At 70.5% G+C, this 54,939-nt stretch carries 56 protein-coding genes (1 of these 56 running past the window's edge); 27 read left to right on the forward strand and 29 right to left on the reverse strand.

Features of this window, described 5'->3' with window-relative positions:
• The 3 genes from ACLZN2_RS04640 to ACLZN2_RS04650 all read left to right on the forward strand — a co-directional run.
• A protein-coding gene (locus tag ACLZN2_RS04640) for a L,D-transpeptidase (protein WP_416977059.1) crosses the window boundary here: on the forward strand, positions 1-123 show its end. Its footprint begins 1,128 nt before the window's first position; the window shows 123 of its 1,251 coding nt (coding positions 1,129-1,251); its start codon lies beyond the left edge, outside the window; it ends in the stop codon at positions 121-123.
• A 155-nt stretch (positions 124-278) separates the two neighbouring features.
• Positions 279-1,751 carry an ABC transporter permease gene (locus ACLZN2_RS04645; protein WP_416977060.1) on the forward strand — a complete coding sequence of 491 codons (1,473 nt, stop codon included), beginning with the start codon at positions 279-281 and terminating at the stop codon, positions 1,749-1,751.
• A gap of 45 nt (positions 1,752-1,796) precedes the next feature.
• Positions 1,797-2,483: an ABC transporter ATP-binding protein gene (locus ACLZN2_RS04650; RefSeq protein WP_416977061.1), complete on the forward strand. Its 687-nt coding sequence runs from the start codon at positions 1,797-1,799 to the stop codon at positions 2,481-2,483.
• On the opposite strand, the gene ACLZN2_RS04655 is transcribed toward ACLZN2_RS04650, so the two are convergent.
• Both ACLZN2_RS04655 and ACLZN2_RS04660 read right to left on the reverse strand, forming a co-directional pair.
• Complete coding sequence (locus ACLZN2_RS04655; RefSeq protein ID WP_416977062.1) at positions 2,458-2,826, reverse strand: ATP-binding protein; 369 nt, start codon at positions 2,824-2,826, stop codon at positions 2,458-2,460. The genes ACLZN2_RS04650 and ACLZN2_RS04655 overlap by 26 nt on opposite strands.
• Complete coding sequence (locus ACLZN2_RS04660) at positions 2,823-3,026, reverse strand: hypothetical protein (RefSeq protein WP_416977063.1); 204 nt, start codon at positions 3,024-3,026, stop codon at positions 2,823-2,825. Before ACLZN2_RS04660 ends, ACLZN2_RS04655 begins: the two co-directional genes overlap by 4 nt.
• 109 nt (positions 3,027-3,135) lie before the next feature.
• On the opposite strand from ACLZN2_RS04660, the gene ACLZN2_RS04665 reads away from it, so the two are divergent.
• Together ACLZN2_RS04665 and ACLZN2_RS04670 are read left to right on the forward strand one after the other, a co-directional pair.
• Positions 3,136-3,987 carry a helix-turn-helix domain-containing protein gene (locus ACLZN2_RS04665; protein ID WP_416977064.1) on the forward strand — a complete coding sequence of 284 codons (852 nt, stop codon included), beginning with the start codon at positions 3,136-3,138 and terminating at the stop codon, positions 3,985-3,987.
• The gene (locus ACLZN2_RS04670) at positions 3,968-4,249 is read left to right on the forward strand and encodes a DUF397 domain-containing protein (protein WP_416977065.1); all 282 of its coding nucleotides are present in this window, start codon (positions 3,968-3,970) and stop codon (positions 4,247-4,249) included. The genes ACLZN2_RS04665 and ACLZN2_RS04670 overlap by 20 nt, the downstream gene beginning before the upstream one ends.
• Positions 4,250-4,254: 5 nt before the next feature.
• Here ACLZN2_RS04670 and ACLZN2_RS04675 read toward each other — a convergent pair whose 3' ends face one another.
• Complete coding sequence (locus ACLZN2_RS04675; protein ID WP_416977066.1) at positions 4,255-5,145, reverse strand: helix-turn-helix domain-containing protein; 891 nt, start codon at positions 5,143-5,145, stop codon at positions 4,255-4,257.
• Positions 5,146-5,318: 173 nt separating this feature from the next.
• Here ACLZN2_RS04675 and ACLZN2_RS04680 point away from each other — a divergent pair, with 173 nt between their 5' ends.
• Positions 5,319-6,359, forward strand: a complete 1,041-nt coding sequence (locus tag ACLZN2_RS04680; RefSeq protein ID WP_416977067.1) for an NAD(P)-dependent alcohol dehydrogenase — start codon at positions 5,319-5,321, stop codon at positions 6,357-6,359.
• 139 nt (positions 6,360-6,498) lie between these two features.
• On the opposite strand, the gene ACLZN2_RS04685 is transcribed toward ACLZN2_RS04680, so the two are convergent.
• A complete protein-coding gene (locus ACLZN2_RS04685) occupies positions 6,499-6,930 on the reverse strand; it encodes a hypothetical protein (protein WP_416977068.1) in 432 nt (143 codons plus the stop codon).
• Between the two features lie 89 nt (positions 6,931-7,019).
• Here ACLZN2_RS04685 and ACLZN2_RS04690 point away from each other — a divergent pair, with 89 nt between their 5' ends.
• A complete protein-coding gene (locus ACLZN2_RS04690) occupies positions 7,020-7,403 on the forward strand; it encodes a VOC family protein (RefSeq protein WP_416977069.1) in 384 nt (127 codons plus the stop codon).
• A 27-nt stretch (positions 7,404-7,430) separates the two neighbouring features.
• On the opposite strand, the gene ACLZN2_RS04695 is transcribed toward ACLZN2_RS04690, so the two are convergent.
• Entirely contained in the window at positions 7,431-8,540 is a 1,110-nt protein-coding gene (locus tag ACLZN2_RS04695; RefSeq protein WP_416977070.1) for a serine hydrolase domain-containing protein, read from the reverse strand.
• A 101-nt stretch (positions 8,541-8,641) separates the two neighbouring features.
• On the opposite strand from ACLZN2_RS04695, the gene ACLZN2_RS04700 reads away from it, so the two are divergent.
• A complete protein-coding gene (locus ACLZN2_RS04700; protein WP_416977071.1) occupies positions 8,642-9,601 on the forward strand; it encodes an NAD(P)H-dependent flavin oxidoreductase in 960 nt (319 codons plus the stop codon).
• 220 nt (positions 9,602-9,821) lie between these two features.
• Positions 9,822-10,334, forward strand: a complete 513-nt coding sequence (msrA, locus tag ACLZN2_RS04705; RefSeq protein WP_416977072.1) for a peptide-methionine (S)-S-oxide reductase MsrA — start codon at positions 9,822-9,824, stop codon at positions 10,332-10,334.
• 63 nt (positions 10,335-10,397) lie between these two features.
• On the opposite strand, the gene ACLZN2_RS04710 is transcribed toward msrA, so the two are convergent.
• The 6 genes from ACLZN2_RS04710 to ACLZN2_RS04735 form a co-directional block, all read right to left on the reverse strand.
• Positions 10,398-10,670, reverse strand: coding sequence for a hypothetical protein (locus ACLZN2_RS04710; protein ID WP_416977262.1), 273 nt, complete (start codon positions 10,668-10,670; stop codon positions 10,398-10,400).
• Complete coding sequence (locus ACLZN2_RS04715; RefSeq protein ID WP_416977073.1) at positions 10,621-11,205, reverse strand: hypothetical protein; 585 nt, start codon at positions 11,203-11,205, stop codon at positions 10,621-10,623. The genes ACLZN2_RS04710 and ACLZN2_RS04715 overlap by 50 nt, the downstream gene beginning before the upstream one ends.
• A gap of 150 nt (positions 11,206-11,355) precedes the next feature.
• Positions 11,356-11,949 carry a DUF4291 domain-containing protein gene (locus tag ACLZN2_RS04720; RefSeq protein WP_416977074.1) on the reverse strand — a complete coding sequence of 198 codons (594 nt, stop codon included), beginning with the start codon at positions 11,947-11,949 and terminating at the stop codon, positions 11,356-11,358.
• A gap of 76 nt (positions 11,950-12,025) precedes the next feature.
• Positions 12,026-12,529 carry a hypothetical protein gene (locus ACLZN2_RS04725; protein WP_416977075.1) on the reverse strand — a complete coding sequence of 168 codons (504 nt, stop codon included), beginning with the start codon at positions 12,527-12,529 and terminating at the stop codon, positions 12,026-12,028.
• Between the two features lie 152 nt (positions 12,530-12,681).
• The gene (locus ACLZN2_RS04730) at positions 12,682-12,903 is read right to left on the reverse strand and encodes a hypothetical protein (protein WP_416977076.1); all 222 of its coding nucleotides are present in this window, start codon (positions 12,901-12,903) and stop codon (positions 12,682-12,684) included.
• Positions 12,904-13,470: 567 nt separating this feature from the next.
• Positions 13,471-14,589 (reverse strand): hypothetical protein, encoded by a 1,119-nt coding sequence (locus ACLZN2_RS04735; RefSeq protein WP_416977077.1) that lies wholly within the window; start codon positions 14,587-14,589, stop codon positions 13,471-13,473.
• Positions 14,590-14,758: 169 nt separating this feature from the next.
• Between ACLZN2_RS04735 and ACLZN2_RS04740 the strand changes: the two genes are divergently transcribed.
• On the forward strand, positions 14,759-15,913 hold the full coding sequence (locus ACLZN2_RS04740; protein ID WP_416977078.1) for a cystathionine gamma-synthase: 1,155 nt from the start codon (positions 14,759-14,761) through the stop codon (positions 15,911-15,913).
• A 28-nt stretch (positions 15,914-15,941) separates the two neighbouring features.
• On the opposite strand, the gene ACLZN2_RS04745 is transcribed toward ACLZN2_RS04740, so the two are convergent.
• The 3 genes from ACLZN2_RS04745 to ACLZN2_RS04755 all read right to left on the reverse strand — a co-directional run bounded on the left by ACLZN2_RS04745 (position 15,942) and on the right by ACLZN2_RS04755 (position 17,427).
• Positions 15,942-16,190 (reverse strand): hypothetical protein, encoded by a 249-nt coding sequence (locus tag ACLZN2_RS04745; protein WP_416977079.1) that lies wholly within the window; start codon positions 16,188-16,190, stop codon positions 15,942-15,944.
• Positions 16,187-16,696 (reverse strand): RNA polymerase subunit sigma-70, encoded by a 510-nt coding sequence (locus tag ACLZN2_RS04750; protein ID WP_416977080.1) that lies wholly within the window; start codon positions 16,694-16,696, stop codon positions 16,187-16,189. The genes ACLZN2_RS04745 and ACLZN2_RS04750 overlap by 4 nt, the downstream gene beginning before the upstream one ends.
• 221 nt (positions 16,697-16,917) lie before the next feature.
• On the reverse strand, positions 16,918-17,427 hold the full coding sequence (locus ACLZN2_RS04755) for a MarR family winged helix-turn-helix transcriptional regulator (protein WP_416977248.1): 510 nt from the start codon (positions 17,425-17,427) through the stop codon (positions 16,918-16,920).
• Positions 17,428-17,594: 167 nt separating this feature from the next.
• On the opposite strand from ACLZN2_RS04755, the gene ilvA reads away from it, so the two are divergent.
• The 3 genes from ilvA to ACLZN2_RS04770 all read left to right on the forward strand — a co-directional run bounded on the left by ilvA (position 17,595) and on the right by ACLZN2_RS04770 (position 20,905).
• The gene (gene ilvA, locus ACLZN2_RS04760) at positions 17,595-18,824 is read left to right on the forward strand and encodes a threonine ammonia-lyase (RefSeq protein WP_416977081.1); all 1,230 of its coding nucleotides are present in this window, start codon (positions 17,595-17,597) and stop codon (positions 18,822-18,824) included.
• Positions 18,825-19,013: 189 nt separating this feature from the next.
• Positions 19,014-20,051: an ATP-binding cassette domain-containing protein gene (locus tag ACLZN2_RS04765; RefSeq protein WP_416977082.1), complete on the forward strand. Its 1,038-nt coding sequence runs from the start codon at positions 19,014-19,016 to the stop codon at positions 20,049-20,051.
• Entirely contained in the window at positions 20,048-20,905 is an 858-nt protein-coding gene (locus tag ACLZN2_RS04770; RefSeq protein ID WP_416977083.1) for an ABC transporter permease, read from the forward strand. The genes ACLZN2_RS04765 and ACLZN2_RS04770 overlap by 4 nt, the downstream gene beginning before the upstream one ends.
• Before the next feature lie 79 nt (positions 20,906-20,984).
• Here ACLZN2_RS04770 and greA read toward each other — a convergent pair whose 3' ends face one another.
• Positions 20,985-21,485, reverse strand: coding sequence for a transcription elongation factor GreA (gene greA, locus ACLZN2_RS04775; protein WP_340376515.1), 501 nt, complete (start codon positions 21,483-21,485; stop codon positions 20,985-20,987).
• A gap of 177 nt (positions 21,486-21,662) precedes the next feature.
• Positions 21,663-22,064 carry a DUF4307 domain-containing protein gene (locus ACLZN2_RS04780; RefSeq protein ID WP_416977084.1) on the reverse strand — a complete coding sequence of 134 codons (402 nt, stop codon included), beginning with the start codon at positions 22,062-22,064 and terminating at the stop codon, positions 21,663-21,665.
• Between the two features lie 135 nt (positions 22,065-22,199).
• On the opposite strand from ACLZN2_RS04780, the gene mca reads away from it, so the two are divergent.
• Positions 22,200-23,060, forward strand: a complete 861-nt coding sequence (gene mca, locus ACLZN2_RS04785; RefSeq protein WP_416977249.1) for a mycothiol conjugate amidase Mca — start codon at positions 22,200-22,202, stop codon at positions 23,058-23,060.
• Positions 23,053-23,307 (forward strand): hypothetical protein, encoded by a 255-nt coding sequence (locus tag ACLZN2_RS04790; protein WP_416977085.1) that lies wholly within the window; start codon positions 23,053-23,055, stop codon positions 23,305-23,307. Before mca ends, ACLZN2_RS04790 begins: the two co-directional genes overlap by 8 nt.
• A 72-nt stretch (positions 23,308-23,379) precedes the next feature.
• Here ACLZN2_RS04790 and ACLZN2_RS04795 read toward each other — a convergent pair whose 3' ends face one another.
• Positions 23,380-26,586, reverse strand: a complete 3,207-nt coding sequence (locus ACLZN2_RS04795) for a tetratricopeptide repeat protein (protein WP_416977086.1) — start codon at positions 26,584-26,586, stop codon at positions 23,380-23,382.
• A gap of 154 nt (positions 26,587-26,740) precedes the next feature.
• Here ACLZN2_RS04795 and ACLZN2_RS04800 point away from each other — a divergent pair, with 154 nt between their 5' ends.
• The 6 genes from ACLZN2_RS04800 (at position 26,741) to ACLZN2_RS04825 (ending at position 36,298) form a co-directional block, all read left to right on the forward strand.
• Positions 26,741-27,499, forward strand: coding sequence for a hypothetical protein (locus tag ACLZN2_RS04800; RefSeq protein WP_416977087.1), 759 nt, complete (start codon positions 26,741-26,743; stop codon positions 27,497-27,499).
• Positions 27,500-27,536: 37 nt separating this feature from the next.
• Positions 27,537-29,570: a thioredoxin domain-containing protein gene (locus ACLZN2_RS04805; protein WP_416977088.1), complete on the forward strand. Its 2,034-nt coding sequence runs from the start codon at positions 27,537-27,539 to the stop codon at positions 29,568-29,570.
• A 224-nt stretch (positions 29,571-29,794) separates the two neighbouring features.
• Positions 29,795-31,075: a glycosyltransferase gene (locus ACLZN2_RS04810; protein WP_416977089.1), complete on the forward strand. Its 1,281-nt coding sequence runs from the start codon at positions 29,795-29,797 to the stop codon at positions 31,073-31,075.
• The gene (locus ACLZN2_RS04815) at positions 31,072-32,721 is read left to right on the forward strand and encodes an ArnT family glycosyltransferase (protein WP_416977090.1); all 1,650 of its coding nucleotides are present in this window, start codon (positions 31,072-31,074) and stop codon (positions 32,719-32,721) included. The genes ACLZN2_RS04810 and ACLZN2_RS04815 overlap by 4 nt, the downstream gene beginning before the upstream one ends.
• The gene (locus tag ACLZN2_RS04820; protein ID WP_416977091.1) at positions 32,718-33,899 is read left to right on the forward strand and encodes a glycosyltransferase; all 1,182 of its coding nucleotides are present in this window, start codon (positions 32,718-32,720) and stop codon (positions 33,897-33,899) included. The genes ACLZN2_RS04815 and ACLZN2_RS04820 overlap by 4 nt, the downstream gene beginning before the upstream one ends.
• A complete protein-coding gene (locus ACLZN2_RS04825) occupies positions 33,896-36,298 on the forward strand; it encodes a galactose oxidase-like domain-containing protein (protein ID WP_416977092.1) in 2,403 nt (800 codons plus the stop codon). Before ACLZN2_RS04820 ends, ACLZN2_RS04825 begins: the two co-directional genes overlap by 4 nt.
• Positions 36,299-36,410: 112 nt before the next feature.
• Here ACLZN2_RS04825 and ACLZN2_RS04830 read toward each other — a convergent pair whose 3' ends face one another.
• From ACLZN2_RS04830 to trhA, 4 genes are all read right to left on the reverse strand, one after another.
• Positions 36,411-37,136 carry a Mut7-C RNAse domain-containing protein gene (locus tag ACLZN2_RS04830; RefSeq protein ID WP_416977093.1) on the reverse strand — a complete coding sequence of 242 codons (726 nt, stop codon included), beginning with the start codon at positions 37,134-37,136 and terminating at the stop codon, positions 36,411-36,413.
• Positions 37,137-37,169: 33 nt separating this feature from the next.
• Positions 37,170-37,802 (reverse strand): TetR/AcrR family transcriptional regulator, encoded by a 633-nt coding sequence (locus tag ACLZN2_RS04835; protein WP_416977094.1) that lies wholly within the window; start codon positions 37,800-37,802, stop codon positions 37,170-37,172.
• Between the two features lie 5 nt (positions 37,803-37,807).
• A complete protein-coding gene (locus ACLZN2_RS04840) occupies positions 37,808-39,418 on the reverse strand; it encodes an MFS transporter (RefSeq protein ID WP_416977095.1) in 1,611 nt (536 codons plus the stop codon).
• Positions 39,419-39,522: 104 nt separating this feature from the next.
• Positions 39,523-40,236, reverse strand: a complete 714-nt coding sequence (trhA, locus tag ACLZN2_RS04845) for a PAQR family membrane homeostasis protein TrhA (RefSeq protein WP_416977096.1) — start codon at positions 40,234-40,236, stop codon at positions 39,523-39,525.
• Positions 40,237-40,603: 367 nt separating this feature from the next.
• On the opposite strand from trhA, the gene ACLZN2_RS04850 reads away from it, so the two are divergent.
• Positions 40,604-42,427 (forward strand): phosphoenolpyruvate carboxykinase (GTP), encoded by a 1,824-nt coding sequence (locus ACLZN2_RS04850; RefSeq protein WP_416977097.1) that lies wholly within the window; start codon positions 40,604-40,606, stop codon positions 42,425-42,427.
• 247 nt (positions 42,428-42,674) lie between these two features.
• Here ACLZN2_RS04850 and ACLZN2_RS04855 read toward each other — a convergent pair whose 3' ends face one another.
• Complete coding sequence (locus tag ACLZN2_RS04855) at positions 42,675-43,103, reverse strand: GtrA family protein (RefSeq protein ID WP_416977098.1); 429 nt, start codon at positions 43,101-43,103, stop codon at positions 42,675-42,677.
• A 94-nt stretch (positions 43,104-43,197) separates the two neighbouring features.
• On the opposite strand from ACLZN2_RS04855, the gene ACLZN2_RS04860 reads away from it, so the two are divergent.
• On the forward strand, positions 43,198-44,289 hold the full coding sequence (locus ACLZN2_RS04860; protein WP_416977099.1) for a glycosyltransferase family 2 protein: 1,092 nt from the start codon (positions 43,198-43,200) through the stop codon (positions 44,287-44,289).
• Here ACLZN2_RS04860 and ACLZN2_RS04865 read toward each other — a convergent pair.
• The 4 genes from ACLZN2_RS04865 to ACLZN2_RS04880 all read right to left on the reverse strand — a co-directional run bounded on the left by ACLZN2_RS04865 (position 44,270) and on the right by ACLZN2_RS04880 (position 48,089).
• Complete coding sequence (locus ACLZN2_RS04865; RefSeq protein ID WP_416977100.1) at positions 44,270-45,508, reverse strand: glycosyltransferase 87 family protein; 1,239 nt, start codon at positions 45,506-45,508, stop codon at positions 44,270-44,272. The genes ACLZN2_RS04860 and ACLZN2_RS04865 overlap by 20 nt on opposite strands.
• A complete protein-coding gene (locus ACLZN2_RS04870; RefSeq protein ID WP_416977101.1) occupies positions 45,505-46,104 on the reverse strand; it encodes a tetratricopeptide repeat protein in 600 nt (199 codons plus the stop codon). Before ACLZN2_RS04870 ends, ACLZN2_RS04865 begins: the two co-directional genes overlap by 4 nt.
• A gap of 234 nt (positions 46,105-46,338) precedes the next feature.
• Positions 46,339-46,764, reverse strand: coding sequence for a hypothetical protein (locus tag ACLZN2_RS04875; RefSeq protein WP_416977102.1), 426 nt, complete (start codon positions 46,762-46,764; stop codon positions 46,339-46,341).
• Positions 46,765-46,877: 113 nt separating this feature from the next.
• Entirely contained in the window at positions 46,878-48,089 is a 1,212-nt protein-coding gene (locus tag ACLZN2_RS04880) for a pyridoxal phosphate-dependent aminotransferase (protein ID WP_416977103.1), read from the reverse strand.
• A 125-nt stretch (positions 48,090-48,214) separates the two neighbouring features.
• Between ACLZN2_RS04880 and ACLZN2_RS04885 the strand changes: the two genes are divergently transcribed.
• Positions 48,215-48,856: a hypothetical protein gene (locus tag ACLZN2_RS04885; RefSeq protein ID WP_416977104.1), complete on the forward strand. Its 642-nt coding sequence runs from the start codon at positions 48,215-48,217 to the stop codon at positions 48,854-48,856.
• Positions 48,857-49,028: 172 nt separating this feature from the next.
• Here the strand turns inward: ACLZN2_RS04885 and ACLZN2_RS04890 are convergent, their stop codons facing one another.
• Entirely contained in the window at positions 49,029-49,973 is a 945-nt protein-coding gene (locus ACLZN2_RS04890) for an alpha/beta hydrolase family protein (RefSeq protein ID WP_416977105.1), read from the reverse strand.
• A 201-nt stretch (positions 49,974-50,174) separates the two neighbouring features.
• Here ACLZN2_RS04890 and ACLZN2_RS04895 point away from each other — a divergent pair, with 201 nt between their 5' ends.
• Positions 50,175-51,071 carry a S1 family peptidase gene (locus ACLZN2_RS04895; protein WP_416977106.1) on the forward strand — a complete coding sequence of 299 codons (897 nt, stop codon included), beginning with the start codon at positions 50,175-50,177 and terminating at the stop codon, positions 51,069-51,071.
• A gap of 96 nt (positions 51,072-51,167) precedes the next feature.
• Here ACLZN2_RS04895 and ACLZN2_RS04900 read toward each other — a convergent pair whose 3' ends face one another.
• A complete protein-coding gene (locus ACLZN2_RS04900) occupies positions 51,168-52,778 on the reverse strand; it encodes an N-acyl-D-amino-acid deacylase family protein (protein WP_416977107.1) in 1,611 nt (536 codons plus the stop codon).
• Between the two features lie 37 nt (positions 52,779-52,815).
• Entirely contained in the window at positions 52,816-54,093 is a 1,278-nt protein-coding gene (locus ACLZN2_RS04905) for an amino acid deaminase (protein WP_416977108.1), read from the reverse strand.
• A 327-nt stretch (positions 54,094-54,420) separates the two neighbouring features.
• On the opposite strand from ACLZN2_RS04905, the gene ACLZN2_RS04910 reads away from it, so the two are divergent.
• Together ACLZN2_RS04910 and ACLZN2_RS04915 are read left to right on the forward strand one after the other, a co-directional pair.
• Positions 54,421-54,594: an RRXRR domain-containing protein gene (locus ACLZN2_RS04910; protein WP_416977109.1), complete on the forward strand. Its 174-nt coding sequence runs from the start codon at positions 54,421-54,423 to the stop codon at positions 54,592-54,594.
• Positions 54,595-54,614: 20 nt separating this feature from the next.
• Positions 54,615-54,908, forward strand: a complete 294-nt coding sequence (locus ACLZN2_RS04915; protein WP_416977250.1) for a hypothetical protein — start codon at positions 54,615-54,617, stop codon at positions 54,906-54,908.
• Positions 54,909-54,939: the final 31 nt, after the last annotated feature.

Genomic DNA, 54,939 nt, shown 5'->3' on the forward strand with positions numbered 1-54,939 from the left:
AACTCGATCATCGGTGACGTCGTGGTCGTCCAGAACACCGGCGACAAGACGGTGTCCCCGGACAACGGCCTCAACGGCTGGAACATGGACTGGGCCCAGTGGAAGGCCGGTTCGGCCATCTGATCGTCGGATCATTCAGCTGATCCCTGGTCAGTCCACAGTTTTCCGATGCCGCCCCCAGGGGCGGCATCGGTGTTTCCGGGGTCAACCACAGCCTTCTCATGCTTCTCTTATTTCTGCCTTATGGAGTCATCACACGCCGTATCTAGCTTGCGGCCATGTTCTTCACCTACCTGAGGCGCGAGCTGCGCCGCCGCAGAAAGGCGGCCCTCGTCGTCGCCTCCGGACTCGCGCTGGGCATCGCGCTGGTCATCGTGGTCTCCTCCGTGTCCTCCGGCATGGGGAAGGCCCAGGACAAGGTCCTGCAGAGCCTGTACGGCCTGGGTACGGACATGACGGTCACCAAGGCAGCCTCGCCCACCGCGAGCGCCTCGGACCGCCCGCGCTTCCAGTTCGACGCGCAGGACAACGACTCCGACGAGGAGCAGAGCAGCGACCAGGTCATGGTCCAGGGCTTCCAGACCCTGGCGACCTCGACCGTCACCAAGGTCGGCAAGCAGAGCGGCGTCTCGGACGCGGTCGGCGGGCTGAGCCTCCAGGTCATCAAGATCAACGGCCAGTTCACCCGGGGCCAGTTCCAGCAGGACGACAGCGCGGGCGGCCAGCAGGGCGGCCCCGGCGGCGGACAGGGCGGCGGTCAGCCGCAGGGCGAGGTGCAGGGCGGCGGCGCCAACTTCGACGTCAACAACTACTCCGTCTACGGCACCGACGTCACCGAGCCCGAGCTCGGCCCGCTGACCTCCTCCGAGATCACCAGCGGCCGCACCTTCAAGACCACGGAGACCAACGCCAAGGTCGCCGTCGTCGACTCGGCGTACGCCAAGGAGAAGGAGCTGAAGGTCGGTTCGACCGTCACCATCAAGAGCGTCAAGTTCAAGGTGATCGGCGTCGCGACGGCCGACAGCGGGGACTCCGCCGCCAACGTCTACATCCCGCTGACCCAGGCCCAGACCCTCAGCGACTCGAAGAACAAGGTCACCACGATCTACGTCAAGGCGACCGACTCGCAGAAGATCGACAGCGTCAAGTCGTCGATCCAGAAGAACGTCTCGGGTACGACGGTGACGACCTCCGCCGACCTCGCGGACACCGTCTCCGGCTCCCTCTCCACGGCCTCCTCCCTCGCCACCAACGTCGGCAAGTGGCTGTCCATCGCGGTCCTCGTCGCGGCCTTCCTGGTCGCCGGCCTGCTCACCTCCTCCGCGGTCTCCCGACGGGTCCGTGAGTTCGGCACCCTCAAGGCCCTGGGCTGGAAGTCCCGCCGGGTCACCGGCCAGGTGGTCGGCGAGGCCATGGTCAACGGCCTCCTCGGCGGCGCCCTGGGCATCGCGCTGGGCATCGCGGGCGCCTACGCCGTGACCGCCGTCAGCCCCACCCTGGAGGCCTCGCTGGGCAGCGGCGGTGGCGGCGGGGGCATGGGCCAGGGCGGCCCCGGCGGCGGTGGCTTCGGCGGTGGCCCCGGCCGCGCGGCGGCCAAGACCCTCGACGTGGCCCTCACGGCCCCGGTCAGTGTGACGACGGTGGCCATCGCGGTGGGCCTGGCGGTGGCGGGCGGCCTGATCGCGGGCGCGTTCGGCGGCTGGCGCGCGTCGAGACTCCGCCCGGCGGACGCACTGCGCCGAGTCGAGTAACGGCGTACGAGCCGACCCACCCCCGAACCCCTCCCAGGAGCCACCATGTACGAACTAAGAGGCGTCACCAAGCGCTACACCCGCGGCAAGGACATCGTCCACGCCCTCGACGGCGTCGACCTGACCATCGCCGACGGCGACCGCCTGGTCATCCAGGGTCCCACCGGCGGCGGCAAGTCCACCCTGCTCCAGATGCTCGGCGGCCTCGACCGCCCCTCCGAGGGCGAGGTCGTCCTCGACGGCACCGACCTCGCGAAGCTCTCCGAGGCCAAGCTGACGAAGGTCCGCAGCGAGAACATCGGCTTCGTCTTCCAGTCCTTCAACCTCATCCCGACGCTCACCGCCCAGGAGAACGTCGAGACGGCCCTCGTCCCGCTGGGCGTCAAGGTCAAGGAGCGGCGCGAGCGGGCCGCGGAAGCCCTGAAGTCCGTAGGCCTCGGCGAGCGCCTCGGCCACCTCCCGTCGGAGATGTCCGGCGGCCAGCAGCAGCGCGTGGCGATCGCCCGTGCGCTCGTGAAGAACCCGAAGGTTCTCCTTGCCGACGAGCCCACCGGCAACCTCGACGAGGGCATGCGCGACGAGATCATGGAGGTCCTCGAACGCATGTGGAAGGAGCTGGGCCTGACCTTCATCATGGTCACCCACGACTCCGCGATAGCGAAGAAGGCCCCGCGCCTCGCGACGATCCGCAAGGGCAAGATCACGGTCAAGGAGAACGCGGCGTCGTCCTGACCACTTCGCACCAGACCGTCTTGTGACCGGCGCCCTGCTCGACGCCCCACCCCTGTGTGAGGGCGTCGAGCAGGGCGAGCCCTCTTCCGGACTCCTCGGAGGCCGTGGCCCGAAGCAGGACGGGGAGGGCACGCGGGTCGGGGTCGGTGACCTCGATGCGGGTACGGCCGTACGAGGTGTCCGTGACGCGGACGGTGACCGGAGTGCCCTCGCCGACGTGGTCGATGACGTTCGTGAGCAACTCGCTGACGCAGAGGCGAACGTCGTAACTGTGCCGGCGGAGATGGTCGCGGAGTTCCGGGACGGACTTCGGGGTGGCGAGGAGGCTGAGTTCGAAGGTCACCGCTCGGCGGCCTTCCTGAGGACGGCGGCCAGTTCGCGGGCGGTGGCGGGGTTGCAGTTCCCGAGTGCCACGAGGCTCTGGCGGTAGGGGGAGGCGAACGTCGCCAGGTCGATCCTGAGCGAGGGCAGGGTGATGCCGTGCAGGGCGAGGGCCGCGCGGAGTTCCTCCACGCAGGCGATCGAGTCGTCGGGGGTTGCCACGGGGTCTCTCCTGTGCGTTCTGTGATGAAACGCTCACAGAGTGATGTTTCGCTGGCTACCGTGAAAGAGGTTTCGCGTTCGTGATCCGTACGGCGGAGGAGGGTGAGCGGTGGCCCGGGGCAAGGACATTGACGGCTCGATGAGCGTTCCGACCTTCTACGGCAAGGAGTTGCGCTGGAAGAGGGAGGCGGCGGGGCTGTCGCTGGATGCGTTCCTCGAAGGGAGCTTCTACGGGAAGACGTACCTGAGCGACATCGAGCACGGGGAGCGGAGGATGCCGATCGATCTGGCTCGGCATGCGGATCGGGTGCTGGGGACTGACGGGTTCTTCGAGCGGCGGTGCGAGGATGTGCGGAAGGCGCGGAAGGGCAGCCATGCCGAGTACTTCGTAGATGTGCTGGAGCTGGAGAAACGCGCGCTGGAGATCGATGAGTGGGGTCCGATGCTGATTCCGGGACCACTCCAACTGGAGCCGTACATCAAGGCCGTGATTCTGGCGGCCCACCCCACGGAGTCCGACGAGGATGTGGCTGCCAAGGTCGCTGATCGGCGCGAGCGGGCGTGGCTGTTCGAGGACCGACAGTCACCCGAGAGCTGGGTGGTTCTGCATGAGTCAATCCTGCGGGATCCGATCCTTCCGCCGGACGAGATGGCGGACCAGCTCGCCCATATCGTGGAGGTGATGTGCAGGCGTCGGGCTCTTCCGCAGGTGCTTCTGCGGAACTCGGGCGCGCACCCATTCATGATGGGTACCACAAGGTTCCTGACCTTTGCTGACGCTCCACCAGTTATGTACACGGAGGGGATGTACAGCGGTCAGCTGATCGATGATCCGGCTCTCGTGAATTGTTACGCGAAGGCGTACGGTCGGCTCAGGGCCGCAGCGCTTGATCCCAGGGCGTCCCTGAAACTCATCGAGCAAGCAGCCGAGGACTATCGAAATGGCAAGCTCCCAGCATGACTTGAGTGACGCGCTCTGGCTCAAGAGCAGCTACAGCAACGGCGACGGCGGCCACTGCGTCGAGATCGCGAGTGACTTCCCCGGCGCCGCCCTCTGGCGGAAGTCGAGCTACAGCAACGAAAGCGGCGGCAACTGCGTCGAAGTCGCCGCCAACATCCCCCACCTCATCCCCGTCCGGGACTCCAAGCTCCCCCACGGCCCCGTCCTCCTCCTCACCTCCACCGCCTGGTCCCCCTTCCTCGCGGCGATCACCTCGGCCTGATCACGTCACCCTCTGGTGCCCGCCCGCGTCGCGTCCGTCCCCCACGACGCCAGCAGCCGCAGTGCCTCCGCCGAGGGAGACCCCGGCTCCGCGTGGTACGTCACCAGCGACTGATCGCCGTCGTCCGCGAGCCTGAGGGTCTCGAAGTGGAGGAACAGCTCGCCGACGAGCGGATGCCGCAGATGCTTCACGCCGTGGCTCTTCTCCTTCACGTCGTGGGTCGCCCACAGCCGGCGGAACTCCTCGCTCTTGACGGAGAGTTCACCGACGAGGGCGGACAGGCGCGGGTCGTCGGGATAGCAGCCGGCGTTCATGCGCAGGAGGCAGACGATGTCGATCGCCTTCTGCTCCCAGTCCACGAACAGCTCCCGGTACTCCGGCTTCAGGAACACCAACCGCGCCCAGTTCCGCTCCGCCGGCGGCAGCTCCGCCCAGTCACCGAACACCGCGGCCGCCATCCGGTTCCAGGCGAGGATCTCCGCCCGCCGCCCGGCGACGTACGCGGGCACGGCGTCCATCGCGTCGATCAGCTGCTGCAGCGCGACCCGCACCTGCTGCGGGCGCGCGGCCTGCTTCTTCTTGTGCTTCGGCTTCGCGAGATGCGTGAGGTGCGCGTGCTCGGCGTTCGACAGCCTGAGCGCCCGCGCGATGGAGTCGAGGACCTCCGCCGAGACGTTCCGCCCGTTGCCCTGTTCCAGGCGGGTGTAGTACGCCACCGACACTCCGGCCAGCTGCGCCAGCTCCTCGCGGCGCAGCCCGGGCACCCTGCGGTGCCGGCCGAAGTCCGGCAGCCCCACGTCCTCCGGCTTGAGCCGGGCCCGCCGGGTGCGCAGGAACTCGCTCAGCTCGGCGCGCCGGTCCAGGGCGGGTCCGGTGGAATCGGGCTGTTCGTCCATGCATCCAGTATTCACGGTCGTACGAACAGCATCCTGACCCCGCCAGTGGTAGGCACGGCAGACGTACGCAGAAGCGTGACCTGGGTGGATCCTCAAGGGTGCGGCAGGCTGGACGCCGTGCCCGGCCGGAAGGCAGGCCGGGACGACAGACCCCCCGCTAGGAGATCCCCGGCATGACCACCGTTGCCGCGTACGCCGTACCCGCCGCCAAGGCTCCGCTGGAGCGCACGACGATCGAGCGCCGTCCGGTCGGCGAGTTCGACGTCCTGATCGACATCAAGTTCGCCGGTATCTGTCACTCCGACATCCACCAGGCCCGTGAGGGCTGGGGTGAGGCGATCTTCCCCATGGTCCCGGGCCATGAGATCGCCGGCATAGTCTCCGAGGTCGGCCCCGGCGTCACCCGGCACGCCGTCGGCGACCGGGTCGGCGTCGGCTGCCTCGTCGACTCCTGCCGTGAGTGCGACAACTGCAAGGCCGGTCAGGAGCAGTACTGCACCGGCGGCGGCGTCGGCACGTACAACGCGATCGGCAAGGACGGCGAGCCCACCTACGGCGGCTACGCCCAGAAGATCGTCGTCGACGAGAACTTCGTCGTCCGCATCCCCGACGGCCTCGCCCTGGACGTGGCCGCCCCCCTGCTGTGCGCCGGCATCACCACGTACTCCCCGCTGAAGCGCTGGAACGCCGGCCCCGGCAAGAAGGTCGCGATCCTCGGCATGGGCGGCCTCGGCCACATGGCCGTGAAGATCGCGCACGCGCTCGGCGCCGAGGTGACCGTCCTGTCGCAGTCCCTGCGCAAGAAGGACGACGGCCTGAAGCTGGGCGCCGACCACTACCACGCCACCAGTGACCCGAAGACCTTCGAGGAACTGGCCGGCACCTTCGATCTGATCGTCTCCACGGTCTCGGCCCCGCTGGACTTCAACGCCTACCTGTCCCTGCTGAGGGCGGGGGGCGCGCTGGTGAACGTGGGCGCCCCCGAGGAGCCGATCTCCCTCAACCTCTTCTCGGTGATCGGTGGCGGCAAGACCCTCGCCGGTTCCATGATCGGCGGCATCGCGGAGACCCAGGAGATGCTGGACTTCTGCGCGGAGCACAGCCTCGGTGCCGAGATCGAGCTGATCGGCGCGGAGGAGATCAACGACGCGTACGAGCGGGTGGTCTCCAGCGATGTGCGGTACCGGTTCGTGATCGACACGGCGACGATCTGACCGTCGTACGGAAGGGGCCCGACGGCCGAGAAGTGGTGATCGAGTCTCAGCGACACGCCGTGTACGCGGCGTGTCGGCGGCGTGGCGCTGAGACTGAGCGCACACAACACTGCTCGCACGGGCCCTTTCCTCGTCCCGCTCAGCGCAGGCAGTCGAGCGCCTCGCTCGAGAACGGCTGGAACACCGACCACACGATCATGGCCTGGAGGACGAGCAGCAGCAGCGCGGCCGGCAGCACCATCCCCGCCATCTGCACCGGCCCGCGCGGGTGGCGCGGCAGCAGCAGCCGCCGTCCGGCGAGCACCACGGCGGCGACGGTGGCGAGCAGCCCCGCGACGGCCGCCGTGTACATCGGCCAGGTGTTCGGCAGCGTGCGGCAGGCGTCCAGCTCCGCTCCGGCGTGCCGGTCCTCGAACACGTTGAAGCCGTACGCCATCAGCACACCGACGGCGAGCAGCACGACGGAGGCGGAGGCGATGCGCCAACCCTCGCCGTCCGCCTCGGTGTTGGCGGCGGCAGGGCCGGTGGCGGCGGGGCCGGTGTCCAGGTCGGTGAGCGTGTCGGTACTCATGACCATCAGGATGCGCGGCGGGCACGCTGAGGTTCCCGCGGCGTACGGTGGATGTGTAGTGCAGGTGCCGTAGGAACGGAGGCCGGCAGATGACCGTGCAGCTGAACCACACCATCGTCGCCGCACACGACAAACGGGCCTCGGCCCGTTTCCTCGCCGAGGTCCTGGGCCTGGAGGTCAGCGAGCCGTTCGGCCCCTTCGTCCCCGTCGAGGTCCCCAACGGGGTGACCCTCGACTACCTGGAGACGGACGAGGACATCACCCCGCAGCACTACGCGTTCCTGGTCTCCGAGGACGAGTTCGACACGATCTTCGGCCGTGTCCGGGAGGCCGGGCTGACCTACTGGGCCGACCCGTACCACCACCGTCCCGGCGAGATCAACCACAACGACGGCGGCCGTGGGGCGTACTTCGACGACCCGAACGGCCACAACCTGGAGATCCTCACACGACCGTACGGCAGCGGGAGCTGAGCCCGCCGGCCGTCCCGGGGCGTGGGATCAGGCGCGCAGCCCCTTGAGTCCGTCGTAGACCGACATCACGATCTCCAGTCCCCGGGTGTCCTTCGCGGGTTCGCGCATCTGGTTCGTCACGTACGCCACCGTCATCCGCGACTCGGGTTCGATCATCACCAGCGAGCCGCCCCAGCCGCCCCAGCCGTACGTGGCCCCGAACAGCCCGTAGCCCAGCCCCCAGCGGATCGGCCTGCCCAGGACGCGGTCCTCGCCGTCGAACTGCTCCTCCCGCGCACGCTCACAGCCGGCCGGCGACAGCAGCCGTACCCCGCCGACCGAGCCTCCGCAGGCCATCACCGACTGGACGAGGGCGACCGAACGGGCGTTGCCGAAGCCGCTCGCGGCGGGGATCTGCGCCCGGCGCCAGGCCACGCCGTTCCCGTCCCGGACCCGGATCGCGGTCCCACGGGTCTCCGTGACGCCGCCGGGCGCGCTCTCGCTCGCCGAGTAGTCCTCGTCCCGGCCCGGCGGCGGCACCGCGGGCGCCACCCGCCGGTCGTGCTCCGCGTCCAGCCCCATGTGGAAGTCCGTCCCCAGCGGCCCGGCGATCTCGTCGGCGAAGAACGCGCCCGGACTCCGGCCGCTGATCCGGCGTACGACCTCGCCCACCAGGAATCCCTGAGTGAGCGAGTGGTACCCGGCCGCGCTGCCCGGCTCCCACTGCGGCGCCTGCCCGGCGAGCCGTGCCGTGGCGGCCGGCCAGTCGTAGACCTCGGCCACCGGCCCGTCCCAGTCCGGCAGGCCCGCGGTGTGCCCCAGCAGATGCCTGACCAGCACCCCCTCCTTGCCCGCCGCGGCGAACTCCGGCCAGTACCGGGCGACCGGCGCGTCCAGGTCGAGCTCGCCGCGGTCGGCGAGGACCAGCGCGCACAGTGCGGTCATCGTCTTCGTCACGGACCAGACGTTCACGATCGTGTCCCGCTGCCACGGCACCGCCCGCTCGGCGTCGGCGAACCCGCCCCAGACGTCCACCACCGCCTCGCCGTCCACGAAGACGGCCACCGAGCCGCCCACGTCCCCCTCGTCCAGCAACGCCGCCAGCGCACTCGGCACCGCCGTGAACAGATCGTCGTACGAGCCGTGAAGGTCAGCCATGCGGGTATTAGCCCGCGCCGGGACGACGACGGTCAACCGAATTCCTGCCGGGAACACGCCAGGCCCCCTGCCGGGCCGGTGAGGGAAGCCATGATGTGGTCATGGCATTGGCTACGGCGTTCACCGAGATGTTCGACGTGCGGTACCCGATCGCGCTCGCGCCGATGGGCGGGTCGGCCGGTGGCGCACTGGCCGCGGCCGTCTCCCTCGGCGGCGGGTTCGGCATCCTGGGCGGCGGGTACGGCGATCCGGAGTGGATGGCGCGTGAGGTGCCGCTCGTCACGGCCACCGGGAAGCCCTGGGGCGTCGGATTCCTGACCTGGGGGATCGACACCGGCGTGGTGGAGCGCGCACTGGAGTACGGCCCCGACGCCGTGATGCTGTCCTTCGGCGACCCCGGCCCCTGCGCGGAGCGTGTCCTGCGGGCAGGCGCTCGACTGGTCCTCCAGGTCACCGATCTGGAAGAGGCACGGCGAGCGGTGGACCTCGGCGCGGACGTGATCGTGGCCCAGGGCACGGAGAGCGGCGGGCACGGAGCCCTGCGCGGCCGCTCGACCCTGCCGTTCGTACCGGCGGTGGTGGACCTTGTGACGCCGGTGCCGGTACTGGCGGCCGGGGGCATCGCCGACGGGCGTGGCGTGGCGGCCGCCCTCGTCCTGGGCGCGGCCGGAGCGGTGATCGGCACCCGCTTCCAGGCCACCACGGAAGCCCTGGTCGACCCCTCGATCACCAAGGCGATCCTCGAAGGACGTGGGGAGGACACCGAGCGCAGCACCGTACTGGACATCGCCCGCGGCTCCCGGTGGCCGGCGCGGTACCCCGCCCGCACCCTCGGCCACCCCTACCTCGACCGCTGGCGCGGCCGCGAGACCGAGCTCGCCGCCGACCCCCGGGCCCGCCAGGCCTACCAGGACGAGGTGGCCCGCGGCGCACTCCCCCCACTGCCGGTCTGGGCCGGCGAGGCGGTCGACCTCATCACGGACCTCCCGTCGGCCTGCGACCTCATGTCCACACTGGCCACACAGACGGAGACGGCGCTGAGGAGCGCGGGCCGCCGCTGACCGAGAGCAGCGGTGCGTGTGTTCCTTGTGGTGTTCCTTGTGGCGGCCGGTGGCCGGTGGCCGGTGGCCGGTGGCCGGTCGTCGGCGGCCGCAGGGCGGGGCGGGCGGGCACGGAATCGCCGGGAACCCTCGTATGTTGAGGACAGTGGGCAAGGGATGCCGGTGGTGTGCGACCCGAGTAGCCCGAGTGACCGAGCTGACCGACATTGGAGGGGCCGTAATGGCTGCGCAGACGCAGAGGGCCGTGCTGGCGGGCGGATGCTTCTGGGGGATGGAGGAGCTGATCCGCCGGCTCCCGGGCGTGACGGCGACCCGGGTCGGCTACACGGGGGGTGACGTGCCGAACGCGACGTACCGTAACCACGGCACGCACGCCGAGGCCATCGAGATCCTCTACGACCCCGAGAAGACCGACTACCGCGCGATCCTGGAGTTCTTCTTCCAGATCCACGACCCGAGCACCAAGAACCGCCAGGGCAACGACATCGGCCTCAGCTACCGCTCGGCGATCTACTACCTGGACGACGAGCAGAAGCGGATCGCCGAGGACACGATCGCGGACGTGGACGCCTCCGGACTGTGGCCCGGCAAGGTCGTCACCGAGGTGGAGCCGGTCGGCCCCTTCTGGGAGGCCGAGCCCGAGCACCAGGACTACCTGCAGCGTTACCCGGACGGCTACACCTGCCACTTCCCGCGCCCGGGCTGGCGACTGCCCGCCCGCACGGAGAGCTGACCACGAGGCGGCCCGGCAGAGGCCGGAGGCCCACCGGGCCCGCTGGTGCGTGCCCTCACGTGCTCATCGTTCGATGAAGCGGGGGTCCGGCCAGGCGGTGATCGGCTCGTCGGAGACCGAGTAGATCTCCGGATACGCGAGGTAGCCACCCTCGGCGCAGACCACGACGCCGGCCGGGTGAGGGCCGCCGTACGAGCCCTCGACGGCCGGACGGTCGTGCGACAGCGCGGGAGCCGAGGGCGCGGGAGCCGCGGGCGCGGGAGCCGCCGCCGCGGGCGCGGGTGGCTCAGGAGGTGGCGTTCCAGGAGTGTGCGACGTCGATGACGAGGCGATCATCCAGCTGCGTCACCCGGAACGGGAGCCGCGCACGCACGCCGACCCCGATCCGCACCTCGTTCTCGAGGGCAGCGGCGTAGCGAGTGTCCTTGAACGTCTTGTAGCCCGTGATGTCCACTCCGGGCAGCGGTTGCCCGTGCTGCCCCGGGTAGGACTGCGATCCGGTCGACGGGTCGTAGTTCGGGCCCACGGCGATCTGGAGGATCGCCCCGCCCTCGACGGGGATCTCCCCCGTAGCGGGCGTGATCAGCTTGTCGACGTACTTGACCTGGTAGTCGATCGGACCGGCCGCTGTCCCCTTGAAGTCGAGGACCATGCGGTCGAAGCACTCGTGCTGACCGGTCCTGATGTTCACCAGCGGGGGCTTGTAGCTCCCACCGTCCTCACCACCCGACCACACGTGCTTCTCGAGGCTCCCCCACCCGGTCTCACACACCGCCGACGCGCCGGTGTCGGCCTGCGCCGTCCCCGCCGCTCCTGCGATCCCGGCTCCCGCCAGCATGAGTGCCGCAAGTGTGGTTCCGAGTCGTCGCATTCCCGCTCCCGTGATCGAGTACCTGTCGCACGGCGCCCATGCCCCTTCAACAGGCGTTACATGGGAAGCCGTTGCGGTTCAGGCTGGGCTCACCGTGTGACCGGACTTGGCCCGGAGCATCACGAAACGACAACGGCCGATCATGCCGGTCTACCGCCGCAGATGCGCGAGCACGTCCTCAGCCACCGGATACGGCAGCTCCCGCGGCAACAGCGCGGCGGCAAGCCCGAGTTCACCCAGGCGCACATGACCGTGCACCTTCCGGGCCAGCGGAGTCACATCCTCGATCCCGACTATCCACTCGTCGGCATACCGCGCGGTCGCCTCCCCCGCGAGCCCCAACTGAAGAGACCGGTACGGAAGGGGGTTGAGACGCAGATCCCGCTCCGGATCCCACTGCACCCGCGTCGGCGCCCGCCGCAACTGCCGCTTCCAGTCGACGTGGTCACCGTGCAGCTCCGGCACGTGGTGCGACAGACACGCATGCCGCAGCGCCCACTCGAACCCCTCCCGGCTGATCTCGATCGCCAGAACGGTCTCCTGCCCCTCCTTCAGACCCCACCCGCACCGGTACATCATCCACAGGAAGCTTGGCTTGATCCATGTCATCCTGTCCCGCTTCCAGACGGCGGGGAAACGGCCCTCGCGGGCGGCGGGCAGGCCGATCTCCGGGGAGTACGCCTGGTAGACGGTGATGGTGGACTCCGCGTAGGCCGCACGGATTCCGCGTTGCGGTTCTTCCATGCCGTACAGCGTGGGGTCGGCCAGTTCAGGCGGCCACTGATTTTCGCCTTGCCGGCGTCTTGGCGAGTTGCTGCTCTCAGCGGAGGACACCGTGCCTTCTCGCCTGGCTCAGCACAGCCTCCACCAGGGCGGGCTTCTGTCCCAGAACCACGAACGCCACGACTGCGGAACCACGCGGCGCGATCTCGATCCGGTGGAAGGCCATGACGAGCGACAGAGCGATCGTCCGCCTCACTTCGATCACGTTGCTCCACGCCACCACTGTGTGCACACGGCCGAACCAGTCGGTGACGGCCAGGCCTTCCCGGTAGACGTAGCACCTCCTGATGCGGAACTTGGCGGACACCTGAAGCCATGCCAGCCGGAGAGCGAACAGGCCGAGGATCATGGCGCTCGCGACGACGCCCCTGGCGAGCGCCGACTCGGGTCGACTGACGATCAGCATGATCATGTAGGCGGCATACAGCCCTACCGAGAGCCGCCGCGCCATCTGCCCAAGCCCACCCGCGACACCAGCAATGGAATAATCTCCCCGCTTCGGACCGAGATTGAGCCCGCCACCGCCATCGCCCGCGATCATCCGTCCGCTCTCCTGCCCGCCCGGAGCACCTTGATCCTCTTACCAGGGGCTCAGCCAACCAGGGGCGCCCGACGAGTTCGTCGGTGACGTTACGTATCGCGGTTACGTATTCCCAGGTCACCCCAGTGATGGACCTCTGCTGGCCGACTTGCTCATCGTTCGATGAAGCGGGGTTCCGGCCAGGTCGTGATCGGCTCGTCGGAGACCGAGTAGATCTCCAGGAGCGAGAGGTAGCCGTCCTCGGTGCAGACCATGACGCCCGCCGCCTGCGGAGTGGTGTACCCGGCGTCCACGGCCGGATCGGTGTGCGACGGCGCGGGATCCGCTGCCGTGCGGTCGACCGGGTTGGGCGGCCGCTGACTTCCCGTTCGCAACACGGTGCGGAATGCCGACGTGATACCCGTCGGGCAGGACGCCCCTGCGCTGCCATGTGACCCGTCGGCTTTGCCTTGCGTGCGGTGACAGCGGTTCCGCAGTGAGGTCTCTACCTTGGAGGCATGGAGAGGGACGATGTGTGGCTGTGCTACCCGAAGGACCTGCGACCGAACAGCGTGTCCCGGCGGGAGGGGCGTTGTACCTGGCACGGCGATCGTGAGAATCCTTGTGGAGAGGAGCCTGTCGTAGTTGTCCAGGACCGTGCTGGGCGTCGGTGGGCGGCGTGCCTGCGGGGTGCGCGTGCTGTCGCCGCCGAACGAGGAGTCCCCCTTCCCCCGTACTTGGCGGAGTAGCGCATGTCGCCGATACGGCGATCATCGAACCCGCCCATCCCTGCCGAGCACGAGGACGCCGGCGTTGAGTCAGTCGTCCGTGGGAACGGGCGTGAGACCCGCCGGACAAGACGCCCTCCAGTTCGTCGTCCGGCGTTCCGGCCATCCGCCCTGCGCCGCTCGCCGTCCCCTCGTGCGGCGGACAGGGCGCCGCCTCCGTTGGCGCGGCAGCTGTCAGTGCGGCAGCGTCGCCGGGCTCCCCCCGTTCGCCTCGTAGCCCGCGACCGCGAGCGCCCGGTACACCGCGAACTCGCCGGCCGGGTCCGGGGAGAGGGTCCAGGGCAGGGCGCCGACATGGCCGTCGACGTGTATCAGCTGGTTCATGGCCTCGGCCCAGCGCTCGCTGCGGACCAGGAAGAAGACCAGCAGATGGCGGACCTGCGCCAGCATCGGGTCGTCGTGGCGGGCCGCGTGCACCGCGAACAGGGCGCCGTGGATCGCCTTCGTCACGACCTCGCTCTGGTAGAAGCTGCTGACCAGGTTGACCTCGGGGAGGTGCTCGAAGACCCCGAACAGCGGCATCGCGGCGAGGAGCGAACCCTGGGGCGCACGGGCCGCAGCCGCCTCCGTGAACGAGGTCGCCAGCTCGCGCGAGCCGTGCCACTTCTCGCACCAGTAGTGCAGGGCGGTCAGATGCGCGCCCATGTGCGCGGGGGCGCGGTCCAGGATCTTCAGCCAGAGCTGTTCGAACTCGGACTGCGAGTAGTGCAGGCCGCGCGCCACCGACAGCTCCACGATGTACGGCACCGGGTCACCGGGGGAGAGGAGTGCCGCCTGGTCGCAGGCGTCCCTCGCCTCCTCCATGATGATCCGGAAGTCGTCCGTGCCCGGCGTGGACGTCCGCCACGCCTGCTGGACGAGGAACTCGGCGTGCACCGCCGCACCGCCGGCGTCCTTGGGCGCCTCCGCCCGCCACACCCGCAGCCACTGTCCGCCCGGCGCCTCGCCGACCCCGCCCGGCCGCTGCTGCAGCTCCAGCGCGGCCGCGCCCGCGAAGGCCTGCACGCGCTGCCAGCGCAGCTCGCCCTCGATCTCCGTGCCGGCCAGTAGCTGCCGCGCCGCCCGGTAGTCCTGGGTGTGCTGCACCACGTCCAGGACGTCCAGCAGGTCCTGGTCGGGGCCGGGCATACGGATGTCCAGCTCCTCCGTGCGTACGAAGCCGTAGTCGGCCGGGTCCGCGGCGTCCGGGTGGCCCGCCGGGACCTGCTCGATCATGCCGCGCCTGCGCCGCAGGAACGGCAGCAGCACGAAGCTGAGCATGACCAGCGCCATCAGGACCCAGAGAATTTCCATGTCTCAAGCGAACCAGACGCCGCCGACAATTGGCCAACCCCGACCCCGGAGCCTGTGGAAAAACGTCCCTGCCGGTCGGAGCGGGCCGCATCCACCACTCCGTACGTCCCTGAAAGCACCCCCGCCGCAGTCCGACAGCAGCCCCGCGAGCGCACTACGCTCGATGCCCATGAGCGACAGGCACATCAGTCAGCACTTCGAGACCCTCGCGATCCACGCGGGCAACACCGCGGATCCCCTCACCGGCGCGGTCGTCCCGCCGATCTACCAGGTCTCGACCTACAAGCAGGACGGCGTCGGCGGCCTGCGCGGCGGCTACGAGTACAGCCGCAGCGCCAACCCGACCCGCACCGCCCTGGAGGAGAACCTCGCCGCCCTCGAGGGCGGCCGCCGAGGACTCGCGTTCGCTTCCGGACTGGCGGCCGAGGACTGCCTGCTGCGTACGCTGCTCAGCCCCGGCGACCACGTGGTCATCCCCAACGACGCGTACGGCGGCACCTTCCGCCTCTTCGCCAAGGTCGTCGCCCGCTGGGGCGTGGAGTGGTCGGTCGCCGACACCAGCGACCCGGCGGCCGTACGGGCCGCGATCACCCCGAAGACCAAGGCCGTGTGGGTGGAGACCCCCTCCAACCCGCTGCTCGGCATCACCGACATCGCCGCCGTCGCCCAGATCGCCCGGGACGCGGGCGCGAAGCTCGTCGTCGACAACACCTTCGCCACGCCGTACCTGCAGCAGCCGCTCTCGCTCGGCGCGGACGTCGTGGTGCACTCCCTGACCAAGTACATGGGCGGCCACTCCGACGTCGTCGGCGGTGCGCTGATCACCGCCGACGAGGAACTCGGTGAGGAGCTGGCCTTCCACCAGAACGCGATGGGCGCGGTCGCCGGGCCCTTCGACTCCTGGCTGGTGCTGCGCGGCACCAAGACCCTGTCGGTGCGCATGGACCGGCACGGCGAGAACGCCACCAAGATCGCCGACATGCTGACCCGCCACGCGCGCGTGACGAAGGTGCTCTACCCGGGCCTGCCCGAGCACCCCGGGCACGAGGTCGCGGCCAAGCAGATGCGGTCCTTCGGCGGCATGATCTCCTTCCGGGTCGCCGGCGGCGAGGAGGCGGCCGTCGAGGTCTGCAACCGCGCCAAGGTGTTCACGCTCGGCGAGTCCCTCGGCGGCGTCGAGTCCCTCATCGAGCACCCCGGCCGTATGACGCACGCCTCGGTGGTGGGCTCGGCCCTGGAGGTGCCCGCCGACCTGGTCCGCCTCTCCGTGGGCATCGAGAACGTCGACGACCTGCTGGAGGACCTGCAGCAGGCCCTGGGCTAGTCTCCGCCGGGCCCACCGCGAGGTGGGGTCACCAGTCGGTGACCGGTGGAGTCGTCTCCGACGGCGGCTCCACCCAGGGGCGGGCCGTGGCCGCCCAGACGACGAACGCCACGGTCGCCGCGAACAGCAGCAGCCACATCAGCCGCAGGGCGATCGTCCGGCGCCGCAGGATGCGACTGCCCAGGCGGACCACGTCCGCGTGCAGGTCCGCCGGCACGTGCGGTGCGGTCCGCTCCATCATCTGCCGTACGGCGGCCTCCCGTTCGGGCCGGTTCACGACGCGGCCGCCTTCGCGCCCACACGCGCGGGGGCCGGCCCGCGCGGCGGACGCAGCACAAGCGTGGTCGCCCGGTCGCAGATCAGGTGGACACGCTCCGGGGGCAGCCCGAGCAGCGCCGCCACCTGCTCCTCGGCGACCCCCTCGTGCAGCCTGAGGACCAGGACGAGCCGGTACTGCGGGGAGAGCGCGGCCAGGGGACCGGCGGTCCGGGTGCGGGCGCGTGCGAACGGCACAGCGCCGTACTGGTGCCAGGCCCTGCGGGCGAAGCGGACGGCGAGGCACTCGCGCGCGTGGTTGTACGGGTCGTCGCCGCGCAGCCGGTCCCAGTACGCGTACGTGTGCGCGAGAGCGTGGGTCAGCAGCCGCCGCGCGCGGGGGTTGTCCTCCACCGCCTCCGCCGTGAGCAGGGTCGCGGTCCGCAGCAGCCGTCCGCCCGCCCCGGCCACAAACGCCTCGAACTCCCGGGCCCGGCGGGCTTCCTGGACCGCACGCCTCTCTCGCACCCCGAGCCTCCCGCCTGACGGCGACCCCCTGGAAACGGATCCCGGCGGAGTACGGGTGCGGCACCACGTACGGCGCGGGGGGACCCGGTCTCATATGAGGCCAGGGGTGGGCTTTCGGTCAAGAGCCGCGCACGCGCGGGATGCCGGCCGTACCGAAAGCCGCGTACGACAACCACGCACCCCCGCACGAAACCGCCCCGCACGCGTGCGTGCCCCGTTGCTCAGGAAGCGGCCGCTGTGGGCTCCGCGCCCGGCAGACCCTGGGCGGCCATCCGGGAGGACAGCGCGACGTTGAAGCGGGTGAGGAGGGAGCAGAACGCCTCCCGCTCCTCCGGGGCCCAGTCCTCGGTCAGCTCGGCCATCAACTGCCGCCGGGAGGACCTTACTTCGTCCAGGCGGGACTGCCCGCGCGGAGACAGCTGGAGCACCACGGCCCGTCCGTCCTCGGGGTGCGAGGTCCGCTTGACCAGGCCCGTGTCGACGAGGGGGGCCACCTGCCGGGTGACGGTCGAGGAGTCGATCCCCATGCTCGCCGCGAGCGCCTTGACGCCCATCGGGCCCTCCTTGTCGAGACGGTTGAGCAGCAGGTACGCGGCGCGGTCCATGGAGTTGCGCACCTGCCCGACGCCGCCGAGGCGGGTCTGTTCGGCCCGGCGCGCGAAGACCGCGACCTCGTGCTGCAGCGTGTCGAGAAGACCGGTGTCACCGACGGTCGTCATGTCCATCGACATTTCAGGCGTTGTGGGCATGGCCGGGGGCTCACTTCATGAAGGGGGTCTGGCAGGAATTGGGGGACAGAGTACGCGGCCGGAGGCCGGGCCGTACCGGCGCTGCGCAAACCAGTCTCGGTGGTTGGTCACAGCGGTCGTTCCCGCCTGTGAACTGCGATGCTGATGTCATGAGCTATGGCACGGCTGACTCCTTGCGGCCCGTCACCCTCGACGACGTGCGCGGCGCCCAGAAGATGCTCTCGGGTGTGGCGCGGGTGACGGCGATGGAGGGCAGCAGGCATCTGTCCCAGCTCGTCGGAGCGCCGGTGCACCTCAAGTGCGAGAACCTCCAGCGGACGGGATCGTTCAAGCTGCGCGGCGCGTACGTGCGGATCGCGGGGCTGCTGCCCGAGGAGCGGGCCGCCGGGGTGGTCGCGGCGAGCGCCGGCAACCACGCGCAGGGCGTGGCGCTGGCGTCGTCCCTGCTGGGCGTGCGCTCCACGGTGTTCATGCCGAAGGGCGCCCCCCTGCCGAAGATCAGCGCGACCCGGGAGTACGGCGCCGAGGTGCGCCTGCACGGTCAGGTGGTCGACGAGACGCTGGCCGCCGCGCAGGAGTACGCGGAGCGGACGGGCGCGGTGTTCATCCACCCCTTCGACCACCCCGACGTGATCGCCGGGCAGGGCACGGTGGGTCTGGAGATCCTGGAGCAGTGTCCGGAGGTGCGCACGGTCGTCGTCGGGATCGGCGGCGGGGGGCTCGCGGCCGGCATCGCGGTCGCCGTGAAGTCGTTGCGGCCGGACGTGCGGATCGTGGGCGTGCAGGCGGAGGGGGCGGCGGCGTACCCGCCCTCGCTGGCGGCCGGGCGGCCGGTGTCGATCGAGGCTCCGGCGACGATGGCCGACGGGATCAGGGTCGGTCGGCCCGGCGACGTGCCGTTCGGGATCGTCGGCGAGCTGGTGGACGAGGTGCGCACGGTGTCGGAGGGCGAGCTGTCCACCGCGCTGCTGCTGTGTCTGGAGCGGGCCAAGCTGGTCGTCGAACCGGCGGGGGCGAGTCCGGTCGCGGCGCTGCTGAGCGAGCCCGGCGCGTTCGAGGGCCCGGTGGTCGCGGTGCTGTCCGGCGGCAACGTCGACCCGGTGCTGATGCAGCGCGTGCTGCGGCACGGCATGGCCGCGCAGGGCCGCTACCTGGCGGTCAGCGTGCGTCTGACGGACCGGCCGGGTGCGCTCGCGACGCTGCTGGGGGTGTTGTCAGTGGTCGACGCTAACGTTCTGGACGTGAGCCATGTGCGGACCGATCCGAGGCTCGGGCTGACCGAGGCGGAGGTCGAACTGCACCTGGAGACGAAGGGGCCGGCGCACTGCGCCGAGGTCGGCCAGGCCCTGCGCGAGGCGGGGTACACGGTCGTCGACTGACCGGCCATGACCGCCGGGAGGCCGGTGAAAGTGCAGGTCAGGGCCCATTCATCACCCACACGAGCTAATTGCATTGTGAGTCGCGATACATCGCGTTATGGTGGATGGGCGGTCGCCTGGTGTCGGGCGTCCCAAACATCGCAAACCTAGGCTTTCTCGAAGGAATCCCCGAAGACGTGGAGAACTTTTATGCCAGGCGCCATCTATGCCGAAGGCCTGGTGAAGACCTTCGGTGACGTAAGGGCTCTGGACGGCGTCGACCTGGACGTCCCGGAGGGCACCGTCCTCGGCCTGCTCGGGCCGAACGGAGCGGGCAAGACCACCGCGGTCCGCTGCCTGACCACCCTCCTGCGCCCCGACAGCGGGCGGTTGCAGGTCGCGGGCCTCGACGTGCTCAAGCACCCCAACGAGGTGCGCCGCTCGATCGGCCTGTCCGGCCAGTTCGCGGCGGTCGACGAATACCTCACCGGCCGCGAGAACCTCCAGATGGTCGGACAGCTCTACCAGATGAGGGCGAGGCCCGCGAGGGCCCGCGCCGAGGAACTGCTGGAGCAGTTCGACCTCACCGAGGCCGCCGACCGCACGGCCAAGACCTACTCCGGAGGCATGCGCCGCCGCCTCGACCTGGCCGCGGCCCTCGTGGTCTCGCCACCGGTGATGTTCATGGACGAGCCGACGACCGGCCTCGACCCGCGCAACCGGCAGCTCCTGTGGGACGTGATCAAGCGCCTCGTCTCCGGCGGTACGACCCTGTTGCTGACCACCCAGTATCTGGAAGAGGCCGACCATCTCGCGCACGACATCGCGGTCGTCGACCACGGCAAGGTCATCGCCCGCGGCACCTCCGACCAGCTCAAGGCCCGCACCGGCGGCGAGCGCATCGAGGTCGTGGTCCATGAGCGCGAACAGATCCCCGCCGCCCGCGAGGTGCTCGCCGGCTTCGGCAAGGGCGAGACCACCGTCGAGGACCACACCCGCAAACTCACCGTGCCCGTCACCGGCGGCGCGAAGCTCCTCGCCGAGGTCATCCGCGAGCTGGACACCCGCGGCATAGAGATGGACGACATAGGCCTGCGCCGCCCCACCCTCGACGACGTCTTCCTGTCCCTGACCGGACATGTGGCAGAGATGAAGCCCGAGGGGAACGGCGACGAGCAAAGCAAGGGCAAGGGCAAGGGCAAGGACAGAGACAAGAGCGGACAGAAGGGCAAGGAGGCCGTCGCATGACCGCCGTCACCGACACCGTCCGGGGAACGGCCCCCACCCACCCGATGGGTCAGTCCGTCCGCGACTCACTGGTCGTTGCAAAACGCAACTTGATCCGCATGAGTCGGATTCCTGAGATGGTCATTTTTGGGCTGATCCAGCCCATTATGTTCGTCGTGCTGTTCACCTATGTCTTCGGCGGCTCCATGCGGATCGGCGACAGCACCAGCGCCACCGACTACAAGAACTTCCTGATGGCGGGGATCTTTGCGCAGACCGTCACCTTCGCCACCGCCGGGGCCGGTGCCGGCATCGCCGACGACATGCACAAGGGCCTGATAGACCGCTTCCGCTCACTGCCCATGGCGCGTGGCGCGGTCCTCACCGGACGGACCCTCGCCGACCTCGTGCAGACCGCGCTCACCCTGCTCGTCCTGGCGGTCGTCGCCCTCCTGGTCGGCTGGCGTCCCGGGTCCGACGGATACACCAACGCCGGACGGATCCTGGCGGCCTTCGGCCTGCTGCTCCTGCTCGGCTACGCGTTCACCTGGATCGGCGCCCTGATAGGTCTGAGCGTCCGCACCCCGGAGGCGGCCACCTCCGGTGGGCTGATCTGGCTCTTCCCGGTGACCTTCATATCCAACGCCTTCGTCGACACCAGCAACATGACGCCCTGGCTGCGCACCATCGCCGAGTGGAACCCGTTCAGCGCCACCGTCCAGGCCTGCCGGGTGCTGTTCGCCAACCCGGGACAGTCGCCCTCCGACGCCTGGCCCATGGAGCACCCGGTCTGGGCCTCGCTGATCTACTCGGTCCTGATCGTGCTGATCTTCCGCACGCTGGCGGTCCGCAAGTACCGCTCGGCGACGGCCTGACACCCGGGCCGCGACGAACCGGCACGACGAAGCCCCCGGCGGCTCGGGCGCCAGGGGCTCGTCAGGAGAAGGGGAGGGCTCAGCCGCTGTAGGGCTCGGCCTTGAGGATGCGCACGGAGGCCTTCTTGCCGTTCGGCAGCTCGTACTCCGCGTCCTCGCCGACCTTGTGACCGATCACGCCGGTGCCCAGCGGGGACTGCGGCGAGTAGGTCTCGATGTCGGCGCTCGCGTACTCGCGCGAGGCGAGCAGGAACGTCATGGTGTCGTCCTCGTCACCGTCGAAGGCGATCGTCACGACCATGCCGGGCGCCACGGCGCCGTCCGCGGAGGCCGGAGCCTCGCCGACCTTGGCGTTCTCGAGGAGCTGGGTCAGCTGGCGCACGCGGAGCTCCTGCTTGCCCTGCTCCTCCTTGGCCGCGTGGTACCCGCCGTTCTCGCGCAGGTCGCCCTCCTCGCGCGCCGCCGCGATCTTGGCGGCGATCTCCGTGCGCGCAGGACCAGTAAGGTGCTCAAGCTCTTCCTTGAGCTTGTTGTACGCCTCCTGGGTAAGCCAGGTGACGGACTCGCTGGTCTGGGTCACAGGTGCTCCTCGTCGGTACTGGGAATACAAAGCATCGCCCTACCCTCAAGCATGTTCCTCAGGGGATGGGCGAAACCACGAGCCTAACAATTCCGCGGGCAAAGGGGGAGGACATAAGCCACCAGACTTACGTCAACGCAGGTCAGCGTGTACGCAATGTGGAGGACAGGGGCATCCTCAGTCGGCGTGACAGCCCAGCAGCTCGGCCGTCGTGCCCTTGGCCGTCGTGCGGAGGGTGACCACCTTGTCGATGCGGGTGTCCGACCCGGAGAAGCGGAAGTCCGCCCGGCCCACCTCGGCGCCGTCGCCCGCCTGGGAGCGCACCGTGCAGTAGCCGCTCGCACCCGCGTCCTTGCGGACCTCCAGGTGCACCTCGACCGCGGAGTCCGAGGTCGCCTTGAAGGTGATCACCTCGGCGCTGATCTTGTTCTGGCCGACGTAGTGGTAGGCGAACAAGCCGACGACCACGAGCAGGACCCCGCTGAGCACGGCGCCGACGATCTTCAGGGTGCGGTCGGCCCGCTCGTCCGAGGCGCGGCCGTAGCGGCCTTCGGGCGCTCGGGTGCTCGCCGTGCTCATGATCGTCCTCTCGGCAGGCCAGGGCCCTGGAATTATTCGCCCCCCGATTCGGTCACTATAGAAGCCTGCTATCGCGCCGGCTCACACGGGCGCCGACTTACCGAGGATTGAGTCTTGACTGACCAGCTGCGACTGATGGCCGTGCACGCGCACCCCGACGACGAGTCGAGCAAGGGCGCGGCCACCATGGCGAAGTACGTGTCCGAGGGGGTGGACGTGCTGGTGGTGACCTGCACGGGCGGGGAGCGCGGCTCCATCCTCAATCCCAAGCTCCAGGGCGACAAGTACATCGAGGAGCACATCCACGAGGTACGCAAGAAGGAGATGGACGAGGCCCGCGAGATCCTCGGCATCAAGCAGGAGTGGCTCGGCTTCGTCGACTCCGGCCTGCCCGAGGGCGACCCGCTGCCGCCGCTGCCCGAGGGCTGCTTCGCCCTGGAGGACGTGGACAAGGCGGCCGGCGAGCTGGTGAGGCAGATCCGCTCCTTCCGTCCCCAGGTGATCACCACCTACGACGAGAACGGCGGCTACCCGCACCCCGACCACATCATGACGTACAAGATCTCGGTGGTGGCGTTCGAGGGCGCTGACGACACCGAGAAGTACCCCGAGGCCGAGTACGGGCCCGCGTACCGGCCGCTGAAGCTGTACTACAACCAGGGCTTCAACCGTCCCCGGACCGAGGCGCTGCACCAGGCGATGCTCGACCGCGGTCTGGAGTCGCCGTACGGGGAGTGGCTCAAGCGCTGGGCGGAGTTCGGGGTGAAGGAGCGCACGCTCACCACGCACATCCCGTGCGCCGACTTCTTCGAGATCCGTGACAAGGCGCTGATCGCCCACGCCACGCAGATCGACCCCGACGGCGGCTGGTTCCGGGTGCCGATGGAGATCCAGAAGGAGGTCTGGCCGACCGAGGAGTACGAGCTCGCGAAGGCTCTCGTCGACACCTCCATCCCCGAGGACGACCTCTTCGCGGGCGTCCGGGACAATGCCTGACATGAGCGCAAGCGTGAGCCTGGCAATGACGCACCTCGTCCCCCTCGCCAAGGAGGTCGACGAGAACAAGGTCACCCCCGGCGTCCTCGGCTTCATCGTGTTCGCGGTGATGGCAGTGGCGGTGTGGGCCCTGATGAAGTCGATGAACAAGCACATGGGCAAGGTCGACTTCAAGGAGGCCCCGGCGGACGGCGAGGAGACTCCCGCGCCGGGCTCGACGGGCAAGGCCTCCCCGGCGAAGGGCTGAGCGCGGCCCGGCCGGGCCCTCGGGCCGAGGAGGGGGAGCAGTCCCGCTCCTGAGCCCGCGGGCCCGTCCCGCCTATCCCTCGTTCACCGCCACCCCCATCACCTCGCGCTCGTGGCGGCCCGGTACCAGGCCGAGGCGCCAGGCCTGCCAGCCCGTCTCCAGGCGGGTGCCGCGTTCCAGGAGGATGGCGTAGGCGGCGAGGGACTCGGACAGCTTGGTGTCGCGCAGGGGGTGGGTGGTGCGGCTGAGCTGGGCCAGTTCCTCCTGGGCCACGGCCGTGCCGACCTCCACGCCGCCCGGTGCGCCGTACGGCAGGAGGGTGCAGCGCAGGAAACGGGCCCAGTCCTCGCCGCGGCGGTCGCCGAAGGAGGAGAACAGGCCGGCCGCCTCGTCGCACAGGGCCAGGGCCTGCTGGGTGCGCGCGTTGCCCGCCTCGATGATCGCGAGTTCCAGGCAGGTCCAGGCCTCGCCGTGGGCGACGCCGATGCGCTGGAAGTCGGCGCGGGCGTCGACGAGGAGCTGCCGGGCGAAGCCGGAGTTGCGCAGGGAGCCGGTCTGGGCGGCCCGCTGGTCCCGGGTGACGCGCGCCGAGTGATGGCGGGCGCAGGCCAGGCCGTAGACGTCACGCATCCGGGAGAACAGGGAGCGTGAGCGTTCCAGTTCGCGGACGGCGTTGTCCAGGTCGCCGGTCTCCTCCAGGGCGAGGCCCAGGTAGTACACGGTCCAGGCCTCGCCGCGGGCGTCCTCGTTGCCGCGGTGCCTGGCCGCCGCCGCGCGCAGCCCCTCCACCGCGGGCGACGGGTCACCGGCGATCATGCGGGCCCGGGCCAACTGGGTCAGCGCCCAGGCCTCGCCGCGTTCGTCGTGGGTACGGCCGTACAGGTCGAGGGCGCGGCGCAGTTCGGTCTCGGCGGCGGGGACGTCGCCGCGGCGCAGGTTCAGCTGGCCGAGCTGGAAGTGGGCCCAGGCCTCTCCGTGCACGGAGCCGCCCTCGCGGTGCAGCACCAGGGAGCGGGTCAGCAGGTCCAGGGCCTCGCCGAGCCGGGCCCGGTCCCGTTCCACGGCGGCCAGCGCGTGCATGGTCCAGGCGCGGTCGGTCGCCAGCTCGGGTGCGGCCTGCAGGTCCATCGCCTCCCGCAGTTTCGCCGCCGCCTCCGTGAGACTGCCCTGGTGGTGCAGGGTGATGCCCAGGGAGCACAGGGCACGGGCCGCGCCCGCGTCGTGATGGGCCTGGAGGTAGAGGTCGACGACCGAGGCCAGGGTGGTGCGGGCCTTGTCGAGCTCGCCGAGCTGCCGGGCCGCGATACCGGTACGCCACTGAACGGACCGCACCAGCAGGTCCTGGCCGACCGTCTGGGCCAGCTCGCTGATCTCGCCGAGGCGGTAGAGGTCGCCGCGCAGCAGGCAGTAGTCGCACAGCGCGCCGAGCAGGCTCAGTACGGCGGTCTCGTGCACGCCCTCCGCCTGGCGCAGGGTCGCGGTGATGAAGCTCGACTCGTCGTCCAGCCAGCGCAGGGCCTCGTCGAGGGAGGTGAAGCCGTGCGGGGTGAAGCGGTCCGAGCGGGTCGACATGTTGCCGTCGACGAGGCGCAGGACGGAGTCGGCGAGTTCGGCGTAGCTGACGATCAGGCGTTCCTGGGCCGCCGTGAGCTCGGAGTGTTCCTCCTCGTCCAGCAGCCGGGCCTGGGCGAAGGCGCGGACCAGGTCGTGCAGGCGGTAGCGGTCGCCGCGGACCCGGTCGACCAGGCCCGCGTCCGCGAGGGCGGTGAGATGCCGGGTCGCCTCCTCGCGGTCGGTGGCGAGGAGGGCGGCGGCCGCGGCCGCGCCGAGCGAGGCCCGTCCGGCCAGCGCCAGCCGCCGCAGCAGGCGGCGGGTGCCTTCGGGCTGGTCGGTGTAGCGCAGCCACAGGGCGCGCTCGACGGGTTCGACGGGGCCGTACGCCCCGAGGTCCGTGGCCAGTGCGCGCGGTGAGCGCGGGCCCAGCGAGGAGCCCGCGATGCGCAGCGCCAGCGGCAGCCCGCCGCACAACTCCCGTATCCGGTCGGCGGATTCGGCGTCGTACGGACCCGAGGTGTCCTGGGCGGCGGCACCCAGCAATTCCTCCGCGCCGGCCGCCTCCAGGGGGCGCACCGGCAGCCGGTGCGTCCAGGCGGACAGTTCGGCGGGAAGCTCCAGCGGGTCCCGGGCGGTGACCAGGACCAGGCTGTCGGAGCGTTCCGGGACGAGGGTGCGCACCTGCTCGGGATCGGAGGCGTCGTCCAGGAGGACGATGACGGGCAGGCCCGTGAGGTGCTGGTAGTAGAGGTCGGCGAGGCGTTTGAGCTGTTGGTCGGGGGACGAGCGCTCACGGAAGAGGAGCTGTTCGCGGGGTGCGCCGAGGCGGTTCAGCAGATGCAGCAGGGCGTCCCGGGTGGACAGCGGGGTGCCCTCGGCGCTGTCGCCGCGCAGATCGACCACGCAGGCGCCGCGGAACTGGTCGCGCAGATCGTGCGCCGCCCGCACCGCGAGGGTGCTGCGGCCGCTGCCGGGCGGGCCGTGCAGGACGACGACCGTGGGCCTGGTCTGCGTGCTCGCCCGGGCCGACTGCACCCACTGCCGGATCTGCGCCAGTTCCGCCCGTCGTCCCGCGAACGGGCCCACGGGCTCAGGGAGCTGCCCGAACGACTGCTCCAGCATCGTCCGCCCGCGGGCCGCCGCGCTCTTGTCCGTGCCCTTCAACTGCGGGCCCGGCGCGTTCCTCGGCCGAGGCCCGGTCGTCGCGCTCAGCACCCGCTGCTGGTCCAGGAACGGGCGGATCCCGCGTACCTCCAGCGCCGTCAGCCACTGCAGCCGCAACTGCTCGGCGCCGCCGGGCTGTCCGGCCTCGCCGGCGTGATGGTGCGCGGCCGGCAGATGCGAGCCCGCCACCTTCACCACGGTCGCCGCGGCCCCGACCACCCCGACCGCCACCCCGGCGCCGAAAGCCGTACCGGGGCCGGTGCCCAGCGCGAGGTCGGCGACGGCGGCGGTGACGGACGCGACACCCGCCACCAGCAGGGGAGTTCGCCCACCCTCGCGGGCGTAGCGCTGGGCGAAGCTGACCTGTCCGGCCTCGCGCTCCGCCAGTGCCCGCGCGTACGCCTCGTACTCCTCGGCGGCGGTCTCCACCATCGAGTCCAGTGCCCCGCGCGCCCGGGTCATCAGCGCCTGCCGGTCGGTCCGCCCGCCCGACCGCCGTACCTCTTCCTCCACGGCCCGCGCCAACAACCGCTCGGCCTCTGCCTTGTGACTGTTCCGCATGACCCGTCCCCCTCCGGCGGCACGGCGTTCGTCCGGTCAAGTGTGCGGCGGACGCCTCTCGTGGCGCGAGAGGGCGGAGGGTTTCCGATGCGTCGGCGGGCTTCGCTATCGTGACCGCAGCAACCGAGCGATGAGCATGATGACGGCGGATGTCATGAGCACGGACAACGGGCTGCCGTCCGGCGGGCCGCCCCAACCGCCGCACGGCCGGCCCCAACCGCCTGCCGGTCAACCCCAATCGCCGTACGGCCAGCCCCAACCGCCCTACGGCCCACCCCACCCGCCTGCCGGTCCGCCCCACCCGCCGGGCGGTCACCAGCCCCGCTGGGCCTGGTGGGTCGTCGGAATCGTCATCCCGGTCGTCGGCATCATCGTGACCCTCCTCGTGGGCCGCCCGGGTTCGTCGGACGACGACAACGGCGCCACGAACGCCGGGTCCGCGTCCAACGCCGCACAGCGGTCCGGTGCGACGGGATCCACCGGCGAGGACCGCTCCACCGCGTCGGCCGGCGCCGCCGGTTCCGCGGCCGACCCGCTGTTCGGGCCGAAGGTGGTTGAGGCCGACACCACCAACGCCGGTTCCTACCTGGAGTTCGACACGACGCCGCCGCTCGTGTCGCCGCCCGGAACAAAGGGCGCGGACCTCATCATCAGCGCCTCCACCGGCACCCCCGACCTCTTCGTGCCGGACTCCAACACCACCCTCGCCCCGCTGCCCGCCTCCGGCGCCGACCCGACGGCCGAGGAGTGCGCCGAGAGCGTGGACCGCAACGCCACCTACACCTCGCCGGCCGAGCGCGGCGGCCGCTTCTGCCTGCTGACCGACCAGGGCCGCGTCGTCCACCTCAAGATCCTCACCGCTCCGCCCGCCGGCCTGGCCCGGCTGGAGGTCACGGTCTGGGACGCCGTCTGACGCGAGCCGTTCCCGGGACTGGGGCAGGATGGACCCCATGCCGAACCGACTGGCTCATGAGACGTCCCCGTATCTGCTCCAGCACGCCGACAACCCGGTCGACTGGTGGCCCTGGTCGGAGGAGGCCTTCGAGGAGGCGCGGCGGCGGGGTGTGCCGGTCCTGCTGAGCGTCGGGTACAGCAGCTGCCACTGGTGTCATGTGATGGCGCACGAGTCCTTCGAGGACCGGGAGACCGCGGACCGGCTCAACGCGGACTTCGTGAGCATCAAGGTCGACCGCGAGGAGCGTCCCGACGTCGACGCCGTCTACATGGAGGCCGTGCAGGCCGCCACCGGGCAGGGCGGGTGGCCGATGACGGTGTTCCTGACGCCGGACGCGGAGCCGTTCTACTTCGGTACGTACTTTCCGCCGGCGCCCCGGCACGGCATGCCGTCGTTCCGGCAGGTGCTGGAGGGTGTGCAGCAGGCCTGGGACACGCGGCGGGAGGAGGTCGCCGAGGTCGCCGGGAAGATCGTGCGGGATCTGTCGGAGCGGGAGATCTCCTTCGGGGACGGAAAGGCGCCGGGGGAGCAGGAGCTGTCGCAGGCGCTGCTCGGGCTGACCAGGGAGTACGACCCGCAGCGGGGCGGGTTCGGCGGGGCGCCGAAGTTCCCGCCGTCCATGGTGGTCGAGTTCCTGCTGCGGCATCACGCCCGTACCGGCGCCGAGGGCGCGCTGCAGATGGCCCAGGACACCTGTGAGCGGATGGCGCGGGGCGGGATCTACGACCAGCTCGGCGGCGGGTTCGCCCGGTACTCCGTCGACCGCGACTGGACCGTGCCGCACTTCGAGAAGATGCTGTACGACAACGCGTTGCTCTGCCGGGTCTACGCACACCTCTGGCGGGCCACCGGCTCCGAGCTCGCCCGGCGCGTCGCCCTGGAGACCGCCGACTTCATGGTGCGGGAGCTGCGGACCGAGGAGGGCGGGTTCGCCTCGGCGCTCGACGCCGACAGCGACGACGGGAGCGGGAAGCATGTCGAGGGCGCCTATTACGTGTGGACGCCCGCGCAGCTGACCGAGGTGCTCGGCGCCGAGGACGCCCGGCTCGCCGCGCACTACTTCGGGGTCACACAGGAGGGCACCTTCGAGGAGGGTGCCTCCGTGCTCCGGCTGCCCCAGCAGGACAGCGTCTTCGACGCGGAGAGGATCGCCGACGTCAGGGAGCGGCTGCTGAGGAAGCGGGCCGAGCGTCCCGCCCCGGGCCGGGACGACAAGGTCGTCGCCGCCTGGAACGGGCTCGCGATCGCCGCGCTCGCCGAGACCGGCGCCTACTTCGACCGCCCCGACCTGGTGGCCGCGGCCGTGGGCGCCGCCGATCTCCTCGTACGGCTGCATCTCGACGAGCAGGCCCGGCTCTCCCGTACCAGCAAGGACGGGCAGGCCGGGGCCAACGCCGGGGTGCTGGAGGACTACGCCGATGTCGCCGAGGGGTTCCTCGCGCTGGCCTCGGTCACCGGCGAGGGGGTCTGGCTGGAGTTCGCCGGGTTCCTGCTCGACCATGTCCTCGCGCGGTTCGCCGACCCGGAGTCGGGGGCGCTGTACGACACGGCCGCCGACGCCCAGCGGCTGATCCGCAGGCCGCAGGACCCGACCGACAACGCCGTCCCCTCCGGCTGGACCGCCGCGGCCGGCGCGCTGCTGGGCTATGCCGCACACACCGGCTCCGAGCCGCACCGCACGGCCGCCGAGAAGGCCCTCGGGGTGGTGAAGGCCCTGGGGCCGCGGGTGCCCCGGTTCATCGGGTGGGGGCTCGCCGCGGCCGAGGCGCTGCTGGACGGGCCGCGCGAGGTGGCCGTCGTGGCGGCCGGGTTCGACGACCCGGCCGCGAGGGCCCTGCTGCGTGCGGCACTGCTCGGCGCGGCGCCGGGGGCGGTCGTGGCGTACGGCACGGTCGGGAGCGAGGAGTTCCCGTTGCTCGCCGACCGCCCGCTCAGGGACGGTGCGCCGACGGCGTACGTCTGCCGCAACTTCACCTGCGACGCCCCGACGACCGATCCGGAACGCCTTCGCGCCGCGCTGAATGGCTGAAAAGCCACGCTGAGCGGCTGAAATGGAAATGGAAGCAGCAATTCCGGTAAGGGGAAGCGATCCGGTGTTCGGATAAGTCTGCCTACCGGCTGGTCGACTCCGAAACATGCCTTTTATCTGAAGACTCCCCGGACTTCACAGTTTCCCCCTAGCCTCTCCACAGTGGCGCGACACCTGTGACCTGCCGTCGCGCCGGGGGGCTCTGAGATCTGGGGGGATCTTTCTTGCTGACGTCTGTCTTCATCGCTGCCATATCCCTGGCCTTGTTCTGGATGGCCGCCTTCACCCTGTGGTGGCAGATGCACGCGTGGCGTACGCCCGAAGTGCTCGCCTCCACCCGTTTCGGCAGCCCGGACGGGGACGCGCACGTCTCGTTCTCGCTGCTGCTTCCGGCACGCCACGAACAGGCCGTGCTCGACCACACCGTCCAGCGGCTGCTGGAGTCCACCCACGCCGACTTCGAGATCATCGTCATCGTGGGGCACGACGACCCCGGGACCACGGAGGTCGCGGAGCGTGCCGCCGCCCGTGACACCCGCGTCCGGGTCGTCGTCGACACCCATGAGAAGAAGAACAAGCCGAAGGCCATGAACACGGCCCTGCCGCACTGCCGCGGTGACGTCGTCGGCGTCTTCGACGCGGAGGACCAGGTCCATCCGGAGCTCCTCGCCCATGTCGACCACGCCTTCCGGACCACCGGAGCGGATGTCGTGCAGGGCGGTGTGCAGCTGATCAACTTCCATTCCAGCTGGTACAGCCTGCGCAATTGCCTGGAGTATTTCTTCTGGTTCCGGTCCCGGCTTCATCTGCACGCGCAGAAGGGATTCATCCCGCTCGGCGGAAACACGGTGTTCGTGCGCACCGACGTCCTCAGAGAAGCGGACGGATGGGATCCGAACTGCCTCGCCGAGGATTGTGATCTCGGCGTCCGGCTGTCCAGCGTCGGCAAGAAGGTCGTCGTCGCCTACGACTCCGACATGGTGACCCGGGAGGAGACCCCGGGCTCCCTCATGTCCCTGCTCAAACAGCGCACCCGCTGGAACCAGGGCTTCCTCCAGGTGTACCGGAAGAAGGACTGGAAGCAGCTCCCCGGCTTCGGCCGCCGGCTGCTCGCCCGCTACACCCTCATGACCCCGTTCCTCCAGGCGTTCTCCGGGATCATCATCCCGCTCAACGTGGCGGTCGCGCTCTTCCTCGACGTGCCCGTCGGGATCGCCTTCGTCACCTTCCTGCCGGCCGTGACCGCGCTCGTCACCTTCGTCTTCGAACTCGTCGGACTGCACGACTTCGGCAAGCAGTACGGCCTGCGCGTCCGCCCCGTCCACTACGTGAAGCTCATCGTGGGCGGCCCCTTCTACCAGGTCCTCCTCGCCGGGGCCGCCCTGCGTGCCGTCTGGCGCGAGCAGCGCGGACAGGGCGACTGGGAGCTGACCGAGCACACCGGCGCGCACCTCAGCGCAGCGGCACCCGAGCCCGCAGTGATCCGAGAGGACGTTCCCGCGTGACCTCCACCCTCCCCGCGGCGACCACCGGCACGGTCCCCGCGCAGGGCACACCTGTGCCGCACACGTCCCCGGCCGGGCGGACCGCCGCGCCGCGGCGGCCGCGCTCCTCGCGGCCCGACCTGATCCTGTGCGGAGTGCTGCTCCTGGCGATCCTGCTCGTCCAGGGCTGGAACATCGCCGCCTACCCGACCCTCAGCGACGACGAGGGCACCTACCTCGCCCAGGCCTGGGCCGTCCAGGAGGGCCGCGGCCTCGCCCACTACACCTACTGGTACGACCACCCGCCGCTCGGCTGGATCCAGCTCGCCCTGCTGACCTGGATCCCCAAGCTGATCAGCCCGGACGCGATGACCGTCGGCACCATGCGCGCGGTGATGCTCGTCGTGAGCGCGGTCAGCGCCGTCCTCGTGTACGTCCTCGGCCGCCGGCTGTCCCTGCCCCGCTGGGCGGCCGGCCTCGGCATGGCCCTGTTCGGGCTCTCCCCGCTCTCGGTCGTCCTGCAGCGGGAGATCTTCCTCGACAACCTCGCGGTGATGTGGACGCTCGTGGCGTTCACCCTCGCCGCCTCGCCCAGCCGCCACCTCTGGCACCACTTCGGCGCCGGCATCGCCGCCGCGACGGCCGTCCTCACCAAGGAGACGATGCTCTTCGTCCTCCCAGCGGTCCTCGTCACCATGTGGCGGCACAGCCACCGCGACACCCGCAAGTTCGCCCTCACCGGCGCGATCACCGCCTGCGCCCTGATCGGCTTCTCGTACCCCTTGTTCGCCCTCCTCAAGGGCGAGCTGCTGCCCGGCAGCGGCCATGTGTCGCTGTGGGACGGCATCACCTACCAGATGACCAGGCCGGGTTCCGGTTTCATCCTCGACCAGGGCTCCGGCTCGCACGGCGCCCTGCAGTCCTGGCTCTACTACGACCGTGTCCTGATCGTCGGCGGCCTCGCGGGCGCCCTGCTGCTCCTGCTCACCTGGCGCTGGTCGGTCACCGCCCGCGCCCTCGCCGGCCCCTCCCTCGCGGTGGCGGTCCTCGCACTGGTCGCGATGCGCCCGAGCGGCTATCTGCCCGCGATGTACGTCATCCAGGCGCTGCCGTTCCTGGCCCTGGTCCTCGCCGGGGCCACCGCGAGCGTCGCGCACGCCGTACTGAACCGGTGGCGAAAGCCCGACGAGCGGCGCCTGCTCAGGAGCGGCCGGTACGCCCTCGCCGCCGTCCTCGCGCTCGCCGCCGGGGCGTACGTCGTCCCGCGCTGGTACGACGGCGACCGCACCGCCGTCACCGCCGACGCGGGCGCCCCCTACCGGGCCGCCTCCACCTGGCTCGCGACCGAGGTCGAGGACCCGGCGGACACCCGCGTCCTGGTCGACGACGCGCTCTGGCTGGACCTCGTCCACGCCGGATACCGGCCCGGCCTCGGCGCGATCTGGTTCTACAAGGCCGACCTCGACCCCGCCGTCACCAAGACCCTGCCGAACGGCTGGCGCGACCTCGACTACGTCGTCGCCTCCCCGACCGTCCGCCGCGACGCCGCCGACCTGCCAGGCGTGGACGCGGCCCTCGCCCACTCGACACCGGTGGCCACCTTCGGCTCCGGCGAGGACCGGATCGAGATCCGCCGCATCCAGACCGCCTCCGGAGGCGTCCGATGACCTACGACCACACCGAGTACAGCGCACCCGCCTCCGAGCTGCGGTCCGCCGAACTGGCCGAGCCCGGCGCGGTCACCATCGTCGTACCGACCTTCAACGAGTCCGCGAACATCCGTCGGCTGCTGCGCCAGATCACCGAGTCGGTCCCGACCCGGCTGCCCTGCGAGGTCGTCTTCGTGGACGACTCCACCGACGACACCCCCGAGGTCATCCGGGACGCGGCCCGCGACTGCCCGTACCCGGTGACCGTGATCCACCGCGAGGAACCGGTCGGCGGGCTCGGCGGCGCGGTCGTCGAGGGGATGAAGGCGGCCGCCTCGGACTGGATCGTCGTCATGGACGGCGACTGCCAGCATCCGCCCTCACTGGTGCCGGAGCTGGTCGCCACCGGGGAACGCTCGCACGCCGGGCTGGTCGTCGCCTCCCGCTACATCAAGGGCGGCAGCCGCGCCGGACTCGCCGGCAGCTACCGGGTCGCCGTCTCGCGCGGCGCGACCTGGCTCACCAAGTCCCTGTTCCCGCGCAGGCTGCACGGCATCAGCGACCCGATGAGCGGCTTCTTCGCGATCCGCCGCAGTGCCGTGAGCGCCGACGTCCTCAGGCCCCTCGGCTACAAGATCCTGCTCGAACTCGCCGTCCGCAGCCGCCCGCGCGGCGTGAGCGAGGTGCCGTTCGTCTTCCAGGACCGGTTCGCGGGCGAGTCCAAGTCGAGCGCCCAGGAGGGCCTGCGCTTCCTGCGTCATCTGGCGGGACTGCGCACCGCCTCCCCGGTCGCCCGCATGATCGGCTTCGGGCTGATCGGCCTGAGCGGCTTCCTGCCGAACCTGCTCGGGCTGTACGCCCTGACCGCCGCCGGGGCGCACTACGTACCGGCGGAGATCCTCGCCAACCAGCTCGGCGTGGCCTGGAACTTCTACCTCATCGAACATCTGCTGTTCCGCGACCGCCGCTCGCACCGCCGCTGGTGGGACCGGTTCGGCCGGTTCGCGCTGCTCGCCAACGCCGATCTGGTGCTGCGCATCCCGCTGATCGCGCTGTTCGTGCACCGCTTCGGGATGGGCGCGCTGGACGCGACCGCGCTGGCGCTGGTGACGACGTTCGTCCTGCGGTTCGTGGGCACGGAGGCGCTGGTCTACCTGCCCCGCAAGGGGCTCACCCGAGCGAGGAGGGCCGTATGACCAGACGCCGCAGAAGGATCGCGCTGCTGGCGGTGACGGGCCTGACCTCGGGCCTGCTGCTGACGAGTCCGCAGCCCGCGTCCGCCGCGAACCTCATCAGGAACCCGGGCTTCGAGACCGCCGGTGCGGACGGGATGCCGTACTGCTGGGAGAAGTCCGGCTGGGGCGACAACGACTTCACCTTCGAGCACACCTCGGACGCCCACACCGGGGACAGGGCGATGAAGGTGACGCTGACCCGGCGGGTGGACGGCGACCGCAAGGCGCTGATCACCGAGTCGACGGAGTGCGCGCCGACGGTGACGCCGGGCAAGCAGTACGACCTCTCGCTCTGGTACAGGACCACCACTCCGGACGCGTCCGTCACGCTCTTCCGGCACGACACCACGGCCGGCTGGCAGTACTGGACCGACCTCAAGACGCTGGACCTCCAGGCGGGTTGGACCCAGGCCACCGTGCGCACCCCCGAGGTCCCCGCCGGCACCGACCGCATCACCTGGGGCGTCTCCGTCTACGGCACCGGCTCCGCGACCACCGACGACTACACGATGGAACAGGTCCCGGACGTCCTGCCGCCCGCCACCTGCACCGGCACCGCCGACGAGTGCGCGAACGGCCGCTGGGACGTGCTGCCCACGCAGAACCCCGTCCGCTCCATGCACTCCGTCGTCCTCAACAACGGCAAGGTGCTGCTGATCGCGGGCTCCGGCAACAGCGAGGAGCAGTTCGAGGCGGGCACCTTCACCTCGGCGGTGTACGACCCGGCGAACGGCAGCTACAAGGTCGTCCCCACCCCGAAGGACATGTTCTGCGCCGGGCACGTCCAGCTGCAGGACGGGCGGGTGCTGGTGATGAGCGGCAACAAGGCGTACCCGGTGGTGGGCGGGCACGGCTACGAGGGCTTCAAGGACTCGTACGTCTTCGATCCGGTCACCGAGTCGTACAGCAGAACCAACGACATGAACGACGGTCACTGGTACCCGTCGGCGACCGTCATGGGCAACGGTGACGTGCTGTCGTTCGGCGGACTGCGCGAGGACTCCACCGGCTCGGTGACCGCCGAGCTGTTCTCGCAGGCCGAACAGCAGTGGCAGCCGTTGTGGAAGGTCAACCAGACCTGGTCGTACTGGGGTCTGTACCCGTCGATGATCCTCATGCAGGACGGCCGGCTCTTCTACTCCGGCAGCCATGTCTTCGGCAACAACATCCCGGGCACGGGCGCGGCGGTCTACGACTACGCCGCCAACACCGTCACACAGATCCCGGGGCTGCAGAACAAGGACGAGCGCGACCAGTCGGCGAGCGTACTGCTGCCCCCGGCGCAGGACCAGAAGGTCCTCACCCTCGGCGGCGGCAACATCGACTCCAACCCGGACGGCAACCGCCTCACCGACCTCATCGACCTCAAGGCCGCCAACCCGTCCTACGTGGCCGGCCCGCCGCTGCCGCAGGGCACGGTCGACCTCGGAGGCGGGCCGGTCCCCGAGACCGGCGCCCAGGGCAAGATGTACGTCTCCGCGGTCCTGCTGCCCGACGGCAAGGTCCTGGAGACGGGCGGCGCGCTCCACAACCGGGCGAACCCGGTGTACGAGTCCTCGCTCTACGACCCGGCGACCAACACCTTCGACCCGGTGGCCGCCGACCCGGAGGCCCGCGGCTACCACTCCTCCTCGTTCCTGCTCCCCGACGGCAGGGTGATGTCCACCGGCGACAACCCGGGCAACGGCACCTGGAACCACGACGTGTCGGTCTACACCCCGCCCTACCTCCTCAAGGGCACGCGCCCGACGATCACTTCGGTGATCGACACGGAGTGGACGTACGGCGACACCCAGCGCATCACCGTCGACCGGCCCATCGCGAAGGCGGAGCTGATCCGCCCGGCGGCGGTCACCCACTCCTCCGACCCGAACCAGCGCTTCGTCGACCTCCCGCTGTCCGTCGACGGCAACAACGTCGACCTGAACGTCACGAGCAACCCCAACCTGGCCCCGCCCGGCTGGTACATGCTCTTCGCGGTCGATGCGGGCGGGGTGCCGTCGGTGGCGAAGTGGGTCCACCTTCAGGGCCCGGCGGCCCTGAGCGCGACGGAGGCCTCGGCCCACGTCCACTCCTTCGCCGACGGCCTGACCGGCAAGGTCACCGGCCCCGGCAGGAAGAAGACCTCCCAGAAGGTCAGCCCCACCGTCTCCGGCTGCGACCGCCACTACGGCTCGATCAACGTCTGTGTTCCCACGGCCTTCCCACCGGGCGTGAAGAAGACGACGGCCGCCCGGTGCGCCTGGCTGAAGAAGAACGACTACGGCCGCCTGAAGGTCAACGGCAAGGACGACCCGCTCGGCCTCGACCGGAACAAGGACGGGACGGCCTGCGGAAAGGCGGACGTGCGCAGGCGCTGAGCGCTGTGCTGGAAGTCCAGTGCGTCATCTGCGGGTCCGAAGTGGCTGGTCGCGCAGTTCCCCGCGCCCCTTTGGGGCGTCGGGGAACCGCAGCGGACTTCGCCCGACCTGCTCAGCCCGCGAACTCCGTCAGGGCGCGTTCCACGATGGCCTCCAGCTGTTCGTGGTGCGCGCCCTTCCAGTAGGCGCGGCCGCAGGAACGGCACTGGGCGAAGACGTCGTAGGAGCGGTGGGTGCCGTGTTCGAGCTGGTCGGCGACCTCGTCCTTGGTGGCCTCGCGGAGCAGCCCGTTGCAGGCGGTGCAGCGGGTCCAGGGGGCGAGGGCGGGACGGAAGCGGTCGAGGACGTCACGGAGTTGGTCGTCCGGGCGGGTGCTGTAGACGTAGGCGCCCGCCCAGAGCTCGCGGCGGCGCAGCAGGCCCCGGTCGCGGCTGAGCATGACCCGCCGCTCGGCGGCCGAGCGGGCGGCGAGGGCCGGGTCGCCGATGTCGGTGGACTCGTAGGCGGTGTCCACGCCGAGCAGGCGCAGCCGGCGGGCGAGGGTGCCGAGGTGGACGTCGAGGAGGAAGCGCAGGGGCGCGCCGGGGACCTGCTGGGGGCGGGCGACGGGGCGGACCGTCACCCGCTCGCCGTGCGCCGGGACGTGGGAGGCCGGGACCTCGTGGCCGTCGACCACGAGGGCGCCGACCTCCGGCAGCGGGACGCCGAGGGACTCGACGACATGGCCGAGGGTGGAGACGCCGTCGACGGCGAGCGGGTGGGCGCCGGTCCGGCGGGCGTGCGGGACGAACAGGGCCAGTTCGGGGGCCACTTCGACGTGGATCTCGGGACCGTTCACCCGGTCAGGATGTCACGGACGAGGGCTGTGGCCTCAGGAGTTTTTCGGGGTGAGGCCGTGTTCCATGACGGTCAGGGCCTGGTCCACGAGGCTGCGCAGGTCGTCCTCGCAGCCGTGCTCGCCCCAGTACATGTTGACCTCCATCAGGCCGCCGATCAGGGACATCGAGTAGACGCGCAGCTCGAGGCCGTCCGGGTCGAGGCCGAAGTGCTCGGCCATGGCGCCGCGCAGCATCCGCGCGGTCTCCGCCGTGCTCTCGTAGATCCGGGAGCGGACGGCGGGCACCGTGATCGCGAGGTGTGCCCGCATCCGGACCGTCTCCGGGTCCTCCGCCATCAGCGCGTCGATGGCCGTGTGCAGGATGTGCCGCATCGAGTCCATCCACGACTCGTCGGCGGGCCGGGAGCGCAACTCCTCGACCATCAGCGGGTCGTACTCGTCCGAGAGGACGATGTCCTCCTTGGTGGGGAAGTACCGGAAGACGGTCGACGGCGACACCTCGGCCCGCTCGGCGATCTGTTCGACCGTCGTGGCGTCGTACCCCTGCTCCTTGACCAGCGCGTACGTCGCGGCGCGGATCGCCTCGCGGGTCTTGATCTTCTTGCGCTCACGAAGACCCAGCTGGGGGCGGTCGGCAGGGGAGAAGGAGGAGCGTGCGGCCGTCATGTCGCTCATTGTCGGGCATCGTCCGCGGCGGCGACCATCTCGGGGGCGGCGCTGTCCGTCTGCCGGGCGGGTGTTGCCCTCGGCAGGAAGGCCGCCGCCAGCAGCGCGGAGACCAGGGCGGCGACACCACAGACCAGCAGGACGACGCTCATGCCGTGGGCGTACGCACTGCTCGCGGAGGCGGCGAGGTGGGCGGTGTGGGTCTGCTCGGCGATCAGGTGCGCGGCGACCACGGAGTCACCGGCGGTGTCGGCGGCCTGCGCGGGCAGTCCCGTGACGTCGAGCCGGTCACGGAAGACGCCGGCGAGCAGGCTGCCCAGCAGGGCGATGCCGATCGCGGCACCGACCTGGCGCAGCGTCATCAGCAGCCCCGAGCCGCTGCCGGCCCGGTCGCGGGGCAGGGTGCCGAGGGCGCCGTCCATCGCGGGCACGACGGAGAAGCCGAACCCGAGGCCGGCGATCGAGAGCCACAGGGCGGTGAAGCCGTAGCCGGAGTCGACCGTCGTACGGCTGCCGAGCAGCGCGGCGAAGGCCAGCACCACCAGACCGGCGCTCACCGTGGCACGCGGGCCGAACCGCGCGACGACCGGCTGGGCGCCCCGTGCGGCCACCATCAGACCGCCCATCATCGGCAGGAGGCGCAGACCGGTGCCGAAGGCGTCATGACCGAGGACGGCCTGGAGGTACGGGGGCAGGACGAACAGCAGGCCCGACAGGACGAACATCACCAGGGTCGCGGCGAGCGTGTTGAACAGGAAGCCGCGCTGTGCCAGCAGCGTCATGTCGAGCATGGGCCGGGCGGCCCGCCGCTCGCGGAGCACCAGCGCGGTGAGCAGCACCGCCGCCGCGGCGAACATCGCGAGTACCAGCGCGTCGCCCCAGCCGCGCGTGGGCGCCTCGATGATCGCGTAGATGAGCGCGCCGAGGCCGGTGGCGGTGAGCGCGGTGGACAGGATGTCGACCCGGGGGGAGGCGGGGATGGGGGTCCCCCCGCTCGAACGTAGTTGAGAGTGGGGGAGGGTCTCGGGGAGCAGGAAGACGCAGGCGGCGATGCCGATCGCGGCCATCGGCACGTTGACCAGGAAGACCGAGCCCCACCAGAAGTGGTCCAGGAGCCAGCCGCCGATGATCGGGCCGAGCGGCAGGCCGAGCGCGGAGGCGGCGGAGATGACGCCGACGGCCTTGGTGCGCTCGTCGGGGCCGAAGAGCGAGGGCAGGACGGAGAGCGCGAGCGGGGTGACCAGCGCGGCGCCGACGCCCATGAACGCCCGGGCCGCGATCACCCAGTTCACGTCACCGGCCAGCGCGCCCACCACCGAACCGGCGAGGAAGATCCCGAGCCCGGTGATCAGCATTCGGCGCCGCCCGAAGCGGTCGCCGAGGAGGCCGGCGGGGAGCATCAGCGCGGCGAAGACGACGACGTACGCGTCCGCCATCCACTGCTGTTCGCCGGTGGTGGCGGCCAGGTCCCGGGCCATCGTCGGGAGCGCCACGTTGAGGATCGTCATGTCGAAGCCGAGCGTGAGCATGCTCGCGACCAGGGCCGCGAGGGCCCACCAGCGGCGGGGGTCGCGCCCCGCCTGGGAGTTCGTGACAGAGTTTGTGACAGGAGCCATGAAACGAGAGTAACTCTCAAAACATGGTGAGTGTCAATTTCCCGGGGGCATGAAAATGGGCCACGGCTCGGAAGCCGTGGCCCTGAGAAGGCTGAAAAGTGACGCTACGCGTGCTGGTAGGCCACCAGCGAGATGCCGACGTAGTGGACGACGAACGCGGCGAGCGTGAAGGAGTGGAAGACCTCGTGGAAGCCGAAATACCGAGGTGAGGGGTTGGGCCGCTTGATGCCGTAGATCACGCCGCCCGCGCTGTACAGGAGCCCGCCGACGACGACCAGGACCAGGACCGCGATACCGCCGCTGCGCATGAAGTCCGGCAGGAAGAAGACGGCCGCCCAGCCCATCGCGATGTAGCAAGGGGTGTACAGCCAGCGCGGGGCGCCGACCCAGAAGACCCGGAAGGCGATGCCCGCGAGCGCCGCGCCCCAGATGCCCCACAGCAGCCACTGGCCCTTGGCCTCCGGCAGGAGCAGCAGGGTCAGCGGGGTGTAGGTGCCCGCGATGATCAGGAAGATGTTGGCGTGGTCGAGGCGGCGCAGGATGCCGTCCATGCGCGCGTTCCAGTTGCCCCGGTGGTAGAGCGCGCTCACGCCGAACAGCAGGCAGGCGGTGAGCGCGTAGATCCCGCAGGCGATCCGGCCCCGGGCGGAGTCCGCGAGGGCGGTGAGGACCAGGCCCGCGACGAGCGCGGCCGGGAACATGCCGAGATGGAGCCAGCCGCGGAGCTTGGGCTTGATCTCGTGCGGCAGGTGGAGCGCGAGCGGACCGCGGCCGTCGGCCGGCGTGTCCGTGGGCGCGTCGGGGACGGGCGCAGTCATGGGCCGCATCGTACCTACGGAACCGTAAGTTACGGATCAGTCCCGCGGGTTCAGGGGTGAAGAGTGGCCATCATCTCACGGTGGCGCACCGGGAGTCCTGACGGGTTCACTCCAAAGGATCTCCTGCTGAACGTCAAGTAGACGCGTTGAACGTCAAGCGGACGCAAAGAGACGCGAGGAAACGCGGCTGTGCGTGGCGATGCTCACGCCGCTCACCTGTGACGCCGTCTGGACAGATGGGCGCGAGCGTCGGATGATCAGATGAGTGCGGTCGGCACCGGATGAGCGCTGAAGATCCAGTCGGCAAGCATCCGGGCCGCAGCCCCCACGGGGCCTCCAACAAAAAACCCCTCATCTAGGAGCGATCGTGGCGCGCGACATCGCGGCTCCCAGCGTCATCCCCACCCACCACCAGGAACTGATCTCGTGGGTCAACGAGATCGCCGAACTGACACAGCCGGACAGCGTGGTCTGGTGTGACGGATCCGAGGCCGAGTACGAGCGCCTGTGCGGGGAGCTCGTCGAGAAGGGCACCTTCCGGAAACTCGACCCGATCAAGCGCCCCAACTCCTACTACGCCGCTTCCGACCCGACCGATGTCGCGCGGGTCGAGGACCGGACGTTCATCTGCTCCGAGAAGGAGGAGGACGCCGGCCCGACGAACCACTGGAAGGCCCCCGCCGAGATGCGGGAGATCTTCTCCGGCGAGAAGGGCGTCTTCCGCGGCTCCATGCGCGGCCGGACCATGTACGTCGTCCCGTTCTGCATGGGCCCGCTCGGCTCGGACCTCTCCGCGATCGGCGTCGAGATCACCGACTCCGCCTATGTCGCGGTCTCCATGCGCACCATGACCCGGATGGGACAGCCCGTCCTGGACGAACTCGGCTCCGACGGGTTCTTCGTCAAGGCCGTCCACACCCTCGGCGCCCCCCTGGAGGAGGGCCAGGCGGACGTTCCGTGGCCGTGCAACGCCACCAAGTACATCTCGCACTTCCCCGAGAGCCGCGAGATCTGGTCCTACGGCTCCGGCTACGGCGGCAACGCCCTGCTCGGCAAGAAGTGCTACGCCCTGCGCATCGCGTCGGTGATGGCGCGCGACGAGGGCTGGCTGGCCGAGCACATGCTCATCCTGAAGCTGACCCCGCCGACTGGCGGGTCCCGGTACGTCGCCGCCGCGTTCCCGTCCGCCTGCGGAAAGACCAACCTCTCCATGCTCGACCCGACCATCTCCGGCTGGACCGTGGAGACGATCGGTGACGACATCGCCTGGATGCGGTTCGGCGAGGACGGCCGCCTCTACGCGATCAACCCCGAGGCGGGTTTCTTCGGCGTCGCACCCGGCACCGGTGAGCACACCAACGCCAACGCGATCAAGACCCTGTGGGGCAACTCGGTCTTCACCAACGTGGCGGTGACGGACGACGGGGACGTGTGGTGGGAGGGCCTCACCGAGGAGACGCCGGCGCACCTGACCGACTGGAAGGGCCGCGACTGGACGCCGGAGTCGGCCGAGCCCGCCGCCCACCCCAACTCCCGCTTCACGGTCCCCGCCTCCCAGTGCCCGATCATCGCGCCCGAGTGGGAGGACCCCAAGGGTGTGCCGATCTCGGCGATCCTCTTCGGCGGGCGCCGCGCCAGCGCCGTACCGCTGGTGACCGAGTCCCTCAGCTGGAACCACGGTGTCTTCCTGGGGGCGAACGTCGCCTCCGAGAAGACCGCCGCCGCCGAGGGCAAGGTCGGCGAGCTGCGCCGCGACCCGTTCGCCATGCTGCCGTTCTGCGGCTACAACATGGGCGACTACATGGGTCACTGGGTCGATGTCGCCAAGGACAAGGACCAGGCGAAGCTCCCGAAGATCTACTACGTCAACTGGTTCCGCAAGAACGACGAGGGCAAGTTCGTCTGGCCCGGCTTCGGTGAGAACAGCCGCGTCCTGAAGTGGATCGTCGAGCGCCTCGACGGCCGCGCCGAGGGCGTCGAGACCCCGATCGGCATCCTGCCGACCAAGGACGCCCTGGACACCGACGGCCTCGAACTGGCCGACGACGACCTCGACTTCCTCCTCACGGTCGACAAGGAGATCTGGCGCGAGGAGGCCGCCCTGGTCCCCGAGCACCTCAACACCTTCGGAGACCACACCCCGAAGGAGCTGTGGGACGAGTACCACGCCCTGGTGCGGCGCCTGGGCTGACGCCCTCCACACACGCCGCGGCCGGCTGCCGATCGAGCCCTGACCAGCAATATCGTCACGGCCGGCCGCGGTGACAGCACCACCGGACCGGCGAGGTTCCCCACAACGGCGTGGGGAGCCCTGGGCCTGTCGTCACACCCCGTACGCATCGACGGGGAGGTGGCGACAGGCCTTCGCCATTTCCAGACAGACGCCCTTCAGGCGGCTTCGGGCGGCTTCGGGCGGGTTCAGACGGCTTCGGACGGGTTCAGACGGCCTTCGCGAACACCCACCACCGCAGCAGCGTGAAGCGCAGTATCGTCGCGGTCCCGTTGGCCACGATCAGCGCGGCGAGCTCCACCCGCGGCGCGTCCGACACCGTCCGGTGCACCAGGGCGAGGGCGCCGCTGCTGAGCGCGAGCCCGGCGAGGAAGGCCACCAGCCCCTGGAGCTGGTGCCGGGCGACCCCCTCCTTGCCGCGGACCCGGAAGGTGAACCGGCGGTTGGCGGCGGTGTTCGCCACCGCGGTGGTGAAGAGCGCGATCAGATTGGCGAGCTGTGCGTCGAGCACCGGCCGCAGCGCGGTGAACAGTCCGAGATGGGCCAGCGTGGACAGCACACCGATGACGGCGAACACGGGAAGCTGCCGGGCGACCCCTGCGGTGCGGGGTGCGTGTGTCTGGACGCGTTGAACCATCCCAGCATTGTACGGTAAGTAAGCAAATATTACCGTAAGTGAGTAATTCGGGCGTTCCGTGTGCCCGGTAGCTCCCGGATGGGCTGGGATCCGCATGTCATCAGTCGAACTGTCGGTCGTCATCCCGATGTTCAACGAGGAAGAGGCACTTCCGGCCCTGGCGGAGCGGCTGCGGCCGGTGCTGGACGGGACGGGGGAGACGTACGAGGTCGTCGCCGTCGATGACGGTTCCATGGACGGGACGGTCGGTCAACTCACCCGGCTGCGGGCCGACTGGCCCCAGCTGCGGGTGGTGCGGCTGCGCCGCAACAGCGGACACCAGGCGGCCCTGACCGCCGGACTGCACCACTCCCGCGGCCGCTACACCGCGAGCCTCGACGCCGACCTCCAGGATCCCCCGGAGAAGATCCCCGAGATGCTCGCCCTGGCCCGCACCCGGCACCTCGACATCGTCTACGGCGTGCGCGGCAACCGCTCCAGCGACACCGGCTTCAAACGCCGTACCGCGGGCGCCTACTACTGGCTCATGCGCCGTGTGGTCGGCAGCCATGTCTCGGCCCAGGCGGGCGACTTCCGGCTGCTGTCGCGCGACGCCCTCGACGCGCTGAGGGCCCTGCCCGACCAGCCGCAGGTGTACCGGCTGCTCATGCCCTGGTTCGGCTTCCCCAGCGGGGAGATCACCTACCGCCGGGACCCCCGTGTCGCCGGCCGCACCAAGTACCCCCTGCGCAAGATGGTCCTGCTCGCGGTCGACAGCGTCATCGGCTTCTCCGTCGCCCCGCTGCGGCTGGCCATCTGGCTCGGAGTGCTGGCCTTCGGCATCTGCCTCGGCATGCTCGCGTACACCCTGGCCGTGTACGCCGCCGGCGACACCACCCGCGGCTGGACCTCCCTGATCATCGCGGTGCTGTTCGTCGGCTCCGTCCAGCTGATCTGCCTGGGCGTCGTCGGCGAGTACATCGGCCGCATCTACACCGCCACCCAGCGGCGGCCGACCTACTACGTCGCCGACGACACCGGCGCCGCGGCCGCCCCCGGGGCGGCCGTCACGTCCGGGCCGGCTAGGGCCTGTCCGGCGGATCATGCCGGAGACGTGGGGTCTGGCACGCCCACCTGCGCGGATCAGACGCCGCGGCTTTCCTCCGGCCTGATCCGCCGGACAGACCCTAGGCCGCGGTCGGGCTGACGAGCGGCGGGCCGGCCGGGGCGGGCGCGCCGGGCGCGCCGCGCAGCTCGCGGACGGTCGTCCGGAGCAGGGCCACCACCGCCAGCAGCATCAGCGCACCGTGCGCGGCCATGGACAGATACGGAGCCAGGGTCGCGTTGATGACCACCAGATAGCTGCCGAACGAGGCGAGCTGTACCAGCACCGGTACGTACCAGAGCTGCCGGGGCAGGACGAACGCGGCCACCACCGTGAGCACGTCCGCGAGATAGAAGTACCGCTCGTGCATCGAGGGCAGCAGGAACGGCACCACGATTGAGGAGCAGGCGGCCAGCAGCACGATCCGGGCGTCCGTGAGCGGGGACGCACCGGCGTCGCCGGGGTCCGCCGCGCCGGGTCGGCCGCGCCGCAGGGACCACACCGTGAGCCCGATCAGGACCGCCACCACGGCCCCGGCGACCAGCACACCCGCCGTGCGGACGGGACGGGTGTCCCCGGGCACCGAGACGAACTCGTAGACGGACGGCGCGTGCATGGACAGGAACTGGTACGTCTCCGTCTGCCGGGCGTAGACCGTCAGCAGCCGCCACGGGTCCGCGCCGAGCAGCAGCGCCGGCACGTCGAGGGCGAGGTACACGCCGGGAACCGCGAGCAGACTCCGCCACGGCACCCGCCCCAGCAGCACCAGGACCAGCAGGAACGGGAAGAGGAACACGGCCTGGAACTTGAACGCCAGCGCGATCCCGAAGAAGCCGCACGCCCACCACGGCCGCCGGCGCAGCACCTCGTGGACCCCACCGACCAGGAAGACCGCGTAGACCCCGTCGCACTGTCCCCACCAGCCGCTGTTGGTGACGACGGTGGGCAGCAGCAGCACCACGCCGGCCGCGCCGAAGGCCGCCCAGGAGGATCCGGGCCGCAGCCGGGCCACGATCCGGAAGGTGTAGTACGCCAGCGCCAGGTCGCACAGGATCGAGATCCACTTGATGCCGGCCAGCGCCGACACCGGCAGATAGGTCAGCCCGGCCAGCAGATACAGGTAGGGGACGTTGTAGTCCGAGAAGCCGGGGTCGGCGAGGGCGGCGAACCCGCCGTGGCTCTCGAGGTGCCGGTACCAGGGGTCGAGGAAGGTGACGTAGTCACCCGACCTGTCGGGCAGCAGGAAGACCCGCGCCGCGAGGGCCGTGGTCACCAGGGTGTACACGGCCAGCGCCCGCAGGGTCCGGTCGGTCGTCGTCATCGGGGGCTCCCTGCCGGGTTCGACGCGGGTGAGGGGCGCAGGGAATCCCGGAAGGATTCCGGCACCTGGGAAAGGAGCGCGGGGTCGGCGGCCACGGCGCTGCGGAATTCCTCGGCAGCCTCACGCCTGCGGTTCTTACGCACCCAGAGATCCCCGAGGCGCAGATGGGCCGTGGCCGCCGGGGGGTCGGCGCCGATGGCGCGTTCCAGAAGTCCCATCGCGCGGTCGGGATCGCTCGACTCCAGCAGAAGCGCCTCGTTGTAGAGGGCCGAGGAGAATACCGGGTCGATCTTCAGGGCTTTTTCGTACGCCGTGCGGGCCTCGGCGGTCCGGCCGTCCTGGTGCGCGATGACGCCCAGGTTGTACCAGGCGGCCTTGTTCTGCGGGTCCAGGGCCAGGGCCACGCCGTAGAGCCGGGAAGCGCCCTGGGGATCGCCGTTCTGCTGCAACGCGATTCCCGCCTGGAGAACGGCGTCGGCACTCGGGGGGGTCTTTCGCGCCGAGGGCCGGGCCTCGGATTCCGAGACGGCGGCGGAATACGCGACGACCGACCACGACATCAGTCCGGTGGCAACTGCAGCCGCACCGGAGAGCACTACCAACAATTGCCTGTGTTTCACCGCATCGACGTTACGAGGCGGCTCTCACGGCACGGGTATACGCAGGCCCTCGGGGAACGCAGTCCACCCGAATGCACGCGGAAAGAAAGCGGAATGGAAGCGGGATGGAAGCGGAAAGAAAGAGGAGAACATGCGGAAAAATATGGCGCCCGGTCCGCGCGTCGCTGCGGGTGCACGCGGACCGGGGCCGTAGGGGGACCCCGTCAGGGGTCAGCCGGCGGTGCTCAGCTCCTGCTGCTCCGCCAGCGCGGCGGCATGGGCTTCCATGCGCTCCGCCGCCAGGATCGCCGCCTTGGTGTCCGCGCGGGACGCGGCGACGACCAGGGCGCGTCCCGCGAGGGAGTGCGCCCGCTGGTGCAGGGCCGTGAGACGGGACTCGCGGCCGGCGGAGATCGCCGCGCGGGCCGGCGTCCGTCCTTCCCGCAGCCGGGCCACCTGCTGGGCGAGCCGGGCGGCCGCGCTGTCGAGGTCGGCGGACGGCGTGGGCCCGCGCAGCTCGTCGGTGACGGCGAGCAGGGCCGAGAGATGGCCGGCGAGCTGGATGTCCAGCTCCTCCTCGCGGGAGCGGTGCGGGAAGTCGGAGGGGGCGCCGGCCCTCGTGCTGTGGACCGACTTGGTGCGGATCGGCTCGTACATGAGGATGGCCTCCTGAGCTCTGACAGGAAGCCATCCTAGCTTAGATTTCGTCTAAAGTTGAGCCGTTCACAAAACAGGGCCACGGCCTCCACAGAGGGTGAGCCCGGTCGGGGTCAGGGCTGGCTGTAGCCGTCCAGGAAGCGCGAGATCCGGCCCATCGCGTCCCGCAGATCGGTCGCCGTCGGCAGGGTCACCACCCGGAAGTGGTCCGGCTCCGGCCAGTTGAAGCCGGTGCCCTGGACGACCATGATCTTCTCCTGGCGCAGCAGGTCCAGGACCATCTGCCGGTCGTCCTTGATCTTGAAGACGGTCGGGTCCAGGCGCGGGAAGAGGTACAGCGCGCCCTTCGGCCGTACGCACGTCACACCCGGGATCTGCGTCAGCAGCTCGTACGCCGTGTCCATCTGCTCCTTGAGTCGCCCGCCCGGCAGCACCAGGTCGTCGATGGACTGCCGTCCGCTGAGCGCGGCCACCACGCCGTGCTGGCCCGGCATGTTCGCGCACAGCCGCATGTTCGCCAGGATCGTCAGGCCCTCGATGTAGGAGTCGGCGTGGGCGCGCGGGCCCGAGATCGACATCCAGCCGACCCGGTAGCCGGCCACCCGGTAGGCCTTCGACATCCCGTTGAACGTGAGCGTCAGCAGATCCGGGGCCACGGCGGCGGTCGCCGTGTGGGTGGCGCCGTCGTAAAGGATCTTGTCGTAGATCTCGTCGGAGCAGACGAGCAGGTTGTGGCGCCGGGCGATGTCGGTCAGCCCCCGGATCATCGCCTCGTCGTACACCGCCCCCGTCGGGTTGTTGGGGTTGATGATGACAATCGCCTTGGTGCGGTCGGTGACCTTGCGTTCGACGTCCGCGAGGTCGGGCATCCAGTCCGACTGCTCGTCGCAGCGGTAGTGCACGGCCGTACCGCCGGACAGGGACACGGCGGCGGTCCACAGCGGATAGTCGGGCGAGGGCACGAGCACCTCGTCCCCGTCGTCCAGGAGCCCCTGCATCGCCATCACGATCAGCTCGGAGACGCCGTTGCCGATGAAGACGTGCTCGACGTCCGTCTCTATGCCGAGGGTCTGGTTGTGCATGACGACCGCGCGGCGCGCGGCGAGCAGGCCCTTGGCGTCGCCGTAGCCGTGCGCCGTGGAGACGTTGCGGAGGATGTCCTCCAGGATCTCCGGCGGGGCCTCGAAGCCGAAGGCGGCCGGGTTGCCGGTGTTGAGCTTGAGGATGCGGTGCCCTGCCGCTTCCAGGCGCATCGCCTCCTCGAGAACCGGGCCCCGGATCTCGTAACAGACGTTGGCGAGCTTGGTCGACTGGATCACCTGCATGTCAGGGAGCTTACGGCCCGGTAGCGCCCCGTGGGGCGTGTTTTCCACCACGGGAGACGGGTGTTTTGGTCTGTTATCGCCGGTGACTGTCCCACGGGCCGCACCGGTATCTACAATGCGCGGCCATGTCCAGGCCAGGCGAGAGTGACGCACCCCAGGTGCGGCCGATCGTGTACCACCCGAATGCCGAGACCGACCCGTCGTCGTATGAGCAGTACGCCGATCCGGCGGCCGCGCACGGGTGGCAGAACGCGTACGACGAGACCCAGCAGCTGCCCCGCGTCCCCGCCGCCGGGCCACCCCCCTTCGAGGGGGAGCCGGCGGCGGGCGGCCGTGCGGACCGCCGCCGCGCCGCGCGCCGCACGGGCGGCGGCCGCTCGCGCCGGGTCGCGGCCGCTGCGGGGGCGGTGGGCGCGGTGTCGCTGGCCGCGCTGGTGGCGGGCATGTCCTTCTCCTCGGGCTCCCCGGCGGACGGCGGGCAGGACAAGCGCGGCGACACCCGCTCGGCGACCGACGACACGGTGAGCCCCTCGGGATCCCCGGGCGGTACGCCCTCGTCGGCGGGCCCGTCCACGCCGTCGGGTGCGAGCCCGGGGCCGTCCTCCGGCTCTACGGCGTCCAGGACGCCGTCGGCCGTCTCGTCGGCCGGGGACCCGAGCGCCGTGACCACGACCACCGCGCCCTCCGTGACCACCGCACCGTCCTCAAGTGCGCCCAGCAGCGAGCGGAACCCCGGCCGGGGTAACGGGAAGGGCAAGTCCCACTAGGGGTTGGGCGGGGGTGGGCGGGGGTGGGCGGGGCTGGGCTGGGCGGGGGTGGGGTTCGCTTGCCCACGCTTGTGGGGTGCCGCTGCGCCCACCCGTGCCGCCTGGGGGTACCTCCCAGGCCCTTAAGGCACTGGGGGAGGCACGAATGCCCGCAGTGACGGGGGGCTTTCGGCTACTTGGAGTCGACCCGGCCGAGCGGGTTCGGGGTGGACGTCAGTGCGTTGCAGGCCGTCTGCCAGGCGGGGTTCTCGGGGTACAGCTCGGTGCGGAGGTAGGCGCAGGTGAGCTGCTGGATCACGGACACCCGCTCGGGGCTCTCGTCGGTGGTCTCGGCGACGTCGTAGCCGGAGACGCCGCCGAGACCGTGCTCCCCGCCGAACAGGGTGAGCAGGGACTTGCGGCCGGGGGAGAGGACGTACGGGTCGGCGTGCCAGACCGGGCCCGTGACCGTCAGATGGGCGGAGTCGTCCTTGTCGCCGGCGACCACGAGGGTGGGCGTCGTCATCTTCGAGAAGTCGGTGGTCAGGAAGAAGGGCCAGTTCTCCGCCACGAACGGGGTGAGGGCGTCGCCGCCCCGGCCGACCGAGGCCAGCAGCACGCCCGCCTTGATCCGGGGCTCGGTCAGGTCCACCTCTGTCCCGTCGTCGGGGTCGGTGAGGCGGGCGCCCAGCAGCAGGCTCGCGGTGTGCCCGCCCATCGAGTGCCCGGCCACGGCGACCCTGTCCCGGTCCAGGCGCCCCGCGAGCTGCGGTACGGCGGCCTCGATGTCGTCGAGCCGGTCGAGGATCAGGCTCATGTCCTCGGCCCGCGAACGCCAGAACATGGGCGCCCCGGGGGTGTCGGGGTCCAGGGTCAGGCTGCGGGAGCTCAGGTGGGTGGGCTGGATCACCGCGAAGCCGTGCGCCGCCCAGAAGTTGGCGAGCGGGGCGTAGCCGTTCAGCGAGGAGAGGTGGTTCGAGTAGCCCTGGCCGTGCGACAGGAGGACGACCGGCAGATCGTCCCCGGTCAGGGGTGCCGAGATCCGCAGCTGCAGATCCACGGGCCGGTCCGGGGCGGACAGGGTCACCGGGCTGACCGAGAGGACGGGGGTGGGCGAGGGGTGGGTCGATGTGCTCATGGTGCGATGCCTCCAGAAACGGAACGCTGTCCCGTTTAATATACGGAACCGTGTTCCGTTTCCGCAAAGTGCTGGATCGCGCCAACCTCCGTCCGGAAACAGCCGCTTGCCCCTCCGTGCATCCGTACTAAGAATGCACATGACAAAACAGCGGGCGGCCGGAAGATCTCCGGTCGCCTCGTCGTAAGAGGGGACCCCCACATGAGAAAGCCTCTCGTCGCCGCGCTCACCGTCCTGGCCCTCGCCGGGATCGGAGCGGCACCGGCTGTCGCGGCACCCGCGGCCAAGGCGGACACCAAGGCGACCGCGGCCGTTCGGACCGCGGCCGTTCAGACGGACACCAAGGCCGCCGCACCCACGCTGCAGGCCGTCACCCTCGCCGGGACCGTCGCGCTCAGCAACTGTTCCGGATCGGTCATCCGCTTCCCGAACTCCCTGGACACCGACCCGGCGCTGGTGCTCAGCAACGGCCACTGCCTGACGTCCGGCTTCCTGGACCCGGGCGAGGTCCTCACCAACCAGACCTCCACCCGGACCTTCGGGCTGCTCAACTCCTCCGGCACCCGGGTCGCGACCCTGCGCGCCAGCAAGCTCGCCTACGCGACGATGACCGACACGGACGTCTCGATCTACCAGCTGACCAGCACGTACGCGACGATCAAGAACTCGTACGGGATCTCCGCGCTGACCGTGCAGGACACCCACCCGACCGCCGGCACCGCCATCACCGTGGCCTCCGGCTACTGGAAGACGCTCTACAACTGCAGCATCGACGGGTTCGCGTACCGCCTCAAGGAGGGCGACTGGACCTGGAAGGACTCCGTCCGCTACACCTCGGCCTGCCAGACCATCGGCGGCACCTCCGGCTCGCCGGTGATCGACCAGTCCACCGGCAAGGTCGTCGCCGTCAACAACACGGGCAACGAGGACGGCGAGAGCTGCACGGTGAACAACCCCTGCGAGGTCAGTGAGAGCGGCACGGTCACCGTCCGGCAGGGCATCAACTACGCGCAGGAGATCTACCAGATTCCGGCGTGCTTCACGACGGGCAACCAGCTCAACCTGAGTGCGAGCGCGTGCGTGCTTCCTAAGCCGTAGCGGCGCCGTTTTCGTCCGCGGGTGCGTGGGGGCTGGTCGCGCACCCGCGGCGGAGCCGCATATCGATACAGCCCCGCGCCCCTGAAAGCAGGTGGGTTACAGCGGCGTACGTCGTATGGCTCGGCCTGCCAATGCATCCGTGCGGCGGCCGTTCTCGATTGCGAAGCGGCCGTCGATCAGGACGTGTGGGATGCCTGTGGGCAGGGTGCGGGGGGTGGTGTACGTCGAGCCCGCCGACACCGTCGCCGGGTCGAACAGGACCAGGTCGGCGCGGTAGCCCTCGCGGACCAGGCCCCGGTCGGGCAGGCGGAGGCGGGCTGCCGGGCGGCCGGTCAGATGGGCCACGCACTCCTCCAGGGAGAGGACGCCCAACTCCCGTACGTAGTGGCCGAGGTAGTGCGGGAACGTGCCGTAGGCGCGCGGGTGGGGCTTGGCGCCGTGGAGGATGCCGTCCGAGCCGCCGGTGTGGACGCGGTGCCGCATGATGGTCCGGACGTTCTCCTCGTGGCCCACGTGCTGGAGGATCGCCGGACCGAGATCGTCGTCGAGCAGCAGCCGGCGGGCCGTCGTCCAGGGGGTCTCGCCGCGCAGGGACGACGACTCCAGGACCGTACGGCCGACGAAGTCGCCCAGCGCCGGGTCGGTCACCCCGGAGATCTCGATGGTGTCCCAGTCCACCGGCACCCCGTGGCAGCCGTCCGCGCCGGTCACCTCCAGGTCGTGGCGGATCCGCTCGGCGGTCCCGTCGTCCGCGAGGCGGCGCAGGATCTCCCGTGGGCCGCCCTCGCCCGCCCAGCTCGGCAGCAGGGCCGCGAGCGTGGTGGATCCAGGTGTGTAGGGATAGGTGTCGAGCGTGATGTCGGCTCCCGCGTCGAGCGCCTTGTCGAGGAGGGCCAGCAGCTCCGGGGCCCGCCCCCGGTTCACCCCGAAGTTCATGGTGGCGTGGGCCAGATGAAGGGCGCAGCCGGCCTCCCCGGCCAGCTCCACCATCTCCGCGTACGCCTCCAGCGCGCCCGCCCCGTAACTGCGGTGGTGGGGGCAGTAGTAGCCGCCGTAGCGGGCCACCACCCGGCACAGTTCGGTCAGTTCGGGGTTCTCGGCGTACATCCCGGGCGTGTACGTCAGCCCGGACGACAGGCCGACCGCGCCCTGTTCCAGGCCCTCCGCCACCAGTTGCCGCATCCGGTCCAGCTCGCGCGGGGTGGCCGGGCGGTCCTCCCAGCCGACGGCGAGGGCGCGGACCGTGCCCTGCGGGACCAGGTAGGCCGCGTTGACCGCGATGCCCCGGTCCAGGCGGTCCAGGTACTCGCCCACCGACCGCCAGTCGAAGTCGACGTCGTCGCCGGTGCCGTTCCAGCCGGCGATGGCCCGGCGGACCTCGCCCAGGGTGCGGTCGTCGACCGGGGCGTACGACAGCCCGTCCTGGCCCAGGACTTCGAGCGTCACCCCCTGCGCGGCCTTGGCGCTGTGGTCGGGGTCGCGCAGCAGGGCGAGGTCGCTGTGCGCGTGCATGTCGATGAAGCCGGGGGAGAGGACCAGCCCCTCCGCGTCCAGCTCCCGTACCGCCCTGGGCCGCTGACAGCCCGCCGCCGCGGCTTCCCGGACGATCGAGACGATCCTGCCGTCGTCGACCACCACGTCCGCGCGGTAGGAGTCCGCGCCGCTGCCGTCGACGACGTCCGCGTCCCGGATGACGAGGTCTTCCATGCCCGGCCTCCGCTCGGAAGTTCGCTCAGAAGTCCACTCAGAAGAACGTACGGATGTACTCGACGACCGTGCCGTCCGCCTGCGCGACCGGGATCAGCGGCCACTTGTCGAAGGACGTGCACGGGTGGGACAGACCGAGCCCGACCCAGTCGCCGACCTCGACGTCCGCCTCCTCGGTCGTGCGCAGCCAGGCGTGCTGGTCGGACAGGGCGGTGACCGAGACCCCGGTGGCCGGGCGTTCCACACCCTCCCGGCGGATCACCTGGGCGAACGGCAGGTCCAGGTCGTAGGCGGCGTCCCGCTTGCCCGCGTTGACGAACGCCTGCGAGGGGGAGGGCCGGGAGACGACCTGCGTCCACAGCCGGAAGGCGGGCTCCAGGGCACCCTCCTCCGGCACCCGGTTGAAGGGGGTCAGCCGGCGGTAGTGCCCGTCGTCGTGCGAGACGTACGCGCCGGAGCGCAGCAGCTTGAGCACGGGGGAGGACAGCGGCGGGATCTCACCGAACACCTCGGCGACCGCGTCGAACCAGGCGCTCCCGCCCGCGCTCACGACGATCTCCTCCACCCCGGCGAACCGCCCCGCCTTGTCGAAGTCGACGGCGAGCGCCACCAGCCGCCGCAGCCAGGCCCGCACCCGCTCGCCGTCGGCCTGCGGGACCTCGCCCTCGTACCCCGCGACCCCGACGAGCCTGAGGGTCGGCGCGGCGGCCACCGCGTCCGCGACCGCCGCGCACTCCGCCTCCGTACGGACCCCGGTCCGGGCGCCCTCCCCGGCGGCCAGCTCCACGACGACGTCCAGCGGGCGGGCGGCCCCGGTCAGGGCGGCGTCCATCAGCTCGACCCCGCGCACGGAGTCGACGTAACAGACGAGACGGAACTCCGGGTCGGCGTCGAGCTGTCCGGAGATCCAGCGCAGGGCCGCCGGGTCCACGACCTCGTTCGCGAGGAACACCCGCCCGATGCCGTACGCCCGCGCCACCCGGACCTGGTGCGGGACGGCGAGGGTGATGCCCCAGGCGCCGTACTCGATCTGCCGCTGGAAGAGCTGGGGCGCCATGGTCGTCTTGCCGTGCGGGGCGAACGCGAGCCCGTGACGGGTCGCGTACGTCTCCATCAGGCGCAGGTTGTGTTCCAGGCGCTCGGCGGAGAGGGCCAGCACCGGGGTCGTGAAGCCGCCGGTGAAGAGGTTGCGGCGCTGGGCGGTCAGACGGGCGACGGTGAGGCCGTCGGCGTCCGGCGGGAGACCTTTGAAGCGGTGGTCGACGCGTTCGTCAGCCAGGGCGGCGAGTGCTTGGGAAGTGCTTCTGATTGTCATACAGACCTTTCCGTAAGGAGCGTTGCGTATTTTGCAGTTTCTGATGCAGTCTGCGCACCGCACTGCATAGTATTTGGTGCAGGAGATACGCACCCCGTCACTCGCTTTTTGATGACTACGTTGCCCGTGGGTGAGCAGACCCACCCCGGCGTGCTTCCTCAGCGTCGGGCTCTGGAATCCGTGGGAGCAGACAACCCCGGGAGCAGGGACGAAACGACTCACGGACTTCCGGCCGCGCGACGGCCGGACGCCGGCGGGGGACATGGGCGAGGGGAGATCAACTCCGGCAGCACCCGCCGGAGGGGACGTCACGCCCAAACCACGGCCATGGTCGTGGGGAGGGCAGAGACCGGGAGTGGTAACACTCCAGCTGCAGGTGATCCCCGTGTCTTCGTTCTCGACAGGCAAGGGAAGGCGTTGATGCCGTGCCATCCGGCGCGTGCAAGGGAACTGCTACGCAAGGGGCGAGCGGTGGCGGGACACCATCCTGGGCGCCGGTGAGTGAGGTCCACGTGGAACGCGTGGCGTTCGATATTCACGCCCTCAGTGAGGGCCGGGACCTGTCCGGAGTGGAATACCAGCACGGCACGCTGCATGGAATGGAGATCCGTGAGTACCTCTTGGCGAAATGGAAGCGATCCTGTGCGTATTGCGGAGCGACCGGGGTGCGGCTGAACATCGACCACATCCAGCCGCGTCCGCCGGCGGCTTGTCGACGCGTTGGCAGGACTTGGAGTGCCCGTGTGCCCCAGCTCCGGCGGCCGCACCAGTTGGAACCGCACCGCAATGGGGCTGGCCAAGACCCGTACCCTTGATGCCCTGGCCGTCGGAGTCCTCGATCACGAG

It is taken from the genome of Streptomyces sp. T028 (genome assembly GCF_048159505.1).
Taxonomy (GTDB): domain Bacteria; phylum Actinomycetota; class Actinomycetes; order Streptomycetales; family Streptomycetaceae; genus Streptomyces.

Bases quoted from the DNA above. Each gene is read 5' to 3' on its own strand.
- ACLZN2_RS04645 (WP_416977060.1), top strand. From the start codon at position 279: ATGTTCTTCACCTACCTGAGGCGCGAGCTGCGCCGCCGCAGAAAGGCG.
- ACLZN2_RS04650 (WP_416977061.1), top strand. From the start codon at position 1,797: ATGTACGAACTAAGAGGCGTCACCAAGCGCTACACCCGCGGCAAGGAC.
- ACLZN2_RS04670 (WP_416977065.1), top strand. From the start codon at position 3,968: ATGGCAAGCTCCCAGCATGACTTGAGTGACGCGCTCTGGCTCAAGAGC.
- ACLZN2_RS04675 (WP_416977066.1), bottom strand. From the start codon at position 5,145: ATGGACGAACAGCCCGATTCCACCGGACCCGCCCTGGACCGGCGCGCC.
- ACLZN2_RS04680 (WP_416977067.1), top strand. From the start codon at position 5,319: ATGACCACCGTTGCCGCGTACGCCGTACCCGCCGCCAAGGCTCCGCTG.
- ACLZN2_RS04685 (WP_416977068.1), bottom strand. From the start codon at position 6,930: ATGAGTACCGACACGCTCACCGACCTGGACACCGGCCCCGCCGCCACC.
- ACLZN2_RS04690 (WP_416977069.1), top strand. From the start codon at position 7,020: ATGACCGTGCAGCTGAACCACACCATCGTCGCCGCACACGACAAACGG.
- ACLZN2_RS04695 (WP_416977070.1), bottom strand. From the start codon at position 8,540: ATGGCTGACCTTCACGGCTCGTACGACGATCTGTTCACGGCGGTGCCG.
- ACLZN2_RS04700 (WP_416977071.1), top strand. From the start codon at position 8,642: ATGGCATTGGCTACGGCGTTCACCGAGATGTTCGACGTGCGGTACCCG.
- msrA (WP_416977072.1), top strand. From the start codon at position 9,822: ATGGCTGCGCAGACGCAGAGGGCCGTGCTGGCGGGCGGATGCTTCTGG.
- ACLZN2_RS04710 (WP_416977262.1), bottom strand. From the start codon at position 10,670: ATGATCGCCTCGTCATCGACGTCGCACACTCCTGGAACGCCACCTCCT.
- ACLZN2_RS04715 (WP_416977073.1), bottom strand. From the start codon at position 11,205: ATGCGACGACTCGGAACCACACTTGCGGCACTCATGCTGGCGGGAGCC.
- ACLZN2_RS04720 (WP_416977074.1), bottom strand. From the start codon at position 11,949: ATGGAAGAACCGCAACGCGGAATCCGTGCGGCCTACGCGGAGTCCACC.
- ACLZN2_RS04725 (WP_416977075.1), bottom strand. From the start codon at position 12,529: ATGATCGCGGGCGATGGCGGTGGCGGGCTCAATCTCGGTCCGAAGCGG.
- ACLZN2_RS04735 (WP_416977077.1), bottom strand. From the start codon at position 14,589: ATGGAAATTCTCTGGGTCCTGATGGCGCTGGTCATGCTCAGCTTCGTG.
- ACLZN2_RS04740 (WP_416977078.1), top strand. From the start codon at position 14,759: ATGAGCGACAGGCACATCAGTCAGCACTTCGAGACCCTCGCGATCCAC.
- ACLZN2_RS04755 (WP_416977248.1), bottom strand. From the start codon at position 17,427: ATGTCGATGGACATGACGACCGTCGGTGACACCGGTCTTCTCGACACG.
- ilvA (WP_416977081.1), top strand. From the start codon at position 17,595: ATGAGCTATGGCACGGCTGACTCCTTGCGGCCCGTCACCCTCGACGAC.
- ACLZN2_RS04765 (WP_416977082.1), top strand. From the start codon at position 19,014: ATGCCAGGCGCCATCTATGCCGAAGGCCTGGTGAAGACCTTCGGTGAC.
- ACLZN2_RS04770 (WP_416977083.1), top strand. From the start codon at position 20,048: ATGACCGCCGTCACCGACACCGTCCGGGGAACGGCCCCCACCCACCCG.
- ACLZN2_RS04780 (WP_416977084.1), bottom strand. From the start codon at position 22,064: ATGAGCACGGCGAGCACCCGAGCGCCCGAAGGCCGCTACGGCCGCGCC.
- mca (WP_416977249.1), top strand. From the start codon at position 22,200: ATGGCCGTGCACGCGCACCCCGACGACGAGTCGAGCAAGGGCGCGGCC.
- ACLZN2_RS04790 (WP_416977085.1), top strand. From the start codon at position 23,053: ATGCCTGACATGAGCGCAAGCGTGAGCCTGGCAATGACGCACCTCGTC.
- ACLZN2_RS04795 (WP_416977086.1), bottom strand. From the start codon at position 26,586: ATGCGGAACAGTCACAAGGCAGAGGCCGAGCGGTTGTTGGCGCGGGCC.
- ACLZN2_RS04800 (WP_416977087.1), top strand. From the start codon at position 26,741: ATGAGCACGGACAACGGGCTGCCGTCCGGCGGGCCGCCCCAACCGCCG.
- ACLZN2_RS04805 (WP_416977088.1), top strand. From the start codon at position 27,537: ATGCCGAACCGACTGGCTCATGAGACGTCCCCGTATCTGCTCCAGCAC.
- ACLZN2_RS04820 (WP_416977091.1), top strand. From the start codon at position 32,718: ATGACCTACGACCACACCGAGTACAGCGCACCCGCCTCCGAGCTGCGG.
- ACLZN2_RS04825 (WP_416977092.1), top strand. From the start codon at position 33,896: ATGACCAGACGCCGCAGAAGGATCGCGCTGCTGGCGGTGACGGGCCTG.
- ACLZN2_RS04835 (WP_416977094.1), bottom strand. From the start codon at position 37,802: ATGACGGCCGCACGCTCCTCCTTCTCCCCTGCCGACCGCCCCCAGCTG.
- ACLZN2_RS04840 (WP_416977095.1), bottom strand. From the start codon at position 39,418: ATGGCTCCTGTCACAAACTCTGTCACGAACTCCCAGGCGGGGCGCGAC.
- trhA (WP_416977096.1), bottom strand. From the start codon at position 40,236: ATGACTGCGCCCGTCCCCGACGCGCCCACGGACACGCCGGCCGACGGC.
- ACLZN2_RS04855 (WP_416977098.1), bottom strand. From the start codon at position 43,103: ATGGTTCAACGCGTCCAGACACACGCACCCCGCACCGCAGGGGTCGCC.
- ACLZN2_RS04860 (WP_416977099.1), top strand. From the start codon at position 43,198: ATGTCATCAGTCGAACTGTCGGTCGTCATCCCGATGTTCAACGAGGAA.
- ACLZN2_RS04865 (WP_416977100.1), bottom strand. From the start codon at position 45,508: ATGACGACGACCGACCGGACCCTGCGGGCGCTGGCCGTGTACACCCTG.
- ACLZN2_RS04875 (WP_416977102.1), bottom strand. From the start codon at position 46,764: ATGTACGAGCCGATCCGCACCAAGTCGGTCCACAGCACGAGGGCCGGC.
- ACLZN2_RS04880 (WP_416977103.1), bottom strand. From the start codon at position 48,089: ATGCAGGTGATCCAGTCGACCAAGCTCGCCAACGTCTGTTACGAGATC.
- ACLZN2_RS04885 (WP_416977104.1), top strand. From the start codon at position 48,215: ATGTCCAGGCCAGGCGAGAGTGACGCACCCCAGGTGCGGCCGATCGTG.
- ACLZN2_RS04890 (WP_416977105.1), bottom strand. From the start codon at position 49,973: ATGAGCACATCGACCCACCCCTCGCCCACCCCCGTCCTCTCGGTCAGC.
- ACLZN2_RS04895 (WP_416977106.1), top strand. From the start codon at position 50,175: ATGAGAAAGCCTCTCGTCGCCGCGCTCACCGTCCTGGCCCTCGCCGGG.
- ACLZN2_RS04900 (WP_416977107.1), bottom strand. From the start codon at position 52,778: ATGGAAGACCTCGTCATCCGGGACGCGGACGTCGTCGACGGCAGCGGC.
- ACLZN2_RS04905 (WP_416977108.1), bottom strand. From the start codon at position 54,093: ATGACAATCAGAAGCACTTCCCAAGCACTCGCCGCCCTGGCTGACGAA.
- ACLZN2_RS04910 (WP_416977109.1), top strand. From the start codon at position 54,421: ATGGTCGTGGGGAGGGCAGAGACCGGGAGTGGTAACACTCCAGCTGCA.